At 60.5% G+C, this 56,119-nt stretch carries 58 protein-coding genes (1 of these 58 running past the window's edge); 25 read left to right on the top strand and 33 right to left on the bottom strand.

From position 1 onward, the window contains the following. Nucleotides 1-53: 53 nt before the first annotated feature. A complete protein-coding gene (locus V5E99_RS18405) occupies nt 54-392 on the top strand; it encodes a HopJ type III effector protein (RefSeq protein WP_499803710.1) in 339 nt (112 codons plus the stop codon). A 195-nt stretch (nt 393-587) separates the two neighbouring features. Next, on the top strand, nt 588-1,838 hold the full coding sequence (locus V5E99_RS18400) for a 2-aminoadipate transaminase (protein ID WP_499803709.1): 1,251 nt from the start codon (nt 588-590) through the stop codon (nt 1,836-1,838). A gap of 161 nt (nt 1,839-1,999) precedes the next feature. Here V5E99_RS18400 and trxB read toward each other — a convergent pair whose 3' ends face one another. Beyond that, nucleotides 2,000-2,962, bottom strand: a complete 963-nt coding sequence (gene trxB, locus V5E99_RS18395; protein WP_499803708.1) for a thioredoxin-disulfide reductase — start codon at nt 2,960-2,962, stop codon at nt 2,000-2,002. A 316-nt stretch (nt 2,963-3,278) separates the two neighbouring features. Between trxB and cysZ the strand changes: the two genes are divergently transcribed. Further along, nucleotides 3,279-4,031: a sulfate transporter CysZ gene (cysZ, locus tag V5E99_RS18390; protein WP_499803707.1), complete on the top strand. Its 753-nt coding sequence runs from the start codon at nt 3,279-3,281 to the stop codon at nt 4,029-4,031. 64 nt (nt 4,032-4,095) lie between these two features. Next, the gene (locus V5E99_RS18385) at nt 4,096-5,271 is read left to right on the top strand and encodes a glycosyltransferase family 4 protein (RefSeq protein WP_499803706.1); all 1,176 of its coding nucleotides are present in this window, start codon (nt 4,096-4,098) and stop codon (nt 5,269-5,271) included. Nucleotides 5,272-5,385: 114 nt separating this feature from the next. Here V5E99_RS18385 and V5E99_RS18380 read toward each other — a convergent pair whose 3' ends face one another. From V5E99_RS18380 to V5E99_RS18370, 3 genes are all read right to left on the bottom strand, one after another. Then, nucleotides 5,386-6,489 (bottom strand): NADH:flavin oxidoreductase, encoded by a 1,104-nt coding sequence (locus V5E99_RS18380; protein WP_499803705.1) that lies wholly within the window; start codon nt 6,487-6,489, stop codon nt 5,386-5,388. Nucleotides 6,490-6,697: 208 nt separating this feature from the next. Beyond that, nucleotides 6,698-7,180, bottom strand: coding sequence for a glutathione peroxidase (locus tag V5E99_RS18375; RefSeq protein WP_499803704.1), 483 nt, complete (start codon nt 7,178-7,180; stop codon nt 6,698-6,700). A gap of 122 nt (nt 7,181-7,302) precedes the next feature. Further along, nucleotides 7,303-7,788, bottom strand: a complete 486-nt coding sequence (locus V5E99_RS18370; RefSeq protein WP_201195774.1) for an FKBP-type peptidyl-prolyl cis-trans isomerase — start codon at nt 7,786-7,788, stop codon at nt 7,303-7,305. Between the two features lie 85 nt (nt 7,789-7,873). On the opposite strand from V5E99_RS18370, the gene V5E99_RS18365 reads away from it, so the two are divergent. Genes V5E99_RS18365 through yihG form a run of 3 tightly spaced genes read left to right on the top strand, consistent with a single transcriptional unit; the run spans nt 7,874 to nt 11,158 of the window. Next, a complete protein-coding gene (locus V5E99_RS18365; RefSeq protein WP_499803713.1) occupies nt 7,874-8,095 on the top strand; it encodes a DUF3565 domain-containing protein in 222 nt (73 codons plus the stop codon). A 60-nt stretch (nt 8,096-8,155) separates the two neighbouring features. Beyond that, nucleotides 8,156-10,255, top strand: coding sequence for a phosphate acetyltransferase (gene pta, locus V5E99_RS18360; RefSeq protein WP_499803703.1), 2,100 nt, complete (start codon nt 8,156-8,158; stop codon nt 10,253-10,255). Continuing rightward, complete coding sequence (gene yihG, locus V5E99_RS18355) at nt 10,256-11,158, top strand: 1-acylglycerol-3-phosphate O-acyltransferase, YihG family (protein WP_499803702.1); 903 nt, start codon at nt 10,256-10,258, stop codon at nt 11,156-11,158. Between the two features lie 149 nt (nt 11,159-11,307). On the opposite strand, the gene cysN is transcribed toward yihG, so the two are convergent. From cysN to V5E99_RS18340, 3 genes are all read right to left on the bottom strand, one after another. After that, entirely contained in the window at nt 11,308-13,206 is a 1,899-nt protein-coding gene (gene cysN / locus V5E99_RS18350; RefSeq protein WP_499803701.1) for a sulfate adenylyltransferase subunit CysN, read from the bottom strand. Between the two features lie 9 nt (nt 13,207-13,215). Next, complete coding sequence (gene cysD / locus V5E99_RS18345) at nt 13,216-14,133, bottom strand: sulfate adenylyltransferase subunit CysD (protein ID WP_010463281.1); 918 nt, start codon at nt 14,131-14,133, stop codon at nt 13,216-13,218. 262 nt (nt 14,134-14,395) lie between these two features. Further along, nucleotides 14,396-15,154, bottom strand: a complete 759-nt coding sequence (locus V5E99_RS18340; protein WP_499803700.1) for a Nif3-like dinuclear metal center hexameric protein — start codon at nt 15,152-15,154, stop codon at nt 14,396-14,398. A 102-nt stretch (nt 15,155-15,256) separates the two neighbouring features. Between V5E99_RS18340 and algW the strand changes: the two genes are divergently transcribed. Beyond that, nucleotides 15,257-16,411, top strand: coding sequence for a Do family serine endopeptidase AlgW (gene algW, locus V5E99_RS18335; RefSeq protein ID WP_499803699.1), 1,155 nt, complete (start codon nt 15,257-15,259; stop codon nt 16,409-16,411). 120 nt (nt 16,412-16,531) lie between these two features. On the opposite strand, the gene hisC is transcribed toward algW, so the two are convergent. The 10 genes from hisC to V5E99_RS18285 all read right to left on the bottom strand — a co-directional run bounded on the left by hisC (nt 16,532) and on the right by V5E99_RS18285 (nt 24,488). Then, nucleotides 16,532-17,584 carry a histidinol-phosphate transaminase gene (hisC, locus tag V5E99_RS18330; RefSeq protein WP_499803698.1) on the bottom strand — a complete coding sequence of 351 codons (1,053 nt, stop codon included), beginning with the start codon at nt 17,582-17,584 and terminating at the stop codon, nt 16,532-16,534. 2 nt (nt 17,585-17,586) lie between these two features. Then, nucleotides 17,587-18,912 carry a histidinol dehydrogenase gene (hisD, locus tag V5E99_RS18325; RefSeq protein WP_499803697.1) on the bottom strand — a complete coding sequence of 442 codons (1,326 nt, stop codon included), beginning with the start codon at nt 18,910-18,912 and terminating at the stop codon, nt 17,587-17,589. 126 nt (nt 18,913-19,038) lie between these two features. Further along, complete coding sequence (gene hisG, locus V5E99_RS18320; protein ID WP_121757288.1) at nt 19,039-19,674, bottom strand: ATP phosphoribosyltransferase; 636 nt, start codon at nt 19,672-19,674, stop codon at nt 19,039-19,041. A gap of 129 nt (nt 19,675-19,803) precedes the next feature. Then, nucleotides 19,804-21,069, bottom strand: a complete 1,266-nt coding sequence (gene murA / locus V5E99_RS18315) for a UDP-N-acetylglucosamine 1-carboxyvinyltransferase (RefSeq protein WP_059403262.1) — start codon at nt 21,067-21,069, stop codon at nt 19,804-19,806. 22 nt (nt 21,070-21,091) lie between these two features. Further along, nucleotides 21,092-21,343, bottom strand: coding sequence for a BolA family protein (locus tag V5E99_RS18310; protein WP_201195781.1), 252 nt, complete (start codon nt 21,341-21,343; stop codon nt 21,092-21,094). 116 nt (nt 21,344-21,459) lie between these two features. After that, nucleotides 21,460-21,765, bottom strand: a complete 306-nt coding sequence (locus tag V5E99_RS18305; RefSeq protein WP_499803696.1) for an STAS domain-containing protein — start codon at nt 21,763-21,765, stop codon at nt 21,460-21,462. Next, nucleotides 21,762-22,403, bottom strand: a complete 642-nt coding sequence (locus V5E99_RS18300; protein WP_499803695.1) for an MlaC/ttg2D family ABC transporter substrate-binding protein — start codon at nt 22,401-22,403, stop codon at nt 21,762-21,764. Before V5E99_RS18300 ends, V5E99_RS18305 begins: the two co-directional genes overlap by 4 nt. Nucleotides 22,404-22,414: 11 nt before the next feature. Beyond that, nucleotides 22,415-22,882, bottom strand: coding sequence for an outer membrane lipid asymmetry maintenance protein MlaD (gene mlaD, locus V5E99_RS18295; protein WP_018927199.1), 468 nt, complete (start codon nt 22,880-22,882; stop codon nt 22,415-22,417). Next, on the bottom strand, nt 22,882-23,679 hold the full coding sequence (gene mlaE, locus V5E99_RS18290; RefSeq protein WP_499803694.1) for a lipid asymmetry maintenance ABC transporter permease subunit MlaE: 798 nt from the start codon (nt 23,677-23,679) through the stop codon (nt 22,882-22,884). The genes mlaD and mlaE overlap by 1 nt, the downstream gene beginning before the upstream one ends. Continuing rightward, a complete protein-coding gene (locus tag V5E99_RS18285) occupies nt 23,679-24,488 on the bottom strand; it encodes an ATP-binding cassette domain-containing protein (RefSeq protein ID WP_499803693.1) in 810 nt (269 codons plus the stop codon). The genes mlaE and V5E99_RS18285 overlap by 1 nt, the downstream gene beginning before the upstream one ends. Nucleotides 24,489-24,764: 276 nt before the next feature. On the opposite strand from V5E99_RS18285, the gene V5E99_RS18280 reads away from it, so the two are divergent. From V5E99_RS18280 to V5E99_RS18235, 10 genes are all read left to right on the top strand, one after another. After that, nucleotides 24,765-25,739, top strand: a complete 975-nt coding sequence (locus V5E99_RS18280; RefSeq protein WP_499803692.1) for a KpsF/GutQ family sugar-phosphate isomerase — start codon at nt 24,765-24,767, stop codon at nt 25,737-25,739. Continuing rightward, nucleotides 25,739-26,263: a KdsC family phosphatase gene (locus V5E99_RS18275; RefSeq protein WP_499803691.1), complete on the top strand. Its 525-nt coding sequence runs from the start codon at nt 25,739-25,741 to the stop codon at nt 26,261-26,263. The genes V5E99_RS18280 and V5E99_RS18275 overlap by 1 nt, the downstream gene beginning before the upstream one ends. Nucleotides 26,264-26,270: 7 nt before the next feature. Beyond that, nucleotides 26,271-26,849: an LPS export ABC transporter periplasmic protein LptC gene (gene lptC, locus V5E99_RS18270; protein ID WP_499803690.1), complete on the top strand. Its 579-nt coding sequence runs from the start codon at nt 26,271-26,273 to the stop codon at nt 26,847-26,849. Between the two features lie 43 nt (nt 26,850-26,892). Then, a complete protein-coding gene (lptA, locus tag V5E99_RS18265) occupies nt 26,893-27,384 on the top strand; it encodes a lipopolysaccharide transport periplasmic protein LptA (RefSeq protein ID WP_499803689.1) in 492 nt (163 codons plus the stop codon). Next, nucleotides 27,384-28,109, top strand: coding sequence for an LPS export ABC transporter ATP-binding protein (lptB, locus tag V5E99_RS18260; RefSeq protein WP_499803688.1), 726 nt, complete (start codon nt 27,384-27,386; stop codon nt 28,107-28,109). The genes lptA and lptB overlap by 1 nt, the downstream gene beginning before the upstream one ends. Nucleotides 28,110-28,284: 175 nt before the next feature. Next, nucleotides 28,285-29,778, top strand: a complete 1,494-nt coding sequence (locus V5E99_RS18255) for an RNA polymerase factor sigma-54 (protein ID WP_499803687.1) — start codon at nt 28,285-28,287, stop codon at nt 29,776-29,778. Nucleotides 29,779-29,851: 73 nt separating this feature from the next. Continuing rightward, nucleotides 29,852-30,160 (top strand): ribosome hibernation-promoting factor, HPF/YfiA family, encoded by a 309-nt coding sequence (hpf, locus tag V5E99_RS18250; protein WP_093226719.1) that lies wholly within the window; start codon nt 29,852-29,854, stop codon nt 30,158-30,160. Between the two features lie 12 nt (nt 30,161-30,172). After that, on the top strand, nt 30,173-30,637 hold the full coding sequence (gene ptsN / locus V5E99_RS18245; RefSeq protein ID WP_149657582.1) for a PTS IIA-like nitrogen regulatory protein PtsN: 465 nt from the start codon (nt 30,173-30,175) through the stop codon (nt 30,635-30,637). A gap of 2 nt (nt 30,638-30,639) precedes the next feature. Beyond that, nucleotides 30,640-31,497: an RNase adapter RapZ gene (gene rapZ / locus V5E99_RS18240; RefSeq protein ID WP_499803686.1), complete on the top strand. Its 858-nt coding sequence runs from the start codon at nt 30,640-30,642 to the stop codon at nt 31,495-31,497. Between the two features lie 15 nt (nt 31,498-31,512). Further along, complete coding sequence (locus tag V5E99_RS18235) at nt 31,513-31,788, top strand: HPr family phosphocarrier protein (RefSeq protein ID WP_499803685.1); 276 nt, start codon at nt 31,513-31,515, stop codon at nt 31,786-31,788. A 72-nt stretch (nt 31,789-31,860) separates the two neighbouring features. Here V5E99_RS18235 and V5E99_RS18230 read toward each other — a convergent pair whose 3' ends face one another. From V5E99_RS18230 to pmbA, 6 genes are all read right to left on the bottom strand, one after another. Continuing rightward, on the bottom strand, nt 31,861-32,718 hold the full coding sequence (locus V5E99_RS18230) for a ZIP family metal transporter (RefSeq protein ID WP_499803684.1): 858 nt from the start codon (nt 32,716-32,718) through the stop codon (nt 31,861-31,863). 66 nt (nt 32,719-32,784) lie between these two features. After that, the gene (locus V5E99_RS18225; RefSeq protein WP_499803683.1) at nt 32,785-33,396 is read right to left on the bottom strand and encodes a superoxide dismutase; all 612 of its coding nucleotides are present in this window, start codon (nt 33,394-33,396) and stop codon (nt 32,785-32,787) included. A gap of 2 nt (nt 33,397-33,398) precedes the next feature. Continuing rightward, entirely contained in the window at nt 33,399-33,839 is a 441-nt protein-coding gene (locus tag V5E99_RS18220) for a DUF2753 family protein (protein WP_499803682.1), read from the bottom strand. Nucleotides 33,840-33,866: 27 nt separating this feature from the next. After that, nucleotides 33,867-35,243, bottom strand: a complete 1,377-nt coding sequence (locus V5E99_RS18215) for a class II fumarate hydratase (RefSeq protein ID WP_499803681.1) — start codon at nt 35,241-35,243, stop codon at nt 33,867-33,869. Further along, the gene (locus V5E99_RS18210) at nt 35,224-35,631 is read right to left on the bottom strand and encodes a hypothetical protein (RefSeq protein WP_499803680.1); all 408 of its coding nucleotides are present in this window, start codon (nt 35,629-35,631) and stop codon (nt 35,224-35,226) included. The genes V5E99_RS18215 and V5E99_RS18210 overlap by 20 nt, the downstream gene beginning before the upstream one ends. 215 nt (nt 35,632-35,846) lie before the next feature. Next, entirely contained in the window at nt 35,847-37,193 is a 1,347-nt protein-coding gene (gene pmbA, locus V5E99_RS18205) for a metalloprotease PmbA (protein ID WP_499803679.1), read from the bottom strand. Nucleotides 37,194-37,301: 108 nt separating this feature from the next. Between pmbA and yjgA the strand changes: the two genes are divergently transcribed. After that, nucleotides 37,302-37,826 (top strand): ribosome biogenesis factor YjgA, encoded by a 525-nt coding sequence (yjgA, locus tag V5E99_RS18200; protein ID WP_054049927.1) that lies wholly within the window; start codon nt 37,302-37,304, stop codon nt 37,824-37,826. Nucleotides 37,827-37,937: 111 nt separating this feature from the next. Here yjgA and tldD read toward each other — a convergent pair whose 3' ends face one another. From tldD to mreB, 8 genes are all read right to left on the bottom strand, one after another. Continuing rightward, the gene (gene tldD / locus V5E99_RS18195) at nt 37,938-39,380 is read right to left on the bottom strand and encodes a metalloprotease TldD (RefSeq protein WP_499803678.1); all 1,443 of its coding nucleotides are present in this window, start codon (nt 39,378-39,380) and stop codon (nt 37,938-37,940) included. A 5-nt stretch (nt 39,381-39,385) separates the two neighbouring features. Further along, complete coding sequence (locus V5E99_RS18190) at nt 39,386-40,246, bottom strand: carbon-nitrogen hydrolase family protein (protein ID WP_499803677.1); 861 nt, start codon at nt 40,244-40,246, stop codon at nt 39,386-39,388. A gap of 171 nt (nt 40,247-40,417) precedes the next feature. Next, on the bottom strand, nt 40,418-44,221 hold the full coding sequence (locus V5E99_RS18185) for a YhdP family protein (RefSeq protein ID WP_499803676.1): 3,804 nt from the start codon (nt 44,219-44,221) through the stop codon (nt 40,418-40,420). A gap of 75 nt (nt 44,222-44,296) precedes the next feature. Beyond that, nucleotides 44,297-45,754, bottom strand: a complete 1,458-nt coding sequence (gene rng / locus V5E99_RS18180) for a ribonuclease G (protein WP_123516354.1) — start codon at nt 45,752-45,754, stop codon at nt 44,297-44,299. 57 nt (nt 45,755-45,811) lie between these two features. Continuing rightward, on the bottom strand, nt 45,812-46,414 hold the full coding sequence (locus tag V5E99_RS18175) for a Maf family protein (protein WP_499803675.1): 603 nt from the start codon (nt 46,412-46,414) through the stop codon (nt 45,812-45,814). A gap of 43 nt (nt 46,415-46,457) precedes the next feature. Continuing rightward, entirely contained in the window at nt 46,458-46,949 is a 492-nt protein-coding gene (gene mreD / locus V5E99_RS18170) for a rod shape-determining protein MreD (RefSeq protein WP_499803674.1), read from the bottom strand. Continuing rightward, entirely contained in the window at nt 46,949-48,061 is a 1,113-nt protein-coding gene (gene mreC, locus V5E99_RS18165; protein ID WP_499803712.1) for a rod shape-determining protein MreC, read from the bottom strand. The genes mreD and mreC overlap by 1 nt, the downstream gene beginning before the upstream one ends. A gap of 143 nt (nt 48,062-48,204) precedes the next feature. Further along, nucleotides 48,205-49,242, bottom strand: a complete 1,038-nt coding sequence (gene mreB, locus V5E99_RS18160; protein WP_002555108.1) for a rod shape-determining protein MreB — start codon at nt 49,240-49,242, stop codon at nt 48,205-48,207. 211 nt (nt 49,243-49,453) lie between these two features. On the opposite strand from mreB, the gene gatC reads away from it, so the two are divergent. From gatC to V5E99_RS18130, 6 genes are all read left to right on the top strand, one after another. Next, nucleotides 49,454-49,741, top strand: a complete 288-nt coding sequence (gene gatC, locus V5E99_RS18155; protein ID WP_499803673.1) for an Asp-tRNA(Asn)/Glu-tRNA(Gln) amidotransferase subunit GatC — start codon at nt 49,454-49,456, stop codon at nt 49,739-49,741. A 16-nt stretch (nt 49,742-49,757) separates the two neighbouring features. Then, on the top strand, nt 49,758-51,209 hold the full coding sequence (gene gatA / locus V5E99_RS18150; RefSeq protein WP_499803672.1) for an Asp-tRNA(Asn)/Glu-tRNA(Gln) amidotransferase subunit GatA: 1,452 nt from the start codon (nt 49,758-49,760) through the stop codon (nt 51,207-51,209). Between the two features lie 10 nt (nt 51,210-51,219). Further along, nucleotides 51,220-52,665: an Asp-tRNA(Asn)/Glu-tRNA(Gln) amidotransferase subunit GatB gene (gene gatB, locus V5E99_RS18145; protein WP_499803671.1), complete on the top strand. Its 1,446-nt coding sequence runs from the start codon at nt 51,220-51,222 to the stop codon at nt 52,663-52,665. Between the two features lie 149 nt (nt 52,666-52,814). Next, complete coding sequence (locus V5E99_RS18140; protein ID WP_499803670.1) at nt 52,815-53,189, top strand: septal ring lytic transglycosylase RlpA family protein; 375 nt, start codon at nt 52,815-52,817, stop codon at nt 53,187-53,189. After that, the gene (locus V5E99_RS18135; RefSeq protein WP_499803669.1) at nt 53,116-54,297 is read left to right on the top strand and encodes a calcium/sodium antiporter; all 1,182 of its coding nucleotides are present in this window, start codon (nt 53,116-53,118) and stop codon (nt 54,295-54,297) included. Before V5E99_RS18140 ends, V5E99_RS18135 begins: the two co-directional genes overlap by 74 nt. After that, nucleotides 54,294-54,674, top strand: a complete 381-nt coding sequence (locus V5E99_RS18130; protein ID WP_133838522.1) for a carboxymuconolactone decarboxylase family protein — start codon at nt 54,294-54,296, stop codon at nt 54,672-54,674. Before V5E99_RS18135 ends, V5E99_RS18130 begins: the two co-directional genes overlap by 4 nt. Before the next feature lie 70 nt (nt 54,675-54,744). On the opposite strand, the gene V5E99_RS18125 is transcribed toward V5E99_RS18130, so the two are convergent. After that, nucleotides 54,745-55,686 (bottom strand): AEC family transporter, encoded by a 942-nt coding sequence (locus V5E99_RS18125; protein ID WP_499803668.1) that lies wholly within the window; start codon nt 55,684-55,686, stop codon nt 54,745-54,747. Between the two features lie 187 nt (nt 55,687-55,873). Continuing rightward, on the bottom strand, nt 55,874-56,119 hold the 3' portion of the coding sequence (garD, locus tag V5E99_RS18120; RefSeq protein WP_499803667.1) for a galactarate dehydratase. 1,308 nt of this gene lie beyond the right edge of the window; 246 of the gene's 1,554 nt are visible here — the last part of the coding sequence; its start codon lies beyond the right edge, outside the window; the stop codon is at nt 55,874-55,876.

Genomic DNA, 56,119 nt, shown 5'->3' with positions numbered 1-56,119 from the left:
CCTGAATATCTTTATGAATATCACATGCAACAGTTAAGACGGAGCCGGAAGACATGAGTGATTTGAACACCCTGCGCGAGAGCCTCAACAGCGGCGAACACCTGTTTGCCGACACCCTGGCGTTCATCGCCGCCGGTTACGACTATCAGCCACAAGCCTTCAACAATGGGGGCGTGGAAAACGCTGCCGGGCAGAACGAAGGCTCGTGCAAGACGTTGGGCCTGGCGCTGCTGGAAGGCTTGAGCGATGAAGAAGCGCTGTTGGCATTTGGTGAGCATTACCGTTCGGTGGTGGCGACGCCAGAGGGTAGCGATCACGGCAATATCCGCGCGTTGATTGCCCATGGGTTGGCCGGCGTTAAGTTCACTCAGCAACCTTTGACCCGCCGCTAAGCTTTTTTTGTAGGAGCAAAGCTTGCTCGCGATAGCGGTCTCAAGGACGCCATCGCCGGCAAGCCGTGCTCCTACAGGTATTGGTGGCACATCCCGACTTTTAAGATTGACCCGGCGACTTTATTTCGTTTGCCCGGCACCGCCGCTCACGGCTTAGATAAAAAGAAGCAACCCTTCTTCTGAGTCAGGCATTCCATGAGCAGCGAAAACATCAGTCGGTCGATCAACATCGTTCATCCCGTCACGCTCAGCCACGGCAAAAATGCCGAGGTCTGGGACACCGAGGGCAAACGCTACATCGACTTCGTCGGTGGCATCGGCGTGCTGAACCTCGGCCATTGTCACCCGCGCATCGTCGACGCCATCCGCGACCAAGCCACCCGACTGACCCACTACGCGTTCAACGCCGCCCCGCATGCGCCCTACATCGACCTGATGAATCGCCTGACGGCGTTTATTCCCGTGGATTACCCGGTCAGCGGCATGCTCACCAACAGCGGCGCGGAAGCGGCGGAAAACGCCCTGAAGATCGTCCGTGGCGCCACCGATCGCACGGCGGTCATCGCGTTCGACGGCGCGTTCCATGGCCGCACACTCGCCACCCTCAACCTCAACGGCAAAGTCGCGCCCTACAAGCAGAAAGTCGGCGTGCTGCCGGGCCCGGTGTTCCACCTGCCCTTCCCGAGCAAGGACAACGGCGTGACCTGCGCCGAGGCGTTGAAGGCGATGGATCGGCTGTTCAGCGTCGAGATCGATGTGGATGACGTGGCCTGTTTTATCGTCGAACCGGTGCAGGGCGAAGCAGGTTTCCTGGCGATGGATGTGGCGTTCGCCCAAGCGCTGCGGCGCTTCTGTGACGAAAAAAACATCCTGCTGATTGCCGATGAAATCCAGTCCGGTTTCGGCCGTACCGGCCAGCGTTTTGCATTCTCGCGGCTGGGCATCGAGCCGGACCTGATCCTCCTCGGCAAAAGCATTGCCGGCGGCGTGCCGCTGGGTGCGGTGGTCGGGCGCAAGGCATTGCTCGACACCTTGCCCAAGGGCGGGCTGGGCGGCACCTATTCCGGCAATCCCATCGCCTGCGCGGCGGCACTGGCGACGCTCGATGAAATGACTGACGCGAACCTGCACGCCTGGGGTACGCAACAGGAAGAAGCGATTGTCAGCCGCTACGAGGCTTGGCGCACCCGCAAGCTTTCGCCATATCTGGGCCGTTTGACCGGCGTGGGAGCGATGCGCGGCATTGAGCTGAGCAACCCCGACGGCACGCCGGCAGCGGCGCAATTAACACAATTGCTGGCCTTGGCCCGTGATGCGGGTTTGTTGCTGATGCCCAGCGGCAAGTCGCGACACATCATTCGGCTGCTGGCGCCGCTGACCACCGAGGCCAGTGTGCTGGAGGAAGGCCTGGATATCCTTGAGGCATGCCTGGCAAAACTGACCTGAACATAACCCCCCGTAGGAGCTGCCGCAGGCTGCGATCTTTTGACTTTGCTCTAAAAGGCCAAGGTCAAAAGATCGCAGCCTGCGGCAGCTCCTACGGGTTCAGCGAATTTGTCGCGGGCACAAAAAAACCGGCCGAAGCCGGTTTTTTCAGTTCAACGCAATCAGAACGAAGCGTTCTGCAGATCGTCGAGGTAACGCTCGGCGTCCAGTGCCGCCATGCAGCCAGCGCCAGCGGAGGTGATCGCTTGACGGTAAACGTGGTCAGCCACGTCACCGGCCGCAAAGATGCCTTCGAGGTTGGTTGCCGTGGCGTTGCCTTCACGGCCGCCGTGCACCACCAGGTAGCCGTCTTTCAACGTCAGCTGACCTTCGAACAACGAAGTGTTCGGGGTGTGGCCGATGGCGATGAACACGCCGTCGACTTTCAGCTCGTCGAAGCTGCCGTCGTTGTTCTTCAAGCGAGCACCGGTCACGCCCATGTTGTCGCCCAGGACTTCGTCCAGGTTCGAGTTCAGCTTGAGGATGATCTTGCCTTCGGCAACCCGTGCGTTGAGCTTGTCGATCAGGATCTTCTCGGCGCGGAAGGTTTCGCGACGGTGGATCAGGGTCACGGTGCTGGCGATGTTGGCCAGGTACAGCGCTTCTTCCACAGCGGTGTTACCGCCACCGACCACAGCCACTGGCTTGTTGCGGTAGAAGAAACCGTCGCAGGTGGCGCAAGCGGAAACGCCTTTGCCCATGAACGCTTCCTCCGACGGCAGGCCCAGGTAACGAGCGCTGGCGCCGGTGGCAATGATCAGGGCGTCGCAGGTGTAAGTCGCGCTGTCGCCGGTCAGGGTGTACGGCTTGGCAGCGAAGTCCACGGCATTGATGTGATCGAAGACGATCTCGGTTTCAAAGCGTTCGGCGTGCTCTTTCATCCGCTCCATCAGCGCCGGGCCGGTCAGGCCATGGACGTCACCGGGCCAGTTGTCGACTTCGGTGGTGGTGGTCAGTTGACCGCCGGCCTGCATGCCGGTGATCAGCAGCGGCTTGAGGTTGGCGCGGGCGGCATAGACCGCGGCGCTGTAACCGGCAGGGCCGGAACCGAGAATAATCACTCGCGAATGACGGACTTCAGACATGACCTGCTCCTGTTGACCGGCCCGAAACTCCTGGCGCGGAACGCCGGGTTGCCGGCGGGAATAAAAAAAGGACTGTTGAAAGCACTTGGGGAAGGCTTGAGCTCGACAGTCCTGTAAAAAGAATGGGTGCAGCGTATCGAGGGGGCGAAGATTAAGGAAATACGGTTTAACAATCCAGCTCATAGGCGGTCTCTATCCCGCTACCGTGATTTTATAGACGCCTTTGTTACAGTGAATGTCGATGCTGCGACCGCGCTTTCACCTGTGAAGCAAAGTCGGTAAGGTCGGCGCGTTTCCCCTCTGCTCGGAGCACGTTATGCCCGCACCTGTTCTGTCCGGCCCGCAATATTTGCGCGAAGGCCTCAAGCTGGTCCTGAGCCCGGGCCTGCGTTTGTTCGTGTTATTGCCCCTGGCAATCAACCTGGTGCTGTTCGTCGGATTGATTTACCTGGCCGGCCATCAATTCAGCCTGTGGGTCGATACGCTGATGCCGTCCCTGCCCGACTGGCTGAGTTTCCTCAGTTACATCCTCTGGCCGATTTTTGTGGTGCTGGTGGTGCTGATGGTGTTTTTCACCTTCACCATGCTCGCGAACGTCATCGCCGCGCCGTTCAACGGCTTCCTGGCAGAAAAAGTCGAAGTGGTGGTACGCGGCACCGACGACTTCCCGTCCTTCAGTTGGGGTGAACTGATTGAAATGATCCCCCGCACCCTCGCCCGGGAAATGCGCAAACTCGGCTATTTTCTGCCGCGAGCCATCGGGCTGTTCATCCTGTCGTTCATCCCGGTGGTCAACATCATCGCCGCGCCGCTGTGGCTGCTGTTCGGGGTGTGGATGATGGCGATCCAGTACATCGACTACCCGGCGGATAACCACAAGCTCGGCTGGAACGAGATGCTCGCCTGGCTGCGCCAGAAACGCTGGCAGAGCATGAGTTTCGGCGGGATCGTCTATCTCGTGCTGCTGATCCCGGTGGTCAACATTCTGATGATGCCGGCGGCCGTGGCCGGGGCCACGCTGTTCTGGGTGCGTGAACGCGGCGCGGAGAATCTGGTGGTCCAGCGCTGAGTCGTTCATAAATCCATCATCGAAACGCCACAATGGCGACATGGCCTCAGCCGACACTGAGGTCATGACGACAGCTCTGCATATCACCCTGATCACCGAAACCTTCCCTCCGGAAATCAACGGCGTGGCCAATACCCTCGGCCGCTTGTGCGACGGTTTGCGCGCGCGCGGGCATCAGGTCGAGCTGATACGACCGCGCCAGGGCTGTGATCGGCAGTTGGGTAGCGACGATTCCTTGCTACTGTGTCGCGGCTGGCCGCTGCCCGGTTATCCCGGATTGCAGTGGGGTCAGTCGTCGATGCATAAGTTGCTGCGCCGCTGGAAACGCCAGCGCCCCGACGTGCTCTACATCGCCACCGAAGGGCCGCTGGGGTTGTCGGCGTTGCGTGCGGCGCGGCGCCTGGGAATTTCGGTGGTCAGCGGTTTTCACACCAATTTCCAGCAGTACACCAACCAATATGGGCTCGGCCTGCTGACGCGAATGCTGACCCACTACCTGCGCTGGTTTCACAATCGCTCGACCCTGACCCTGGTGCCCAGCGTCAGCCAGCGAATGGAACTGGAGCGTCGGCATTTCGAGCGTTTGGCGCTGTTGTCCCGTGGCGTTGATAGCCTGTTGTTCCACCCCAGAAAACGTCTGAACGCGCTGCGTGAGCAATGGGGACTGGCCGAGGATGACGTCGCCGTTATCCATGTAGGACGTCTGGCCAACGAAAAGAACCTGGGGTTGCTCAAGCGCAGTTTCGACACGCTGAAAACGACTTATCCACAGCGAAACCTGAAGTTGATCGTGGTGGGCGATGGTCCGCTGCGCATGACTCTGGAGAAGCAATTGCCGGAAGCGATCTTCTGCGGCTCACAGCGCGGCGAAGCGTTGGCCAGCCACTACGCGTCCGGGGATGTGTTTCTGTTTCCGAGTCTGACCGAGACGTTCGGCAATGTGGTGCTGGAGGCGCTGGCCTCGGGGTTGGGCGTGGTGGCCTACGATCTGGCGGCGGCGGGTCAGCATATTCGCCATGGCTACAACGGCGTGCTGGCGATGCCAGGGGATGAGGCTGCGTTTTGCGAGGCGGCGCGCTGGCTGCTGGAGGAGAAAGAGACCTTGCGTTGCGTGCGGCTCAATGCGCGCCAACATGCGAGTCGCCAGGGCTGGGGGGCGATTATCGAGCAGTTTGAGGGGCAGTTGCGGGGGGCTTGCATGCAGGGGCAGGCTCTGCCGGATGCGGCGTTGCTGCCTTAAAAGCATCGCGGGCAAGCCTTGCTCCTACAGGTCAGGCGTCGGTCACACACTGTCGACACGACTCAAATCCGTAGGAGCAAGGCTTGCCCGCGATGGCGTCAGTACAGCCGCCGCTTAAACCAGCGTCATCAACGCCTCACGGCTGAACGGCAGGATGTCTTCTTCACGGCCATCGCGCACTTTCTGCGCCCAGTCCGGATCGACCAGCAGCGCACGACCGACCGCCACCAAGTCGAATTCCTCTTTGTTCAAACGCTCCAGCAGATTTTCCAGACTGGCCGGTTGCGCGACTTTGTCGGTGTTGACCATGAACTGCAGGAACTCGCCATCCAGGCCAACACTGCCCACGGTGATGGTCGGCTTGCCGGTGAGTTTGCGGGTCCAGCCGGCCAGGTTCAGGTCGGAACCTTCGAACTCTGGCTCCCAGAATCGGCGCGTCGAACAGTGGAAAATGTCCACGCCGGCGTCAGACAACGGCTTGAGGAATTCGCCCAACGCTTGCGGGGTTTGCACCAGGCGCGCGGTGTAATCCTGCTGCTTCCACTGGGAGAAACGGAAGATGATCGGGAAGCCTTCGCCTACCGCGGCCCGCACCGCTTGAATCAATTCGATGGCGAACCGCGAACGGTTGGCCAGGCTGCCGCCGTATTCGTCGGTGCGCTGGTTGGTGCCTTCCCAGAAGAACTGGTCGACCAGATAACCGTGGGCGCCGTGGATTTCCACACCATCCATACCGATGCTTTGCGCATCTTTGGCGGACTGGGCAAACGCGGCGATGACGTCCTGGGTGTCTTGGTGAGTCATGCCGTGAACCACGACCTGACCGTCCTTCAATTTTTCCGACGGGCCATAGCCTGGAACGCTGGCGTCAGGCTCGGTGCCGATACGGCGCACGCTGCCCACATGCCACAGTTGCGGAACGATCTTGCCGCCTTCGGCGTGCACCGCGTCGACGACTTTCTTCCAGCCCGCCAGCGCCGCTTCACCGTAGAAATGTGGCACGTTCGGGTAGCCGTTGGAGGCCTTGTGCCCGACGGTGGTGCCTTCGGTGATGATCAGGCCCACACCGGCAGCAGCGCGGCGACGGTAGTATTCGATCACTTTGGAATTGGGCACACCGCCCGGCGAAAACGAGCGGGTCATCGGCGCCATGACGACGCGGGTCGGCAGTTCGAGGTTGCCGAGGTGGAACGGTTTGAACAGGGCTTTGACGGGCATGGGACGCTCCACGGAGGAAAGACTTTATGACGGCGATAATATGGAGAGTGGCCAGCCATGAACAGCACTATTGATTGCGGTGATTAAGGTCTAAAAGGCAGGAAACGTTGTAGGAGCTAGGCTTGCCCGCGAAGGCGTCAATTCAGTCAACGATGATGTTGACTGAACCACCGTCTTCGCGGGCAAGCCTCGCTCCTACAAGGGAGGGTCAGCTCAGCGCTTTTTCGATGGCATGGATAATCGTCGGATCATCCGGCGCCGTACGTGGCGAGAAGCGCGCCAGCACACGCCCGTCTTTGCCCAGCAGGAATTTTTCGAAGTTCCAGGTGATGTCACCCGGAAACTCCGCGCCCTCGCCTGCCAGCAAACGGTACAACTGATGGCGATCGTGGCCGTTGACTTCCAGCTTGCTGGACAATGGGAAGGTCACGCCATAGTTGAGGCTGCAGAACTCCTGGATCTCTTGCTCGGTGCCCGGCTCCTGGCCGGCAAACTGGTTGCACGGCAAGCCCAGTACGCTGAAGCCCTGACCCTTGAATTGCTGATAGAGGTTTTCCAGCGCCGCGTACTGTGGGGTCAAACCACATTTGGAGGCCACGTTGACCACCAGCACGACGTGCCCTTTGAAGGGCGCCAGAGGTAGCTCCTGACCATCCAGGGCTGTCAATTTAAGGTCGTGGAAAGCACTCATGACGAACTCCAAATTCCCGTGTTCTTCTCGAAACAGCCACTTGGCGGTGCCGCCTGGGACAGCCGCGGACTAAAAAGGCGCCCCTCGGGCGCCTCTCCAGTTATCTGAGCTTAGCGCAGAAATCAGTGGTGATGGCCACCTTCGCCATGGACGTGACCATGAGCGATTTCTTCCTGGCTGGCGTCACGGATGTCGATGATCTTGACCTGGAAATTCAGGCGCTGACCAGCCAACGGGTGGTTGCCGTCGACGGTGACATCGTCGCCGTCCAGGTCACGGATAGTGACGATTTGCATCTGGCCGTCCGGCGCGGAAGCGTGGAACTGCATGCCCACTTCCAGTTCGTCGACGCCTTCGAACATGCTGCGGCTCAGGGTGCTGACCAGTTCGGCAGCGTATTCGCCGTAGGCATCTTCAGGTTCTACGGCGACAGTCAGTTCGTCACCGACTTTCTTGCCTTCCAGTGCCTTTTCCAGGCCCGGGATGATGTTACCTGCGCCTTGCAGGTAGACCAGCGGCGCGCCGCCGGCGGAGCTGTCGATGACCTCACCAGCGTCGTTGGTCAGGGTATAGTCGATGGAGACAGCCTTATTGGCGGCGATCAGCATGGGGCGAGACCTTTTGCAGAAGAATATAGAAAGAGCGAGTTTAGCGAAGCAATCGCCCGAAAGCGAACACAACCCGGACAGACGGATCGACGCCAAAGGCCCGACCGCCACCGGTTTCCATCAGGACGAGGATGGGCACTGGGTGGCCGAGCTTTCCTGCGGCCATACCCAACACCTGCGCCACCAGCCGCCCTGGCAATCCCGGGCCTGGGTCCTGGACCCTTTGCAACGTATTGAAAAAATAGGCCAACCCTTTGACTGCGGTTGGTGCGCACAAGGCTCGGTTAGCGCTAACCTTGGCGACTGAATTTCGGTAGACGGCCAGCCATAGGCCGCAGCCATTGCCATGCACCTCCAGAGAATCCGCATGCAAACTTTTTTTATCGCGCCCACCGATTTTGGTGTGGGTCTGACCTCCATCAGCCTCGGGCTGGTGCGTACCCTTGAGCGAGCCGGCCTCAAAGTCGGCTTTTTCAAACCGATTGCCCAGCCGCATCCGGGCGACACCGGCCCTGAGCGTTCCACCGAACTGGTGGCGCGCACCCACGGCCTCAAGCCGCCGCAACCCCTGGGCCTGGCCCATGTCGAGCGCATGCTCGGCGACGGTCAACTGGATGAATTGCTCGAAGAAATCATCACCCTGTATCAACAGGCAGCCGTCGGCAAAGACGTGCTGGTCGTCGAAGGCATGGTCCCGACCCGCAGCGCCAGCTACGCCGCCCGGGTCAACTTGCACTTGGCCAAGAGCCTCGATGCCGACGTGATCCTGGTCTCGGCCCCGGAAAGCGAAGCCCTGACCGAACTCTCCGGCCGGGTGGAATTGCAGGCGCAATTGTTCGGCGGCCCGAAAGACCCGAAAGTCCTCGGTGTGATCCTCAACAAGGTCAAGACCGAGGAAAGCATGGACGCCTTCGCCTCGCGCCTGAAAGAGCACTCACCGTTGCTGCGCAGTGGTGATTTCCGTTTGCTCGGCTGCATCCCGTTCCAGCCGGAACTGAACGCCCCGCGCACCCGCGACGTCGCCGACCTGATGGGCGCGCAGATCCTCAATGCCGGCGACTACGAAACCCGGCGCATGACCAAAATCATCATCTGCGCCCGCACCATGCGCAACACCGTGGAGTTGCTCAAGCCCGGCGTGCTGGTGGTGACGCCCGGCGATCGCGACGACATCATCCTCGCCGTCAGCCTCGCCGCCATGAACGGCGTGCCCCTGGCTGGCCTGCTGCTGACCAGCGATACCCTGCCCGACCCGCGAATCATGGACCTGTGCCGTGGCGCTTTGCAGGCGGGTTTGCCGGTGTTGTCGGTGAGCACCGGTTCCTACGAAACCGCCAACCTGCTGAATGGCCTGAACAAGGAAATCCCGATCGACGACCGCGAGCGTGCGGAAATCATCACCGATTTCGTTGCCAGCCACCTCGACGCCAACTGGCTGCACCAGCGTTGCGGTACGCCACGGGAGATGCGCCTGTCGCCGGCCGTGTTCCGCTATCAATTGATCCAGCGCGCCCAGGCCGCCAACAAGCGCATCGTGTTGCCCGAAGGCAGCGAGCCGTTGACCGTGCAAGCCGCCGCGATCTGCCAGGCCCGTGGCATCGCCCGTTGCGTGTTGCTGGCCAAACCGGCGGACGTTGAAGCCGTGGCCCGCGCCCAGGGCATCGAGTTGCCGCCGGGCCTGGAAATTCTCGACCCGGACCTGATTCGCGGTAACTACATCGAACCGATGGTTGCCTTGCGCAAGACCAAAAGCCTCAACGCGCCGATGGCCGAGCAGCAACTGGAAGACACCGTGGTGATCGGCACCATGATGCTGGCGCTGGACGAGGTCGATGGCTTGGTGTCCGGGGTGATTCACTCCACCGCCAACACCATCCGCCCGGCCCTGCAACTGATCAAGACCGCACCGGGCTGCACCCTGGTGTCGTCGGTGTTCTTCATGCTGTTCCCGGAAGAAGTGCTGGTCTACGGCGATTGCGTGATGAACCCGCACCCGAGCGCCAGCGAACTGGCCGAGATCGCCTTGCAAAGCGCCGACTCGGCGGCTGCGTTCGGCATCACGCCGAGAGTGGCGATGATCAGCTACTCCAGCGGTGAATCGGCCAGCGGCGAAGAAGTCGAGAAAGTCCGCGAAGCGACGTTGCTCGCCCACGAACAACAAAGCTCATTGCTGATCGACGGCCCGTTGCAGTACGACGCCGCCGCCAACGAAACCGTGGCCCGGCAACTGGCGCCGAACAGCCAGGTGGCCGGTCGCGCCACGGTGTTCGTGTTCCCGGACCTGAACACCGGCAACACCACCCACAAGGCGGTACAACGCAGCGCCGACTGCGTGAGCCTCGGGCCGATGCTGCAAGGCCTGCGCAAACCGGTGAACGACCTGCCGCGCGGCGCGCAAGTCGATGACATCGTCTACACCATCGCGTTGACCGCGATTCAAGCTGCCAACCGACCTATGGATCTTTAAATGCTGCAATTCCTACCTGCACCCGTGCGGGGCGTGATCGCCTCGCTGCTGTTGGCACTGAACACCCTTTTGCTGTGCTCGTTTCTGTTCTGCGTGGCGATCTTCAAGGTGTTGCCGTTCGCCCTCACCCAACGCTTTACGCTTTGGTTGATGAGCCACACCCACGAAGCCTGGATCAGCAACAACAAAGCCTGGATGAACCTGGTCTGCCGCACTCGCTGGCACCTCTCAGGCCTTGAAGGGCTGGACTATAAGCACTCGTACCTGATCACCAGCAACCACCAGAGCTGGGTCGACATCATGGTCCTGCAATACGTGCTCAACCGCCGTATCCAGCCGCTGAAGTTCTTTCTCAAGCAAGAACTGATCTGGGTCCCGGTGATCGGTTTGGCCTGGTGGACCCTGGGCTTTCCGTTCATGAAGCGCTACTCCAAGGCCTACCTGGAAAAGCACCCGGAGAAGAAAGGCAAAGACCTGGAAACCACCCGTAAGACTTGCGACAAATTCCGCAACAACCCGGTGGGGATTTTCAACTTCGTCGAAGGCACGCGCTTCACCGAGGGTAAACATGCCCAGCAGAAGTCGCCGTTCAAGTATTTGCTGAAGCCCAAGGCGGGCGGCATTGCGTTTGTGCTGGATGCGATGGGTGAGCAACTGGAGTCGATCGTCAACGTGACCATTCACTATCCGGGCGGGCGTCCGGGGTATTGGGATTTGCTCTGCGGGAATGTGAAGGATGTGGTGGTGAATTTTGAAGAGCTGAAGATTCCGCCGCAGTTTATTGGCAAGAATTACGACCAGGATGGGGAATACCGACTGGAGTTCCAGGGCTGGATCAACCGGTTGTGGGAAGACAAGGATGCGTTGCTGGAGCAGATGCACCGCGAGCATCCAGGCATTTAAGATCAAAAGATCGCAGCCTTCGGCAGCTCCTACGGGTGTACACCTGCCCTTGTAGAAGCTGCCGAAGGCTGCGATCTTGACGACCCGAAGGACACAAAAAAACCCGCCGATGATCACTCATCGGCGGGTTTTTTATAGTCGGCTAACGCTTATATAGCGCCACGCTGACGCAGCAGGTCGAGCACTTGCTTGACGCTTTCTTCCAGCGACAGCGACTGGGTGTCGACCACAAGGTCGGCGTCCAGCGGCACGTCGTACGGGAAGGAATCACCCGGGATGTTGTCGCCAGCGGCGGCGTACAGCCCTTGCGGATCACGCTCGGCGCACACCGCTGGCGAAGCCTGGACGTAAACGGTCAGCAAGCGTTCCTTGCCGATCAGGTCCTTGGCCTGCTCGCGCCCTTCGGCGCTTGGCGCAACGAATGCCGCCAAGGTCAGCAAGCCGGCTTCGTTGAACTGACGCGCAACGTGCGCCGCACGACGCCAGTTCTCGGTACGCCCGGCACGATCCTGCGGCAAGCCTTTGTTCAGGTCGTGACGCAGGTTCTGGCCATCCAGTACAAACACCGCACGACCCAGGTCGAACAGCTTGCGTTCAACCGCGTAAGCCAACGTACTTTTGCCCGCGCCGGACAAGCCGCTGAACAACACGGTGGCCGGTTGCTGGCCGAAGCGCTGAGCGCGTTCTTCGGTGGCGACGTGCGCCAGTTTGCCGTGGTGCGTGCTGCTGCCATGGGCCTGCGGTTGAGCGATGATCATGCCCGCCGCGACAGTCCCGTTGGTCAACCGATCGATGACGATGAACGAGCCGGTGGTGCGGTTGCTCGCGTAACCGTCCAGCGCGATGGCGGCGTCGAGGCTGACCTTGACCCGGCCGATTTCGTTCAGGTTCAGCGAACTGGCCGGACCTTCTTCCAGGGTGTTCACGTCAACGCGGTTGACGATGCTGGTGATCGAACCCGGCACGTAGGACGTGGCGCGCTTGATGTCGTATTTCTTGCCCGGCAGCATCGGCTCTTCGGCCATCCACACCAGCATGGCGTCGAAGGCGTCAGTCACTTGCGGCAGGTTATCGGCGTGCACCAGCAGGTCGCCACGGGAGATGTCGATCTCGTCTTCCATGGTCAGCGTCACCGCTTGGCCAGGACCGGCGTGTTCCAGTTCACCTTCGAAGGTGACGATGGATTTCACGCGGCTGCTCTTGCCCGACGGCAGCACCACGACTTCGTCGCCCTTGTGCACGATGCCGCTGGCCAGGGTGCCGGCGAAACCACGGAAGTTCAGGTTCGGACGGTTGACGTACTGCACCGGGAAACGCAGGTCGGTGTAGTTGCGGTCGTTGGCGATCTCGACGGTCTCGAGAATCTCCATCAGCGACTGGCCGGTGTACCACGGCGAGCGCTCGGACTTGTTCACCACGTTGTCGCCCTTCAGGGCCGACATCGGCACGAAGGCCATGGTGGTCGGCTTGAACGCGATGCCTTCGGCGAACTTCAGGTAATCGGCCTTGATCGACTCGAACACGCTTTCGTCGAAGCCATTGATGTCCATCTTGTTGACGGCAACCACGATGTGTTTGATGCCCAGCAACGAGGCGATAAAGCTGTGGCGACGGGTCTGGGTCTGCACGCCGTAACGGGCGTCGATCAGGATGATCGCCAGGTCACAGGTGGACGCACCGGTGGCCATGTTGCGGGTGTACTGCTCATGGCCAGGGGTGTCGGCGATGATGAATTTGCGCTTGGCGGTGGAGAAATAGCGGTACGCGACATCAATGGTGATGCCCTGCTCACGCTCGGCCTGCAGACCGTCGACCAGCAACGCCAGGTCGATGTCGTCACCGGTGGTGCCGGACTTCTTCGAATCGCGGGTAATGGCTTCCAGGTGATCTTCGTAGATCATCTTGGAGTCGTGCAGCAGGCGCCCGATCAGGGTGCTCTTGCCGTCGTCGACGTTGCCACAGGTCAGGAAGCGCAGCATTTCCTTGCGTTCGTGCTGGCCCAGGTAGGCGAGGATGTCCTCGCTGATCAAATCAGATACGTGCGACATGACAACCCCTTAGAAATAACCCTGACGTTTCTTTTCTTCCATCGAGCCTGCGCCATCGTGATCGATGACCCGGCCCTGGCGTTCGGAAGTTCGCGTCAGGAGCATTTCCTGAATGATGTCGGTCAGGCTGGTGGCCTCGGACTCGACCGCACCGGTCAACGGGTAGTCGCCCAGCGTGCGGAAACGGACCTTTTTCTTGACGATGCGCGCTTTGTCTTCGTCGCTCAGGTGATTGAGCAGGCGTTCGTCGTCGATCATGATCCAGGTGCCGTTCATCTCGATAACGTCGCGCTCGGCGGCGAAATACAGCGGCACAATCGGGATGCCTTCAAGGTAGATGTACTGCCAGATGTCCAGTTCGGTCCAGTTCGACAACGGGAACACACGAATGGATTCGCCCTTGTTGACGTTGCCGTTGTAGACGTTCCACAGCTCTGGACGCTGGTTCTTCGGGTCCCAGCGGTGCTTGGTGTCGCGGAAGGAATACACGCGCTCTTTGGCACGGGACTTCTCTTCGTCGCGGCGGGCACCACCGAAAGCGGCGTCGAAACCGTACTTGTCGAGGGCCTGTTTCAAGCCTTCGGTTTTCATGATGTCGGTGTGTTTGGCACTGCCGTGGGTCAGCGGGTTGATACCCTGCGCGACGCCATCGGGGTTGACGTGCACCAGCAGGTCAAGGCCCAGTTCTTCGACCATGCGGTCGCGGAACGCGTACATTTCCTTGAACTTCCACCGGGTGTCGACGTGCATCACCGGGAACGGCAGTTTGCCCGGGAAGAATGCCTTGCGCGCAAGGTGCAGCATCACGGCGGAGTCTTTACCGACGGAGTACAGCATCACCGGGTTATCGAACTCGGCGGCGACCTCGCGGATGATGTGGATGCTTTCGGCCTCCAGCTGTTTCAGATGCGTCAGTTTGTCGACCATGGCTACTCACGAAAACGATCTTATGGACGGCCAGCGGGCCGTGTTCGAGCGGGGAATCCTAGCACAGCGCCCACTTCTAATCAGGACGCCAACTAGATCGAAAGGGTATATGAATATACCCCCTCGTTTGGGCCCAACCACGCCCGACCAATTGACACCCCACCCCCGTAGGAGCTGCCGAAGGCTGCGATCTTTTGACTTTGATTTTAAGATCAAAAGATCGCAGCCTTCGGCAGCTCCTACACAGGGCAGCGCGTTTTAATCAAATCGGGTTTGGGCAATCGATGAAGATGTGCTCCAGGGCAAAGCGGCGCGCCAGGTAATCCCCCAGCGCCTGCACGCCGTAGCGTTCGGTGGCGTGGTGGCCGGCGGCGATGAAGCTGATGTCGTTTTCCCGGGCGCTGTGGAAAGTCTGTTCGGACGCTTCGCCACTGAGGTACAGATCGACACCCGCCAGCACCGCTTGATCGATGTAGCCCTGGCCTCCTCCGGTGCACCAGCCAACGCGACGAATCATCTCGCTGCCTTCGATCAGCAACGGCTCGCGGCCCATGACTTCCTGCACGCGCCGGGCAAAGTCGCGCGGGCTCATCGGTTCGCTCAGCGAGCCCACCAGGCCGACGATTTTCAGGTTATCGGGGTCCAGCGGGCCTTCGACGGTGATGTCCAACTGACGCGCCAGTTGCACGTTGTTGCCGACCTCCGGGTGCAGGTCCAGGGGCAAGTGATACGAGAGCAAACTGATGTCGTGCTTGAGCAGGGTTTTGAGCCGGCGCTGCTTCATGCCGGTGATGCACGGGTTCTCGCCTTTCCAGAAATAGCCGTGATGCACCAGCACCAGATCAGCGTTGGCCTCGACCGCCGCGTCCAGCAATGCCTGGCTGGCCGTGACGCCGCTGACGATGCGCATCACTTGCGGACGGCCCTCAACCTGCAACCCGTTGGGGCAGTAGTCGGCAATTTTCGAACTGTTCAGGTAACGGTCGGCTTCTTCGACCAGGGTGCTCAGGGCGACAGCCATAAAAGACTCCTAAATATCCCGTTCAGAGGCACGCGCGACCTCTATAATGCGCGACATTATGGGCGGTCTCATACCACCTGCAACCTCTGTAGGACTTGTTTAATGCTTAAGGCGCTGCGTTTTTCCGGCTGGCCGTTGTTGGCCGGCGTGCTTATCGCTCTGTTGATCATCCAGCGTTACCCGCAGTGGGTCGGGCTCCCAAGCCTCGACGTCAACCTGCAACAAGCCCCGCAAACCACCAGTGTTCAGCAAGGGCCGGTGTCCTATGCCGACGCCGTGGTCATTGCCGCGCCGGCGGTGGTCAACCTGTACACCACCAAAGTCATTAACAAGCCCAATCACCCGCTGTTTGAAGACCCGCAGTTCCGCCGCTTCTTCGGCGACAACTCGCCCAAGCAGAAGCGCATGGAGTCGAGCCTCGGCTCCGGCGTGATCATGAGCCCGGAAGGCTACATCCTGACCAACAACCACGTGACCACTGGCGCCGACCAGATTGTCGTGGCGCTCAAGGACGGCCGCGAAACCCTGGCCCGAGTGATCGGCAGCGACCCGGAAACCGACCTCGCGGTATTGAAGATCGACCTGAAGAACCTGCCGTCGATCACCATCGGCCGCTCCGACAACATCCGCATCGGCGATGTGGCGCTGGCCATCGGCAACCCGTTCGGCGTCGGCCAGACCGTGACCATGGGCATCATCAGCGCCACCGGCCGCAACCAACTGGGCCTGAACAACTACGAAGATTTCATCCAGACCGACGCCGCGATCAACCCCGGCAACTCCGGCGGTGCGCTGGTGGACGCCAACGGCAACCTGACCGGCATCAACACGGCGATCTTCTCCAAGTCCGGCGGCTCCCAGGGCATCGGTTTTGCGATCCCGGTGAAACTGGCGATGGAGGTGATGAAGTCGATCATCGAACACGGTCAGGTCATTCGTGGCTGGCTGGGGATTGAAGTGCAGCCGCTGACCCAGGAACTGGCCGAGTCGTTTGGCCTGTCCGGGCGTCCGGGGATTGTGGTGGCGGGGATTTTCCGTGACGGTCCGGCGCAGAAGGCCGGCCTGCAACTGGGTGATGTGATCCTGAGCATCGACGGTGAACCGGCGGGTGATGGCCGCCGCTCGATGAACCAGGTGGCGCGGATCAAACCGACCGACAAGGTTTCGATTCAAGTAATGCGTAACGGCAAGGAGCTCAAGCTAACGGCGGAGATTGGCCTGCGTCCGCCGCCGGCGCCGGTCAAAGAAGAAGAATAATCAGACACCGCAAAACCCCGTAGGAGCGAGGCTTGCCCGCGAAGAACGATGACTCGGTGCAACAGATACACCGAGTCATCGTTCTTCGCGGGCAAGCCTTGCTCCTACAGGCGGTGTTGGTTAGAGGTCGCCGAGGCCGTCGATCAACGCCTGATTTTGCTCTGGCGTGCCGATGGAAATCCGCAGGAACTGGGCAATCCGCTCCTGCTTGAAGTGCCGAACGATCACCCCCTGCTCACGCAACTTCGCCGCCAGACCGGCCGCATCGTGCTGCGGGTGCCGGGCAAAAATGAAGTTGGCCGCCGACGGCAGCACTTCAAAGCCCTTCGTTTGCAATTGCGCGACAACCTTCTCGCGATTCTCGATGACCAAGCGGCAGGTCTTGTCGAAGTACTCGCGATCTTCAAACGCCGCCGCCGCGCCGACATTCGCCAGACGATCCAGCGGATAGGAGTTGAAGCTGTTCTTGATCCGCTCCAGCGCCTCGATCAGGTCCGGGTGCCCCACCGCCAGACCCACCCGCAGGCCCGCCAAAGAACGGGACTTGGACAGGGTCTGGGTCACCAGCAGGTTCGGATAACGGTCCACCAGACTGATCGCGGTTTCGCCGCCGAAGTCGATATAGGCTTCATCGACCACCACCACCGAATCCGCGCTGGCCTTGAGGATTTGCTCCACGGCATCCAGCGCCAGCAGGCAACCGGTCGGCGCGTTCGGGTTCGGGAAAATGATCCCGCCGTTAGGCTTGGCGTAGTCCGCCGGGTTGATCTGGAACTGTGCGTCCAGCGGCACCGCGTCGAACGCAATGCCATACAACCCGCAATACACCGGGTAGAAGCTGTAGCTGATGTCCGGGAACAACACCGGATGATCGTGTTGCAGCAAGCCGTGAAAAATGTGCGCCAGGACTTCATCGGAACCGTTGCCGAGGAACACCTGATTGCTCTGCACGCCGTAATACTTGGCCACGGCATTCTTCAGCAGATCGCTGTTCGGGTCCGGGTACAGGCGCAGGTTGTCGTTCAGTTCGGTCTGCATCGCGGCCAGGGCTTTGGGCGATGGGCCGTACGGGTTTTCGTTGGTGTTGAGCTTCACCAGTTTCGCCAGTTTCGGCTGCTCGCCCGGCACGTAAGGCACCAGACTCTTGACGAAGGGGCTCCAGAATTTACTCATGTTCAGTCAACCTTCTTATCGTCAACGATGCGGTATTCGGCGCTGCGGGCGTGGGCGGTCAGCGACTCGCCACGGGCCAGCACGGAAGCGGTCTTGCCCAGTTCGGACGCACCCTGCTCGGAGCAGAAGATGATCGACGAGCGTTTCTGGAAGTCGTAAACACCCAACGGCGACGAGAACCGCGCGGTGCCGGAGGTCGGCAACACGTGGTTCGGACCTGCGCAGTAATCGCCCAGCGCTTCGGAGGTGTGACGGCCCATGAAGATCGCCCCGGCGTGGCGGATCTGCGGCAACCAGGCCTGCGGATCGGCGACCGACAACTCCAGGTGTTCCGGCGCGATGCGGTTGGCTACTTCGATGGCTTGTTCCATGTCGCGCACCAGAATCAGCGCGCCACGGCCATTGATCGAGGTTTCGATGATCTCGGCGCGTTCCATGGTCGGCAGCAGTTTGGCGATGCTCGCGGCAACCTTGTCGAGGAACTCGGCGTCCGGGCTGACCAGGATCGCTTGCGCATCTTCGTCGTGCTCGGCCTGGGAGAACAGGTCCATGGCGATCCAGTCCGGATCAGTCTGACCGTCGCAGACCACGAGGATTTCCGACGGACCGGCGATCATGTCGATGCCAACCTGGCCGAACACGTGGCGTTTGGCGGTGGCGACATAGATGTTGCCCGGGCCAACCACTTTGTCGACCTTCGGTACGCTTTCGGTGCCGTACGCCAGCGCGGCAACCGCTTGTGCGCCGCCGATGGTGAACACCCGGTCCACGCCGGCGATGCAAGCGGCGGCCAGCACCAGTTCATTGAGTTCACCGCGCGGGGTCGGCACGACCATGACCACTTCGGTCACGCCAGCCACTTTGGCCGGAATGGCGTTCATCAGCACGGACGACGGATACGAGGCCTTGCCGCCCGGTACGTACAGGCCGGCGCGGTCCAGCGGCGTGACTTTCTGGCCCAGCACCGTGCCGTCGGCTTCGGTGTAGGTCCAGGAATCCTGCTTCTGTTTTTCGTGGTAGCTGCGCACCCGGGCAGCGGCTTTTTCCAGGGCTTCGCGCTGAGGCGCGGTGATGCGGGTCAGGGCCAGTTCCAGGCGTTCGCGGGGCAGGATCAGGTCCGCCATGGACGCGACTTGCAAGCCGTCGAACTTCTGGGTGAATTCCACCAGCGCGGCATCGCCCCGCTCGCGCACGGCTTTGATGATGTCCAGCACGCGCTGATTGACCGAGTCGTCAGACACACTTTCCCAGCTCAGCAGATGATCCAGATGATGCGCGAAATCCGGGTCAGCAGCGTTGAGTCGGCGAATTGCAGTCGGTGCGGTCATAGCGAGAGCCTCATAGGAATGGCAAAAACTCAGGCGCCCTAACTTAGCAGTCGTTTCCGCTTGGGCACCTGAGAATTCTGGCTATGAGGCGGATAGACGGGCGCGACTTAACGTCGCGCAGGTGAATCAGCCGCGGTGTCGAGACTCCACTGCCTTGCGCAGGGTGTCGATCAACGCCTGGATACGGGCGTGCTGCATTTTCATCGAAGCCTTGTTGACGATCAGCCGGGAGCTGATGTCAGCGATGAAATCCTGTGGCTCCAGGCCATTGGCCCGCAGCGTATTGCCGGTGTCGACCACGTCGATAATCTTGTCGGCCAGGCCGATCAGCGGTGCCAGTTCCATCGAGCCGTAGAGCTTGATGATGTCGACCTGACGGCCCTGCTCGGCGTAGTAACGCTTGGCAACGTTGACGAATTTGGTGGCAACGCGCAGACGGCCCTTGGGCTCGACGGCACCGACCTTGCCGGCGGTCATCAGCTTGCACAGGGCAATTCGCAGGTCCAGCGGCTCATAGAGCCCCTGGCCGCCGTATTCCATCAGCACATCTTTACCGGCGACGCCCAGGTCCGCGGCACCATGCTCGACGTACGTCGGCACATCGGTGGCGCGCACGATCAGCAGACGTACGTCAGGCTGGGTCGTGGGGATGATCAGCTTGCGGCTTTTGTCCGGATTCTCGGTCGGCACGATACCCGCTTCAGCCAGAAGCGGCAGGGTGTCGTCAAGGATGCGGCCCTTGGACAGTGCGATGGTCAACATGGGAAACGTCAGTCCTTATCAAGGTACTCATGCCCGGTCGCAAACGGCGCCGGACACACATCGAGGGCGCAACCGCCCTCGACCTGAAACGAATTCAACGGGCGCGTCCCTGCGCCCATGCAGCAGAAACTAGCCCGGTACGCGGCGGATCTTGGCGCCGAGCATCTGCAGTTTCTCTTCGATGCACTCGTAACCACGGTCGATGTGGTAGATGCGGTCGATCAGGGTGTCGCCTTCAGCGATCAGCGCCGAAATGACCAGGCTGGCCGAAGCACGCAGGTCGGTGGCCATCACTGGCGCGCCTTTGAGCTTCTCGGTGCCGGTCACGATGGCCGTGTTGCCTTCGACCTGGATCTTGGCGCCCATGCGGTGCAACTCGTACACGTGCATGAAACGGTTTTCGAAGATCGTCTCGATCACGGCACCGGTGCCTTCGGCAATGGCGTTGAGGGAGATGAACTGCGCCTGCATGTCGGTCGGGAATGCCGGGTACGGAGCGGTCCGCACGTTGACGGCTTTTGGCCGCTTGCCGTGCATGTTCAGCTCGATCCAGTCTTCGCCGCAGGTGATTTCGGCACCGGCTTCACGGAGTTTTTCGAGAACGGCTTCGAGGATGGTCGGATCAGTATCCTTGACCTTCACACGACCGCCGGTCACGGCAGCCGCCACCAGGTAGGTGCCGGTTTCGATACGGTCCGGCATCACTTTGTAGGTGGCCGGGTGCAGACGCTCAACGCCATCGATGGTGATGGTGTCGGTGCCGGCGCCAGTGATCTTGGCACCCATGGCGATCAGGAAGTTCGCCAGGTCGATGACTTCAGGCTCGCGCGCGGCGTTAGCCAGAACGCTGCGACCCTTGGCCAGGGCAGCGGCCATCATGATGTTTTCGGTACCGGTGACGCTGACGGTGTCAAAGAAGAAGTGCGCACCGCGCAAACCGCCTTCTGGCGCCTTGGCCTTGATGTAGCCGCCTTCGACGTCGATGACCGCGCCCATGGCTTCGAGGCCACGGATGTGCAGGTCGACCGGACGCGAACCGATGGCGCAACCGCCAGGCAGTGCGACTTCGGCTTCACCGAAACGGGCAACCATCGGGCCGAGCACCAGGATCGAGGCACGCATGGTTTTCACCAGTTCGTACGGTGCGATCAGGGTCTTGATGGTACGTGGGTCGATTTCGACGCTGAGTTTCTCGTCGATCACCGGCTCGATGCCCATGCGACCAAACAGCTCGATCATGGTGGTGATGTCGTGCAGGTGCGGCAGGTTGGCCACGGTGACCGGGCCATCGCACAGCAGGGTGGCAGCCAGGATCGGCAGGGCAGAGTTCTTTGCCCCGGAGATGCGGATTTCGCCATCAAGACGAACGCCACCGGTAATAATCAATTTATCCATAAGAATCTCGACGCCCTTGGGCTCAGGTGCGCTCGGCCCAGGCCGCGCTGCTGAAAAATTTCATAGTGACCGCATGGATGCTGCCATCGGTGATCCATGGGTTTAAATGGGCATAGATCTGCTGCTGACGCTTCACCGGGCTCAACGCCGCCAGTTCATCGCTAATCACGTTCAGCTGAAAGTTGCAGCCTTCGCCTTCAACTTCTACCTGCACTGATAAAAAAGTCTCGGACAGCTTTCCTTCAAGAAAGCTCTTAACTTCGGTGGCCTGCATGCTCAACCTCAATCGGCGCCCAGTGCGCGCGGGTCGGACATCATACAAAAAAGCCCCGCGCCTGCGAACCCCGCATTTGCAGGACTCTGACGGGGGGGCTTCTTTATAGATGCCGGTTAGGGGTGCGCCAACAGCTCGGTCAATTCGCTGACCTGAGCGATTTCACGCATGTCTTCGGGCATTGCGCGAATGCTCAGGGCCTTGCCGGCCGCCTGGGCATCGCGCATGAAGCACAGCAGCAGCGACAAACCGACACTGCTGGACTTCACCACCGCCGAACAATCCACCACCACGGCGGCGGCCTTGCTGGACTTGATCAGCGCCTGACCCTGCTTGCGCAAGTCCGGGCCGGTGCGGTAATCCAGCACGCCGCTGAGCAACAGCTCGCCGGTTTCGTTCATGCGAACGGCCGACTCGCTCATTGGGCTTTCTTCTCGGTAGCTTCCTTGGCTTTAGCCACTTCCCCGGCCCAATTGTTGATGGTCTTGTCCAGGTCGTTGCCATTGCGCTGCATCGCGTCAGCGAACTGATCGCGGAACAGTTTGCCGATGTTGATGCCGTTGATGATCACGTTGCGCAGTTTCCACTCGCCATTGATCTTCTCGAGGGTGTACTGCACCGGATAAACCGCGCCATTGCTGCCCTTGACCGTCATGCCAACGCTGGTGCGATCGCCCGACTCGTCCTTGGCAGGGTCAACGACGATGCCCTGGTTGTTGTACTCAAGCAACGCGTTGCCATAGAACTGGAACAGGCCTTTCTTGAAATTTTCCTGAAAGGTCTGCATTTGAGCCGGCGTAGCTTTGCGCGAGTATTTGACCGTCATGATGCTTTTGGAGATGCCCTCGGCATCCACAACAGGACCGACGATGGTGTTCAGCGCCGTGTAGAAGTCCTGCGGGTCCTGCTTGTACTTCTCTTTATTGGCCGTCAGATCAGCCAGCATCCGGGTGGTGGTGTCCTGAACCAGATCGTGCGCCGAAGGCGCCGCCACGGCGTTGGCCATCAACGGCAGGGCCGCGAGTAATACCAACAGGCCACGTCGCAAGGTAGAGATCATTCAAAAGCTCCTCATTTGGCGTCTTTGCTAACGGTATTGAGCAGGAATTTACCGATCAGGTCCTCGAGCACCAGCGACGACTGGGTGTCGTGGATGGTTCCACCATCCTTGAGCAAGGCTTGTTCCCCGCCCACGCTGATACCGATGTACTTCTCGCCCAACAGGCCAGCGGTGAGGATAGATGCAGTGGAGTCAGTCGGCAGATTATCTACGCGCTTTTCCAACTGCATGGTCACCCGACCGGTGAAACTGTCGCGGTCCAGATCGATCGCCGTGACCTTGCCGATGGTCACACCGGCCATGGTCACCTTAGCTCTGACAGTCAAACCGGCGATATTGTCGAAGTAAGCATAAAGTTTATACGTATCGGTGGTTGCGCTCGGGGACAGGCCACTGACCCGCAACGCAAGCAACAGCAAAGCCAGGATGCCAGCCAGCAAGAAAAGGCCGACACCGATTTCCAGGGTGCGGTTTTGCATCAGAAATCTCCAAACATCAAGGCGGTCAAAATAAAGTCCAGGCCGAGCACTGCCAAAGAGGCATACACCACGGTCTTGGTTGTGGCACGGCTGATCCCCTCGGACGTGGGCTCACAGTCATAGCCTTGGAATACGGCGATCCAGGTGACGACAAAGGCGAAAACGATGCTTTTGATGATGCCATTGAGCACATCGCCATTGAACGTCACGCTGTTCTGCATGTTCGCCCAGTAGGAGCCGTCGTAGACACCCAGCCAGTCGACTGCCACCCACGAACCGCCCCAGATCCCGACGACGCTGAAAATCATCGCCAGCACCGGCAGGGAAATGAAGCCGGCCCACAGGCGCGGGGCAATGATGTACTTGAGCGGGTCGACGCCAATCATTTCCAGACTGGACAACTGCTCGGTGGACTTCATGTTGCCGATTTCGGCCGTCAGGGCAGAACCGGCACGACCGGCGAACAGCAATGCAGTCACCACCGGCCCCAGTTCACGCAGCAACGTCAGGGCAACCATCTGCCCGACCGCCTGCTCAGAACCGTAGCTGGACAGGATATTGAAGCCTTGCAGCGCCAACACCATGCCGATGAACACCCCGGAAACCACAATGATCACCAGGGACATCACGCCAATCGAATGCAGTTGCTTGATCAGCAAACCGAAACCGCCGCCAATACCGCCGCGGCCCAGTAACGCGTGAAACAGGAAAATCGTCGCCCGCCCGAACACCCCGACGGCATCGATCGCCGCGTGGCCGAACCGGCGCACCTTTTCTATTAGTGAAATCTTGCGCATCAGCGCTTCCCCAGAAGATCTGCGCGGTAATCCGTCGCTGGAAAGTGATAGGCGACCGGACCATCGGGGTCGCCTGTCATGAATTGACGGATACGCGGCTCGTCCGAGTTCATCAGCTCGTCAGGTGTGCCCTGCCCCAACACTTGCCCATCGCCCACCACATAAATGTAGTCGGCAATGCTCGCGGTCTCTGCCAGGTCGTGGGAAACCACGATACTGGTGATACCCAGCGCATCATTGAGCAAGCGGATCAGGCGCACCAGCACGCCCATGGCGATCGGGTCCTGCCCCACAAAGGGCTCGTCATACATGAGGATCTGTGGATCGAGGGCAATCGCCCGGGCCAGCGCGACACGACGCTTCATGCCGCCGGACAACTCGTCAGGCATCAGGTCGATGGCGCCACGCAGCCCCACGGCCTGCAATTTGAGCAGGACGATGTCACGGATCATTTCTTCCGGCAGCTCGGTATGAACGCGCAGCGGAAAGGCGACGTTCTCGAACACGTCAAGATCGGTAAACAACGCGCCGCTCTGGAACAGCACGCCCATGTGCTTGCGCGCATCGAACAGGTCGCTGCGAGACAGTTTGGGCAGATTCTGACCGTTGACCCAGACTTCACCGCTGCTAGGCCGCAACTGTGCGCCCATCAGCCGTAACAGGGTGGTCTTGCCACACCCGGAAGGTCCCATGATGCCGGTGACCTTGCCGCGCGGGATACGGATATCGACGTTATTGAAAATGCTGCGCGTACCGCGCTTGAAGGTCAGTCCCTTCAGCTCGACCGCGTAGGCGTTATCGGCACTCATCTAAACTCCTTGCGATGCAGCCTCTCACTCGGACGCCTGGCTTTCTGACGAAAGCACATACCTCCCCGGGCAGGCCGAACTGGCGGCGAACTATATCACTGCAACGGCTCAGCGCCCAAGGCCCAAGCCGGGCCATGTTCAGCAACAGGACAGGGTAAAAGCTTCTATTTGGAGTGATTCAGTAACAGGGAATGACAAAGCACGACGAACTAGCGTGAGGGTTTCGATCATTACCGCTATAATCGCCGCCTTTTCATCGGGCTATACGATTCTGACATGAGCCAATCCAGCGACCTGATTCAATCGGCACAACGCACCATCCGCCTCGAAATGGAAGCCGTACAAGGCTTGCTGCCCCATATCGACGCGGATTTCGTACGCGCTTGCGAGATGATTCTGGCCAGCAAAGGCCGCGTGGTGGTGCTCGGCATGGGCAAATCGGGGCACATCGGCAACAAGATTGCCGCCACCCTGGCCAGTACTGGCACCACGGCCTTCTTCGTACACCCGGCCGAAGCCAGCCACGGCGACATGGGCATGATCACCCGCGACGACATCATCCTGGCGCTGTCGAACTCTGGCTCCACCAATGAAATCGTCACCCTGCTGCCGCTGATCAAGCGCCAGGGCATCCAACTGATCAGCATGACCGGCAACCCGGACTCACCGCTGGCCAGGGCTGCCGAGATCAACCTGAACGTCCACGTCGAGCACGAGGCCTGCCCGCTGAACCTGGCGCCGACCTCTTCGACCACCGCCGCGCTGGTCATGGGCGACGCCCTGGCCGTGGCGTTGCTGGAAGCTCGGGGCTTTACCGCTGAAGATTTCGCGTTCTCCCATCCTGGCGGCGCACTGGGCCGACGCCTGCTGCTGAAAGTGGAAACCGTCATGCACGCCGGCGCAGAGCTGCCGCAAGTGCAACGTGGCACCCTGCTCAAGGATGCTCTGATGGAAATGACCCGCAAGGGTCTGGGCATGACCGCCATCCTGGAAACCGACGGCAAACTGGCCGGGATCTTCACCGACGGCGATTTGCGCCGCACCCTGGACCGCACCATCGACATCCACCACACGACCATCGACGAAGTCATGACCGTGCACGGCAAAACCGCCCGTGCCGACATGCTGGCGGCCGAGGCGCTGAAAATCATGGAAGACCACCGAATCAACGCACTGGTAGTCGTGGACAAGGAAGACCGCCCGATCGGCGCCTTCAACCTCTCCGATCTGCTGCGTGCAGGAGTAATGTGATGACCACCGACCTGCTGCAACGCGGCAAACAGATCAAACTGGCGGTTTTCGACGTGGACGGCGTGCTCACTGACGGGCGCCTGTATTTCCTCGAAGACGGCAGCGAATTCAAGACGTTCAGCACCCTCGACGGCCAAGGCATCAAGATGTTGATGGCGGCCGGCGTACAGACCGCTATCATCAGCGGTCGCAAAACCCCGGTCGTCGAACGTCGAGCGAAAAACCTCGGCATCCCGCACCTTTATCAGGGGCGCGAAGACAAACTGGTCGTACTCGACGAGCTACTTGCCCAACTCAACCTAAGCTATGAGCAAGTCGCCTACCTCGGTGACGACCTGCCAGACCTGCCGGTGATTCGCCGCGTCGGGCTGGGCATGGCCGTGGCCAATGCCGCCAGTTTCGTGCGCGAACACGCCCACGGCGTCACCCAGGCCCGTGGTGGCGAGGGTGCCGCCCGGGAATTTTGCGAGCTGATCCTGAGCGCCCAGGGCCGCCTCGATGCGGCCAACGCCGCGTATTTGTGAGCCTATTATGTTTATCCTGAGCAAAAAGTTTCGCAGATTCCTGCTGTTCGGTTGCATCGCTGCGATATTTGCCGCGGTCGGCTACTGGAACATCAGCCCGGAACGCTTCCTCGACAAGCCAGTGGCCAAGGTCGATGAAAGCGCGATCGACTATTACGCCTTGAACGCCCACAGCGTTCAGTACCTGCCTGACGGCGGCCTTCAGTACGACTTGACGTCCGACAAGGTCGAGCACCTTAAGGCAAGCGATGTGACACTGCTGACCAACCCCGACCTGAATATGTACCGCGGCACCGAGTTCCCATGGCACGTCACCAGCTTGCGCGGTGAAGTGAACCCGGATGGCACTCAAGTGGAACTGATCGACTCGGTGCGTATTGCACGCACCGACGAAAAGAACCGCGAAATGATTGTTACCAGCACCCGCATGACAGTGTTCCCGCAGCAGCAATATGCGCAGACCGAGCAACCCGTTAGAATCGACGGCGCTGGCGGTGTATCGACTGGCAACGGAATGAAAGCGTATTTGAAAGAAAGCAGGATACACCTGCTATCGAACGTAAGAGGACAGTATGAGGCTCGTTAAAACTCTCCCTATTTTGCTCAGTCTGGGCGCAGCACTGGGAAGCGTGAGCGCCTGGGCTCTGCCGAACGATCAAGAGCAGCCTATCCGCATTCAGGCCGACGACGCCCAACTGGACGACAAGCAAGGCATCGCCACCTATAAAGGTGATGTGATCATTACTCAAGGCTCGATGAAGGTCACCGGCAACACCGTGACCATCACCCGCACCCCGACCGGTGACATCGACGTGGTGACCTCGGTGGGCAACCTTGCCTACTTCGAGCAACTGCAGACCGCCGGCGACACCAAGCCTGTTCAAGGCTGGGGCGTGACCATCCAGTATCACGCGGCGCAAAACCGCGTCGTACTGATCGACAAGGCGAAAGTTGTCGACAAGGACAACAACGTCACCCAAGGCGAGAAAATCGTCTACGACACGGTCAAGAAGCTGGCAAGCGCCGGTCGCGCCACGGGCAACAAGGTCACCGAATCGCGTCCGCGTATCGACATGGTGATCCAGCCCAAGCCGAAAACCGACGCGAAAAAGGCCCAGTAATGGCGACTCTGAAAGCTCAGCATCTGGCCAAGGCCTACAAAAGCCGCCAGGTCGTGCGTGACGTCAGCCTGTCGATCGACAGCGGTCAGATCGTCGGCCTGCTTGGCCCGAACGGCGCCGGCAAGACCACCTGCTTCTACATGATCGTGGGCCTGGTACAGGCGGATCAGGGGCGCGTATTGATCGACGACCTGGACGTCAGCCACCAGCCAATGCACGGTCGTGCAAAGGCCGGTATCGGCTATCTTCCGCAAGAAGCGTCGATCTTCCGCAAACTGTCGGTGGCCGACAACATCATGGCCATCCTCGAGACCCGCAAGGAACTCGACAAGGCCGGTCGCCGCAAGGAGCTGGAAAGCCTGCTGCAGGAGTTCCACATCAGCCACATCCGTGACAACCTCGGCATGAGCCTGTCCGGTGGCGAACGCCGCCGTGTGGAAATCGCCCGCGCCCTGGCCACCAACCCGAAATTCATCCTGCTCGACGAACCTTTCGCCGGCGTGGACCCGATTTCGGTCGGCGATATCAAGCAGATCATCCATCACCTCAAGGCCAAGGGCATTGGCGTGCTGATCACGGACCACAACGTCCGTGAGACCCTGGATATCTGCGAAACAGCCTACATCGTCAACGATGGCCAACTGATCGCCGAAGGTGACTCCGCCACCATCCTGGCCAACGAACTGGTCAAGGAAGTGTACCTGGGTCATGAGTTCCGCCTGTAAGCACTGAAGTGTCTGGCAGTTGTCCGAGCGCCGGTTTCGATAAAGCTTTTTTATTGTTACAGCGCTCTAGGCAAACGTTGCGGTTTCGGGCATATAATTTGCTTAAGTTTGGCGCTCCGGCGCCCTGTAGTGGATGGCGCATGTGCGCCGGCGAATAAGGTGTTAAGCCCCTGCCATGAAACCATCGCTAGTCTTGAGAATGGGCCAGCAGCTGACGATGACACCTCAGCTGCAACAGGCCATCCGCCTGCTCCAATTGTCGACCCTGGACCTGCAACAGGAAATCCAGGAGGCCCTGGAGTCCAATCCGATGCTCGAACGCCAGGAAGAAGGCGACGACTTCGATAACGCCGACCCCTTGGCCGACAAAGCCGAACAGCAACCCAACGCCGATGTTTCGGAACCCTCCTACCAGGAAACCGCCCCGACGGTGGATAACCTCGAGGAAGGCGACTGGAACGAGCGCATTCCCAACGAACTGCCCGTCGACACCGCATGGGAAGACGTCTACCAGACCAGCGCCAGCAGCCTGCCAAGCAACGATGACGACGAGTGGGACTTCACCACCCGCACGTCGGCCGGCGAAAGCCTGCAAAGCCATCTGCTGTGGCAATTGAACCTGGCGCCGATGTCCGACACCGATCGCCTGATCGCCGTAACCTTGATCGATTGCATCAACAATCAGGGCTACCTGGACGAAACCCTTGAGGAAATCCTCGAAGCCTTCGATCCGGAACTGGACATCGAACTGGACGAAATCGAAGCTGTCCTGCACCGCATCCAGCAATTCGAACCGGCCGGTATCGGCGCCCGCAACCTGGGCGAATGCCTGTTGCTGCAATTGCGCCAATTGCCCGCCAAGACACCTTGGCTGGCCGAGGCCAAACGCCTGGTCACCGATTACATCGACCTGCTCGGCAGCCGCGACTACAGTCAGTTGATGCGCCGCATGAAGCTCAAGGAAGATGAACTGCGCCAGGTGATTGAACTGGTCCAGAGCCTCAACCCCCGCCCAGGTTCGCAGATCGAGTCCAGTGAAGCCGAATACGTCGTCCCCGATGTGATCGTGCGCAAGGACAACGAGCGCTGGCTGGTCGAGCTGAATCAGGAATCAGTACCGAAGCTGCGGGTCAACGCCCAGTACGCCGGTTTCGTGCGCCGCGCCGACACCAGCGCCGACAACACCTTCATGCGTAACCAGTTGCAGGAAGCCCGCTGGTTCATCAAGAGCCTGCAAAGCCGCAACGAAACCCTGATGAAAGTGGCCACCCAGATCGTCGAACACCAGCGCGGCTTTCTGGAGTACGGCGACGAAGCGATGAAACCGCTGGTCCTGCATGACATCGCCGAAGCGGTGGGCATGCATGAGTCGACGATTTCACGGGTAACCACGCAAAAATTCATGCATACCCCACGGGGCATATATGAACTGAAATACTTTTTCTCCAGCCATGTCAGCACCTCTGAAGGCGGCGAATGCTCGTCCACGGCGATCCGCGCGATCATCAAAAAACTGGTTGCGGCGGAAAATCAGAAAAAGCCGTTGAGTGACAGCAAGATCGCTGGTTTACTGGAGGCACAAGGCATTCAGGTGGCTCGCCGCACCGTCGCCAAGTACCGCGAGTCCTTAGGGATCGCGCCTTCGAGCGAACGCAAGCGGTTGATGTAAGCCACGCCACAGCGTTCCAGTGGCAGGTACCTTTACCTGCCGCTTTATGCACTGGCAACGAAGGAGAAGCTGTATGCAAGTCAACATCAGTGGACACCAACTGGAAGTGACCGAACCCCTGCGCACCTACATCGGCGAAAAACTCGACCGATTAGAGAGGCATTTCGACAAGATCACCAACGTGCAAGTCACGATGACCGTCGAGAAGCTGCTGCAGAAAATCGAAGCCACGCTGCATATTCCCGGCGGAGAAGTGGTCGCCAATGCCGAGCATAACGACATGTATGCCGCCATTGACCTACTGACCGACAAGCTGGATCGCCAACTTAAAAAGCATAAGGAAAAGACCCAGAGCCTCCTCCAGGGCGCAACCGGTCGTTAACACTCCCAACCCATGATCCGACTTGAAAACATCCTGACCCCCGGCCGTTCTTTAGTGAACGTGCCGGGCGGCAGTAAAAAGAAAGCCCTCGAACAAATTGCCAACCTGATCGCCCGGGAAGTCCCGGATCTGGAGATGCAAGATGTCTTCGAGGCTCTGATTGCCCGTGAAAAACTTGGCTCCACCGGTTTTGGCAACGGCATCGCCATTCCCCACTGTCGCCTCAAAGGTTGCACCTCGCCCATCAGCGCCCTGATGCACCTTGATGCCCCTATCGATTTCGACGCCATCGACGGCGCCCCGGTTGACCTGCTGTTTGTCCTGCTCGTCCCGGAAGCGGCCACCGATGCGCACCTTGAGCTGCTGCGCCAGATCGCCAGCATGCTGGATCGCAAGGAAGTACGCGAAAAACTGCGCAGTGCCCCGAGCAACGAAGCCTTGTATCAGGTCGTCCTGAGCGAGCAAAACGGTCACTAATCATGCGCCTGATCATCGTCAGTGGCCGTTCCGGCTCAGGTAAAAGTACCGCGCTCGATGTGCTCGAGGACAACGGCTACTACTGCATCGACAACCTGCCCGCCGGCCTGCTGCCGGAGCTGGCCGAACGCGCGCTGATTCATACCGAACTGGCACAGCCGCTGGTCGCCGTGTCCATCGACGCGCGCAACCTGCCCAGCCACTTGTCACGATTTCCTGAATTGCTGGAAGAAGTCCGCAGCCGGCATATCCAGTGCGATGTGCTGTACCTGGACGCCGACGAAGAAACCCTGCTCAAGCGTTTTTCCGAAACCCGTCGTCGTCACCCGTTGAGCAACGCCAATCGCTCACTGGCCGAGGCGATCGAAGACGAGACCCAATTGCTGGGGCCGATCGCGGATTTGGCCGACCTGAAGATCAACACCACCAACCTGAACCTGTATCAGTTGCGCGATACCATCAAGCTGCGGCTGCTGAATCAGCCCGAGCCCGGTACGGCGTTCCTGATCGAGTCGTTCGGGTTCAAGCGCGGCATGCCCGTGGATGCCGATGTAGTGTTCGACGTGCGCTGCCTGCCCAATCCTTACTGGAAGCCGGAGCTACGCGCACAGTCAGGGCTTGATCTGCCCGTGGCCGAGTACCTGGCGGCGCAGCCGGACGTCGAAGATATGTTCCAGGACATTTACACGTACCTGTTCAAGTGGTTGCCGCGCTTTGCCGCCAGCAACCGCGCCTACGTCACCGTTGCCATTGGCTGCACCGGCGGGCATCACCGCTCCGTCTACCTGACCGAACGTCTGGGCCAGGCCCTGCAACAATCCCTGAAGAACGTCCAGGTCCGCCACCGCGACCTCAGCTAAAGGATTCACACCGCGATGCCTGCTCTGGAAATTGAAATCATCAACAAACTGGGCCTGCATGCCCGTGCTTCCGCGAAATTCGTTGGCGTGGCCGGCGAGTTCAAGGATTGCACGATCCGGGTCGGACGTACGCCCGAGTCGATGGTTGACGGAAAAAGCATCATGGCGATGATGATGCTGGCTGCCGGCAAAGGGACCATCATCCACCTGAGCACCGAGGGTCAGCAGGCAGACGAAGCCTTGCAGGCATTGGTGAACCTGATCAACGACTACTTCGGCGAGGGCGGTTAAAAAAATCAAAAGATCACAGCCTTCGGCAGCTCCTGCGCCGACCCTGTAGGAGCGGCCAAAGGCTGCGATCTTTTATGCCAGTGCCGTGTCCATCACCATCATCAAACAAAACCCGATCAGCAACCCCAGGCTGGCCAGTTTGTCGTGACCATTGCGTCGCGACTCGGGTATGACCTCATGGGTCACCACCAGCAGCATTGCCCCGGCCGCCAGCGCCAGCCCCAACGGCAACAGCAGTTCCGCCAGGCTCACCAGCCACGCACACAACAGTGCGAAAACCGGTTCAACCAAACCTGACGCCGCACCGATCAGGAACGCCTTGACCCGCGACATCCCTGCCCCGGCCAACACCAACGCAATCACCAGCCCCTCGGGCACATCCTGCAAAGCGATGCCCATGGCCAGACTGTCCGCGTCGGGCATGCCGCCACCGGCCGAAACCCCGACCGCCATGCCTTCGGGAATGTTGTGGGCAATGATGGCGAACACGAACAACCAGATGCGCGGCGGGATCACCGGGCGTTGCAAGGTGCCGACGAGCATTTCCGGACTGGCGCCGGAGACCTTGCGATCCACCAGAAACAACCCGAATGCGCCGAGCAGGATGCCGAAGCTGATCAAGCCGCTGGCCGCCCAGGGTGTCAGCCCCAGGCTTTCGGCGGCGGCAATACCAGGGACGATCAACGAAAACGCCGTCGCCGCGAGCATCACCCCGGCGCCAAACCCGAGCAAGGTGTCACTGACCGCCAGCGGCATACGCCGAATCACCAGCACCGGTACCGCGCCCAACGCCGTACCCAAGGCGCAAATCGCCCCTCCTTGCAGGGCACGCAGCAACTTGGGCTCAAGGTCGAGCCACGCCAATCCCTGGGCCACCAACAACGTCATACCCGCCAGCAATAACAGCGATCCCAGTGCGTAACGAAACATTCGCCCGCTACCGATCGCCAGTGTTTCAGTGCCCATAGTCGGCCTTGGATTCTTGTTATAGATGACTTAAACCAGCGCAGCCTGATAGCGCGCAGCGACTTCGGGCCAATTGATCACGTTGTAGAACGCGTTGATGTATTCCGGGCGACGGTTCTGATAACGCAGGTAATAGGCGTGCTCCCAAACGTCGAGGCCGAGAATCGGGGTGTTGCCGTTCATCAGCGGACTGTCCTGGTTGCCGCTGCTTTCAACCACCAGAGTCTTTTGCGGCGTAACGCTCAGCCAGGCCCAGCCACTGCCGAAACGGGTTAGCGCGGCTTTGGTGAAGGCGTCCTTGAAACTGTCCAGACCGCCCAGTTGTTCGTCGATTGCCTTGGCCAGCGCACCGTCAGGCTCGCCGCCGGCGTTGGGCGCCATGACTTCCCAGAACAGCGAATGGTTAGCGTGACCGCCGCCCTGATTGATCACGGCGGCGCGCAGTTTTTCCGGCAGTTGCTGGACGCTGGCCACCAGTTTTTCTACCGACCAGTCGGCAAACTCGGTGCCTTCGACCGCAGCATTGAGGTTGTTGATGTAGGTCTGGTGGTGCTTGGTGTAGTGGATTTCCATGGTTTGCGCATCGATGTGCGGTTCCAGGGCGTCGTAGGCGTACGGCAAGGCAGGCAAGGTAAAAGCCATGTTCAATGGACTCCATGTTGATAGGGGGCGGGCTGATGCCGGGGCGACGCAGCATCCATATGCAGCAAACGATGGGTACGTGGGTATTCGCCGTGTTCACTGATGAAATTCAGCAGCTCGACGTAGGTTTTGCTGCTCTGGCGCAACGCGGCTTTGCGCAGGGCCGGGGCCAGGCGCTCGTCCTGCATGGTCTGCAATAAACGCTGGTGGATGGCGCACAGGTATTCGGCGCTCTCCTCCGGCTGGTTCAGGCGCAAGTGCAAATCCGCCAGGTTGTGGTGGGAAATAACGCAAGCAGCCACCGCTTCGTCGGCATCCGCCCAGCGCTCGAACAACACCTGGGCCAGCGCCAGCGCCTGCAAGTAAGCCTCGCGGGCATCGACGAATTCGCCCTGCATGAAACAGCGATTAGCCCTTTCGATCGTGCGTTTCCAGTGCTCCATGATGAGCCTCCAAAGCGGTAGCGGTGATTACACGCCGCCTGCAGTGAGCTTTTCTGGATTGAGTAACTCTTCCAGTTGGCTGCGTGACAGATCGGTGTGTTCCAGGGCGACATCAATCACCGGACGGCCCTGCTGATACGCCTTCTTGGCGATTTCCGCGGCTTTTTGGTAACCAATGATCGGGTTGAGTGCTGTAACCAGAATCGGGTTGCGCGACAGCGCTTCCTTGAGCCTGGCTTCGTTGACCTTGAAGCTGGCGATGGCCTTGTCACCCAGCAGACGGCTGGAGTTGGCCAGCAACTCGATGCTGCTCAGCAGGTTCTGGGCGATGATCGGCAGCATCACGTTCAATTCGAAGTTGCCCGACTGACCGGCGATGGTGATCACCGTGTCGTTGCCGATCACCTGAGCGGCGACCATCGCGGTGGCTTCCGGGATCACCGGGTTGACCTTGCCGGGCATGATCGATGAGCCCGGTTGCAGGGCTTCGAGCTCGATTTCGCCGAGGCCGGCCAACGGGCCGGAGTTCATCCAGCGCAGGTCGTTGGCGATTTTCATCAGCGACACGGCGGTGGCCTTGAGCTGGCCGGAGACCGCGACCGCCGTGTCCTGGGAACCGATTAGCGCGAACAGATCCTTGCCCGGTTTGAACTGAACGTGGGTCAGTTCGCTGAGTTGCTGGCTGAAACGCGCCGCAAACTGCGGATGCGCATTGATGCCAGTGCCCACCGCCGTGCCGCCCTGCGCCAGGGATTGCAGGCTCGGCAACAGATCCTGCAAATGGCCAATGTTGGCCTTGAGCTGTTGCGCCCAGCCGTTAAGCACCTGGCTCATGCGTACCGGCATTGCGTCCATCAAGTGCGTGCGGCCGGTTTTGACGTGGTGGTGAACCTGCTCGGCCTTGCGCTCGATCACCTGCACCAGATGCACCAGCGCCGGCAGCAATTGCTCGTGCAACGCCAGTGCGGCGCTGACGTGGATGGTGGTCGGGATGATGTCGTTGCTGCTTTGGCCGCAATTGACGTGATCGTTGGGGTTCACCGGCTCGCCGAGCAAGCGGCTGGCCAGGGTAGCGATTACTTCGTTGGCGTTCATATTCGAACTGGTGCCGGAACCGGTCTGGAAGATATCCACCGGGAAGTGCTGCATGAAATCGCCTTCGAGCAAGCCTTGCGCCGCATCGACGATGGCTTTGCCCTGGGATTCGCTGATCTGCTTGAGTTCGACGTTGGCCCGGGCCGCAGCGGCTTTGGCCAGGATCAACGCGCGGATGAACTGCACCGGCATAGGTTTGCCGCTGATCGGGAAGTTATCCACGGCGCGCTGGGTTTGCGCGCCATAGAGAGCGTTTTCCGGGACTTGCAGCTCGCCCATGCTGTCGCGCTCAATACGTGTCTTGGTCATCACTGAATCCTTGCACCAGTTCTATAAGAGGAATCGAAGGCTGCAACTCGCAGGTCGCCAGTTGCCAGGTGTAGCTCTGCCAGCGTTTGAGGCGGCATTTGCACAGAGAGAGACGTTCCAGTTCCCGCAAGGGGCGCCAGGCCTGGTCCAGGCAGTAAGTGCGCCAATGCCAGGGCAGCGCGACATCGGCAGCGGTGTCGAGCAGTAAGCGGAAGGAGGTTTCGGCGATGGTCCAGGGAGAGGTTGCCGTGCAACAGGCCAGATACCGGCCTTCGGCCAGGTAATGTTCGATCAGGCGCGGTTCGTCGGGGTCCATCGCGCAGCGGATCTGGCGACTCATCCAGCGCCAGTTTTCGAGGTACGGCTGCTCGTGCAAGGCAGAACTCATAATCCGGGCTCATTCGGTAATGAGATTTATTATTAGATGATAATGAGAACCAAAACAACCCCGAGGACAAAGATCAAAAGATCGCAGCCTTCGGCAGCTCCTACAGGGAACCTCTGTGATTTTTGTAGGAGCTGCCGAAGGCTGCGATCTTTTGATCTTAAAAAAAAAGGCGCGCCACCCAATGGGTGGCGCGCCTTTTTGTGTAACCGATCGGGTTAGCTACCCGCGACGGTCATCCGCTCGATCAACACCGAACCGGTGCGAATGTTGCTGCGCAGCTCCAGGTCATTCCCTACGGCCACGATCTGCTTGAACATGTCGCGCATGTTGCCGGCGATGGTCACTTCCTGGACCGCGAACTGGATTTCTCCGTTCTCGACCCAAAAACCCGCCGCGCCCCGGGAGTAATCGCCGGTGACCATGTTCAGGCCATGGCCCATCAGTTCGGTGACTAGCAAACCACGGCCCATGCGACGCAACAGCGCAGCCTGGTCTTCGTCGCCATGGGTGACGAACAAGTTGTGCACGCCGCCCGCGTTGGCGGTACTCGGCATGCCCAGTTTGCGACCGGAGTACGTGCCAAGGATGTAGGACACCAACACGCCATTTTCGACGAACGGTTTGGCATAGGTTGCCAGGCCATCACCGTCGAACGCCGAACTGCCCATCGCCTGCATCAAGTGTGGACGCTCATCGAGGGTCAGCCATTCCGGGAACAGTTTCTGCCCCAACGTGCCTTCGAGGAACGACGATTTGCGGTACAGGCTGCCACCGGACACCGCCGACAGGAAACTGCCGAACAAACCACCGGCCAGTTCCGCCGAAAACAGCACCGGCACTTCACAGGTCGGCACCGGACGCGCGCCCAGACGGCTCGCCGCCCGTTGCGCGGCGCGCTGGCCGATGCTGACCGGGTCGGCCAGCAAGTTGCCCTGACGGTTCACGTCGTACCAGTAATCGCGCTGCATCTGGCCTTCGGCCTCGGCGATCATCACGCAACTCAGGCTGTGCCGGGTCGAGGCATAGCCGCCGATAAAGCCGTGGCTGTTGCCGTAGACGCGGCAGCCCTGGTGGGTGCTGAGGGTGGTGCCGTCGGCGTTCTTGATCCGGCTGTCGGTAGCAAACGCCGCCGCTTCACAGGTCAGGGCCATTTCGATGGCTTGTTCGGGCGTGATGTCCCATTGGTGGAACAGGTCGAAATCGTGCAGGTCCTTGGCCATCAGCGCGGCATCGGCCAGGCCCGAGGCTTCGTCTTCGGAGGTGTGCTTGGCGATGGCCAGTGCAGCGGCGACGGTTTCGCGAATCGCGTCAGGACCGCTGGCCGAGGTGCTGGCCGAGCCTTTGCGCTGGCCAACGTACAAGGTGATGCCAAAGCCCTGGTCGCGGTTGAATTCGACGGTTTCAACTTCCCGCTGACGCACCGACGTGGACAGGCCCTGCTCCAGCGATACCGCGACTTCACAGGCACTGGCGCCCTGGCGCTTGGCTTCAGCGATGATCTGCTCGACTTGCTCTTGCAGTGCCGGCAACGCTTGTGGGCCGACGCTTTCAACTGCACTCATGCTGTTCTCCACTCAAATTCTGCTTTCGGCTAGGGCCTTCGAGCGACCGGGCCGGACAAGCGGCCCCCGACTGGTTATCATGGCGGCGTTTCTTTGCGGACGGCCACCATGGTTGATTCTTACGACGACTCCCTCGATACGGGAGAAAAAAGCAAATCCCAGGTTAAACGAGAGCTGCATGCTCTGGTTGACCTCGGCGAACGCCTTACAACGCTCAAGCCTGACTTGCTGGCAAAACTGCCGTTGACCGACGCTATGCGCCGGGCCCTGGCCGATGCGCCCAAGCACACCGCGAATATCGCGCGTAAACGGCACCTTATGTTCATCGGCAAACTGATGCGTGATCAGGACACTGACGCCATTCTCATGTTGCTCGATCAACTCGATGCCTCCACCCGGCAGTACAACGAACGTTTCCACGGCCTGGAACGCTGGCGCGATCGTTTGATCGCGGGCGATGACGCGGTCCTGGAGAAGTTCGTGCTCGACTACCCGGAGGCTGACCGTCAACAGTTGCGCTCCCTGATCCGTCAGGCCCAGCACGAACTGGCGACCAACAAGCCACCGGCATCGAGCCGTAAAATCTTCAAGTACATCCGTGAGCTGGACGAGACTCAACGCGGTCTGCGTTAAGTTATCGCGGCCCCTGTAGGAGCTGCCGCAGGCTGCGATCTTTTGACGTTGGTTTTGCAAAATCAAAATCAGGATCAAAAGATCGCAGCCTTCGGCAGCTCCTACATCTCCTTACGACCCTGTGCCACCCACAGTGATCGCATCGATTTTCAGCGTTGGCTGGCCGACACCCACCGGCACCGACTGCCCATCCTTCCCGCACGTCCCCACGCCGCTGTCCAGCGCCAGGTCGTTACCGACCATCGACACCTTGCTCATGGCTTCCGGCCCGTTGCCGATCAACGTCGCGCCTTTGACCGGGGCGGTAATCTTGCCGTCTTCGATCAGGTACGCCTCGCTGGTGGAGAACACGAATTTGCCGCTGGTGATGTCCACCTGGCCGCCGCCGAGGTTCGCGCAGTAGATGCCGCGTTTCACCGAAGCAATGATTTCTGCCGGATCGCTTTCGCCCGCCAGCATGTAGGTGTTGGTCATGCGCGGCATCGGCAGGTGCGCGTAGGACTCGCGACGACCGTTGCCGGTGCGGGCGACGCCCATCAGCCGTGCGTTGAGCTTGTCCTGCATATAACCCTTGAGTACGCCGTTTTCGATCAGCGTGGTGCACTCGGTCGGGGTGCCTTCGTCATCGACGCTCAGCGAACCACGACGCCCGGCCAGGGTGCCGTCATCGACGATGGTGCAGAGCTTGGACGCCACCATCTCGCCCATGCGCCCGCTGTAGGCCGAACTGCCCTTGCGGTTGAAGTCGCCTTCCAGGCCATGGCCGACCGCTTCGTGCAGCAGCACGCCGGACCAGCCCGAACCCAACACCACCGGCAACGTACCGGCCGGCGCCGGAATCGCTTCCAGGTTCACCAGTGCCTGACGCAACGCTTCACGGGCGTAACCCATGGCGCGGTCCTCGCCGAGGAAATAACGGTAATCGGTACGACCACCGCCGCCATGCCCACCGCGCTCGCGGCGACCATTCTGTTCAACGATCACGCTGACGTTGAAACGCACCAATGGCCGCACGTCCGCCGCCAGGCTGCCGTCGGTGGAGGCAACCAGAATGCGTTCCCACACCCCGGCCATGCTCACGGTGACTTGCTGGATACGCGGGTCGAGGGCACGGGTCGCGACGTCGATGCGCTTGAGCAGGTCGACTTTCTCGGCGCGGGTCATCACCTCCAGCGGGTTGTCCGGCCCGTACAACTGGGCGACGTCCTGGGTGGTGAACGCTTGCACCGTGCCGTTCTGCCCGGCGCGGGAGATCGAACGCGCCGCACGGGCCGCCGCGCCCAACGCTTCGAGGGTGATGGCATTGCTGTAGGCAAAACCGGTTTTCTCACCCGATTGCGCCCGCACACCGACGCCCTGGTCGAGGTTGAAGCTGCCTTCCTTGACGATCCCGTCTTCCAGCGCCCAGGACTCGGAAATCTGGCCCTGGAAATACAAATCGGCTGCATCGATGCCCGGGCCGGCCAGATCGCCGAGCACACTTTGCAGGCTCTCGATGGTCACGCCGCCGGGCGCTAACAGGTGATCACTGACTGAGGACAACAACTCGCTCATAGGTTTTACGCCTTAAATTCACGTTCTGAAGCAGGTCGCTGGGCGCCCTGCGAGAAAAAGCGCCGGTGACTGGACACCGGCATCCGCGCCCTGATGGACGCCTGTTCGCTGCTATCGCGTTCGGCCAGCAGCACGGCCTCGCCTTGATCCTGTTGCGCCAGCACGCGACCCCACGGGTCAACGATGGCGGCATGTCCGTAAGTTTCTCGCGGCCCCGGATGGGTGCCACCCTGGGCGGCCGCGAGGATGTAACACTGGGTTTCGATGGCCCGTGCACGGATCAGCACATCCCAGTGGGCCGCACCGGTCACGGCGGTAAAGGCCGACGGCGCGGTGATCAGCTCGGCACCGGCCAGCCGCAATTCGCTGTAGAGCTCCGGGAAACGCAGGTCATAACACACGGTCAGGCCGACTCGACCGACGGGCGTATCCGCCACCACGACGCCACTGCCATAAGCATAGTCATCGGATTCGCGGTAACGCCCGCGATTGTCCGCCACATCGACGTCGAACAGGTGCAGCTTGTCATACCGTGCAACGGTTTCGCCGTGGTCATTCACCAGCAGCGAACAGGCGTGCACCTTCGCCGTCGGCTGATCCACCGGCGGCAACGGCAACGTGCCGGCGACAATCCATAACTTGAGGGCGCGGGCGGTCTGTTTCAACCACGGCAGGATCGGGCCGTCGCCCAACGCCTCGGCACGACCGATGTCAGCGATGTCCCGACGGCCCATGGCCGCGAAGTTTTCCGGCAACACCGCCAGACGAGCTCCAGCATTTGCCGCTTGCTCAAGCAGGCGACGGGCCTGGGCCAGATTGGCCAGCACATCGCTCTGGCTGACCATTTGAATCACCGCTACAGACATGGCCTTTCCCTTATCTGGAATCAACACATACCCGTAGGAGCTGCCGCAGGCTGCGATCTTTTGATCTTGAAAAAAACAAGATCAAAAGATCGCAGCCTTCGGCAGCTCCTACAGGGGGCTTACGGCCATGCTACTCCATCGGTTTGGAGAGAGGCTTTTGAAAATAAAGCGTCAAAAAGGCTTGTCCAGGGTGATCTTCGGCTCTTTCCACGGACCTTTGACGGTGTATTTGACGCTGGCGAAACGCGCCACACGGTCGCCGATCAGTTTGTCGATCAGGAACAACGCCCCGCCAATCGCCGGCGCGCCGACAATCAGCGCGGCAATCGGCAGGTTGTTGGTCAGCGGCAACGTCACCAGCAACTTGGCGTCCACCTGATCACCGACCAGGTCCAGCGTGCCATTGAGTTCAAGGTTGCTCGACGGCCCCGTCATCAGGATCGGTTCACGAGTGACGTAAACCCCGTTGCTGGCCACCAACAGACCTTTGACCCGGTCGTAGCTCAGGCCTTTGCCGAACAGGTCGGAGAAGTCCAGGCGCAGACGCCGGCCGATGGAGTTGAAGTTGAGCAAGCCGAACACTCGCAACGCCTGGGCACTGCCCTCGACTTCGACGAACTGACCTTTATTGAGTGACGCATCGAGGCTGCCGGAGAAACGCTTGGTGGCCAGCCACGCTGGCGAACCCGGCCAGCGGCCATCGACATCCATATGGAATTCTTCACTGGTCACGCTCGGCGCAAAGCCCCAGCCCTTGAGCACATCAGCCAGGTTCTTGCCGCTGATCCGGCCCTTGTACCAACTGCTGGTGGCGCCCGGCGTGCCTTCCCAGCCGCCGTTGCCCTGCAACAGAATGCCCTTGAGGCCCATGTCCAGGGTATTGAGCGTGATGCCTTTGGCGGTCGGGCGGACTTTCAGCGACCAGGCACCCACCAGGTCATTGCCCTGGAACAGTTGATTGATGGTGATATCCAGCGCCGGGATTTTCGTCGGGTCCACGGAGACCAGCGGGTCCGGCGAGTTTTCGTCGGCCAGTACCGTCGGATCGGGCGCCGGCAGCTTCACGTACTGCAGGTTGATCGCAATCGGCGCGGCTTTCGCATCCGCAATACTGACGCTGCCCTTGGCCTGCTGACTGTCGAGCTGCAAGGCCCAGACCGAGGGTTTGCGGGTCAATTGCACCGAAGCCTGATCGAGGGTCGTGCCAAAACCGCTGAGTTTGCCGACCTTGAAGTCCGCGCCGCTGAGCAACTGCTTGGCGCTGCCCCCCGGGTCCTGGCCAGCGTACTTGTCCACCAGGTCCTTCCAAGGGCCGACATCCAGTTCCGACAGCACACCGCTGACCCGCAGGCCTTTGGAGGCCGGCAGCACGGCATCGCCGCTGCCGAGGAACAATTCACCGCGACCGTCGGCGAAATTGCCCGGCGGTGCGGCGAAGGTGAAGTTCGCCAGTTCACCGTAAGTGACCCAATAACGCCGCTCCTGGCCTTGCAGGGTCATGCGGAACACCGTGTCGCGGCCCACGTCGGCGGCCATGCCGAACGGTGCCGGCAAATCGACGGCGACGCCTTTGAGGTTGGAACTGACCATCAACTGGCTGTCGGCGCCATTGAGGTTCAGTTGCAGTTGATACGGCACCACGCCAGACACCGGCAACGGCTGGGTCACGTTGAGCCAGTCGGTGAGCTTCTTGACCTCAACCTGACCGCTCGCGCTGACCCGGGTATTGAGCTTGCCCGGGCTGCCATCGGCGAAAATCTGCGCGCTCACCGGTTTATCGAAGGCGCGGGCGCTGATGTTCTGACCGCTCAGGCCTTTGCTGCTGTCGAAACGGAAATCGCCTTTGAGCTGAGTCAGTTCCAGGGTCGGTTCGGCCAGTTTCAGCCGGGCCTTGGCGGTCTTGAAATCCACCAGAATCTTCGGCAACTCGCCTTTGGCCAAAGGAATATCCAGTTTCAGCTTGCCCTGCAGGTCACCCTCGCCTTCCCAACCGGCGAAGGTGTCAGCGGTGCCGATCGGGGCTTGCTGCAGAATCTTCAGGCCATCGCCCAACCCGCCGGCAAACCCGCCGTCGAGGAACAGGTGGACGTTCTGCCCGGCCGGCGCGTGGGGAATATTGACGTAGATGTCGCTGACTTGCGTGTCGAGCAACTGCCCCTTGCTGGCCAGGATGCGCACGCCGCTGTCTTCGATAAACACATCGCCGCTGACCTTACTGACGTGCGGCCAGCCTGGCTGGAACGCCAGTTCGGTGTCATGCACCTTAAAGAACAGGCTGATGCTGCGCGCGGTGTCTTCGGCGCCATGGTTCAGCGAACCCTGGTACTGGAAGAAGCCCTGGTCCACCGCGCCTTTGAGAATCGCCGTACGCAACCATTCGTCCAGCGCCGGACTGAGGACTTGTGGCAGGTACTTGGCGGTGTATTTACCGTCGCCATCCACCAGCCCGACCCGCAGGTCCATGTAGTCTTCCTGGGTGTGGTCGAAATGCAGGCGGATCAGGAAGTCGCCGGCAATCTTGCCCTCTTCGCCCAGCACTTTCAGGTACGGCGCGATCAGGGTGAAGCCTTCTTGATCAAGCTTCCAGGTCAGCCGGGCATTGGCCTGGAGGTACTGCCATGGCTTGGCGAATATCGGGTCCAGGTGCAGGGAAAAATCCTTGCTGTCCATGCGCAGCTCGCCGTGACCGAGGTCGCCGCTGATACTGCCGCTGACATTTCGTGCCGCCGGCGCGCCGTGATAGGCGTCGAAGCCGACCCGTTCCAGGTTGGCGGCAAAACTGAACTTGGTGTCGTCGGTGGCATTGGGCCGCAAGTCGACCAGCACGTTGCGTAAGGCGCCGGTGACCTTAAGCTTGTCGACCGCGGTGGCAACCCCTTCAGGCAAGGGTCCCAGCGCATTGATCAGCGGCGTGAGCGGGGTCAGGTCCAGGCGATCGGCTTGCAGGTGCCAGAGTTCTTCGGTCTTGTCCGTGGCTTCGGTTTGTTTGAGTTGCAGATGGGTTTCCCAGCGCGTGTCACCCAGGTTCATGGCCAGGGAATCAAGGGTCACCAGGGCGCCTTGCGCGCTGCGCTGGAAGTAACCGTTAAGCGCCAGGTTGTGGATCTCGATCGGTTTGCGCTCGGCGTACGCGCCTTTGAGTTGCGGCGCGTTGAGACGAATCGCGGCGCTTTGCACAGCACCCTCGCCCCAATTCAGCCAGAGCTCGCCGCCAGCCTTGATCTCTGAGAAATTCCATTGCCGGGTCAGGCGCCCGGGCAACCATTTCGACCAGTCGCTTTGCGGCAGGCTCAGGTACGCCTCGGCCTGGCCGTCCTTCCAGGCGTTGGCGCGAATGCGGGTACGCAGGCTCATGGCCACGGGCTGACCATCGGGCAGGGTCAGGCGCGCGTAGAGTCGTTGGCGGGTAGCGCCGGTTTTCAGGTTCAGGCCGACGTAAGTCAGCGTCATCGGCGCATGATCCAGCGGCTGCAAGGTGACCTGGCTGTCGAGTACCGACAGTTGCTCAACCATTTGCATGTTGTTGAGCAGTTGCTCCGGGTCCATCGGCTGGTCTTGCCGAACCGGCAGACCTTCCAGCGCCCATTGGCCGTCCGCGCCTTCCTTGAGGCTGATCTTCAGGCCATTGAGCTCCAGATGAGCAATGCGCACTTGCCGGGCCAGCAGGCTGGCCCAGAGGTCTGGCACGGCACGCACGTTGTCCAGACGCAGGGCATTGGTGCCCGCGCCGACCGTCACGTCGTGGGCCAGCAGAATCGGCGCAAAACCGCTCCAACTGCCTTCGAGCCTGCCGATTTGCAGGGGCATGCCCAGGGCGTCACTGGCCTTGGTCTCGATGTCGGCGCGGTATTCGGCCACCAGCGGCGCCAGTTCACGGCCGAGGCTGACGTACAAGGCCATCAGCACCAGAACCAACGCACACAGGCCCAAGCCCCAGCGGGTCAGTGCAGCCAAAAGGCGTGTCAGACGGTCCATGTCAGTTGGCTCCCATGGCAAAAATACTGCATGACGCTGAGGCCAGCCGTTCTAATGGAGGTGAAACACAACGCTTCAGAGCAGCACCACGTCGTATTGTTCCTGGGAATACATGGTTTCGACCTGGAAGCGAATGGTGCGACCGATAAACCCTTCCAGTTCAGCGACGTTGCCCGATTCTTCATCGAGCAAGCGGTCGACCACTTTCTGGTTCGCCAATACACGATAGCCTTCGGCCTGATAGGCGCGGGCTTCGCGCAGGATTTCGCGGAAAATTTCGTAGCAAACCGTTTCCGGGGTCTTCAACTTGCCGCGTCCCTGGCAACTGCTGCACGGTTCGCACAGCACTTGTTCGAGACTTTCGCGGGTGCGCTTGCGGGTCATCTGCACCAGGCCCAACTCGGTGATGCCGATGATGTTGGTCTTGGCGTGATCGCGCTCCAGTTGCTTCTCAAGGGTACGCAGCACCTGGCGCTGGTGCTCTTCGTCTTCCATGTCGATGAAGTCGATGATGATGATCCCGCCCAGGTTGCGCAGGCGCAGCTGACGAGCAATGGCGGTGGCGGCTTCGAGGTTGGTCTTGAAAATGGTTTCTTCAAGGTTGCGATGGCCGACGAACGCCCCGGTGTTGACGTCGATGGTGCTCATGGCTTCCGCCGGGTCCACCACCAGATAACCGCCGGACTTGAGCGGCACCTTGCGTTCCAGGGCTTTCTGGATTTCATCTTCGACGCCGTACAAGTCGAAAATCGGCCGCTCGCCGGGGTAATGCTCAAGGCGATCAGCGATTTCCGGCATCAATTCGGCGACGAACTGTGTGGTTTTCTGGAAGGTTTCCCGGGAGTCGATGCGAATCTTCTCGATCTTCGGGCTCACCAGGTCGCGTAAGGTTCGCAGCGCCAGGCCGAGGTCTTCGTAGATCACGCTCGGGGCGCCGATGGTTTTGATCTGGGCGTTGATCTGGTCCCACAGACGACGCAGGTAGCGGATGTCCATGAGGATTTCATCGGCCCCGGCACCTTCGGCGGCGGTGCGCAGAATGAAGCCGCCAGCCTCCTTGATGCCTTCTTTGGCCACGCAATCGGTGACCACTTGCTTGAGGCGTTCGCGCTCGGCTTCGTCTTCGATTTTCAGGGAAATGCCGACGTGGGCGGTGCGCGGCATGTACACCAGATAGCGCGACGGAATCGACAGCTGCGTGGTCAGGCGCGCGCCTTTGGAGCCGATCGGGTCCTTGGTGACTTGCACAACAAGGCTCTGGCCTTCGTGCACCAGGCTGCTGATGCTTTCCACCGCAGGACCTTCGCGCAGGGAAATTTCCGAAGCATGGATGAACGCGGCGCGGTCCAGGCCGATGTCGACGAACGCCGCCTGCATGCCCGGCAACACCCGCACGACCTTGCCTTTATAGATGTTGCCGACGATCCCGCGCTTTTGCGTGCGTTCGACATGAACCTCTTGCAGAACACCGTTTTCGACCACCGCCACGCGCGATTCCATCGGCGTGATGTTGATCAGAATCTCTTCACTCATGGCAGGGTCTCGTTCAGGCATGTTCACGATAATGGCCGCATCTTGTCAGTACGACGCTTAGCGCGCGTTAAGGGTTTGCCAACAGGGTATGCCGAAACGGCCGAGTAGTTCTGCGGTTTCGCACAGCGGCAGTCCGACCACCGCTGAATAGCTGCCATCGAGCCCGGCGACAAACACCGCGCCCAGTCCCTGAATACCGTAGCCGCCGGCCTTGTCCTTTGGTTCGCCGCTGGCCCAATAGGCTGCTGCTTCCTCGCGACCGATGTTGCGGAAACGTACAAGGCTGCGCACCACCCGGGATTCGCAACGCTCGCCGTCAAGCACGGCAATTGCCGTCAGGACTTCGTGTTCCTGCCCCGACAACATCATAAGCATGGCGCACGCATCGGCTTCGTCCACTGGCTTGCCGAGAATTTTCCCATCCAGCACCACGGCGGTATCCGCGCCCAATACGCAAAATGCTGTATCGCACACGACCACGCCGCGCCCGGCCTCGGCCTTGCCGCGCGCCAGACGCTCGACATAGGCCGAAGGGGTTTCGTTGTTCAGAGGGATTTCATCGATGTCCGCACTGACAGCGGAAAACGGCACGCCGATCTGCGTGAGCAATTCACGCCGACGTGGCGAGCCTGAAGCGAGGTAAAGCAATTTCTGTTTCATCAAGACATCTCCCTGTCGAGGTGCGGGCACATGCCTGACCGAATTAATTGATCTTGTAACGTCGACGCAGACCACGCAAACCGAAGCTGATCCAAGGCCAGAGCAGTGCGCTCACCAGCGCCGGCAGTACTAGCGCCAGGGTGGGTTGACGGTTGCCGGTCAGGGCGCTGAGCCACAGCTGAACCAGTTGGGCCAGGCCGAAGATCACCAGGAGCACCAGGCACTGCTGCCACATCGGGAACATCCGCAGGCGTTGTTGCAGTGACAGCACCAGGAAAGTGATGAGCGTCAGGATCAACGCGTTCTGGCCCAGCAATGTGCCGTAGAGCACGTCTTCAGCCAGCCCCAGGCAAAACGCGGTGACCATGCCGACTGTTTGCGGCAAGGCCAGCACCCAGAACGCCAGCAGCAAGGCCAGCCACAGGGGACGCAGGATTTCCATGAATTGCGGCAACGGAGAGACGCTGAGCAACAGACCGATGGCAAAGGTCAGCCAGACGATCCAGCCGTTTCGGGATGCAGTCGCACCGGCCATTATTCTCTTCCCCCAGTGGTGGCCGGTGCAGAGACAGGCGGTTTGGCAGCCGGTTTGGCGGCCGTCGGTTTGGCGGCAGGCTTGGCCGGATGGGTGCTGGCCGCAGGTTTGGCCGGTGTCGCGGCAGCGGGTGTCGTGGCCGCTGGCGCGGTGGCCGGCGTAGCAGCCGCCGGAGCCGGCACGACCGCTGGAACCGGTTTCGGCACGGTGGCCGGAATGATCGGGCCGCCGCCGTGCTGGTCCAGGGCTTCCTGGGCCTGGGCGGCGTCGTTGGCGCGTTCTTCGGCGGTGCGGCCATCGCTGAACACCAGCAGCAGATAACGGCTGCGGTTAAGGGCGGCGGTCGGCACGGCGCGGACAATCGCGAACGGCTGGCCAGAATCGTGGATCACTTCCTTGACCGTCGCCACCGGGTAACCCGCCGGGAACCGCTGACCGAGGCCGGAGCTAACCAGCAGGTCGCCTTCCTTGATGTCGGCGGTGTCGGCCACATGGCGCAATTCCAGGCGTTCCGGGTTACCGGTGCCGCTGGCAATCGCCCGCAGACCGTTGCGATTCACCTGCACCGGAATGCTGTGGGTCGTATCGGTCAGCAGCAGGACGCGGGAGGTGTACGGCATCAACTCGACCACCTGCCCCATCAAGCCACGGGCATCGAGCACCGGCTGACCGAGGACCACACCATCGCGCTCACCTTTATTGATGATGATGCGATGGGTGAAGGGGTTGGGGTCCATGCCGATCAACTCGGCCACTTCGACCTTCTCGTTGACCAGCACGGAGGAATTGAGCAACTCGCGCAGCCGAACGTTCTGCTCGGTGAGGGCGGCAAGCTTCTGCATGCGGCCCTGCAACAGCAGGTTTTCGGTCTTGAGTTTTTCGTTCTCGGCAACCAGCTCGGTACGGCTGCCAAATTGGCTGGCCACACCTTGCCATAGCCGCTGCGGCAGGTCGGTGATCCAGTAAGACTGCATCAGCACCAGCGACATCTGACTACGCACTGGCTTGAGCAGTGTGAAGCGGGCATCGACCACCATCAGCGCGACCGATAGCACGACCAGCACCAACAAGCGCACGCCCAGTGAGGGGCCTTTGGCGAAAAGCGGTTTAATAAGCCGCTCCTCCCAGGCAAATGTTCTCTTTATTCATACGGCATCAAACCGGCCTGGATGCAGACTGACAGAAGATAAACGCCAACAGGCAGCACTGCAAAGTGCTGCCTGCGCGCTCAACAGCATAGATGCATCGGGCGAGATCACTCGCTCGACAGCAGATCCATGGTGTGTTTATCCATCATTTCCAATGCACGGCCACCGCCGCGAGCCACACAGGTCAGCGGATCTTCGGCAACGATCACCGGCAGACCGGTTTCCTGGGCCAGCAACTTGTCGAGATCGCGCAGCAAGGCGCCACCACCGGTCAGCACCAGGCCACGCTCGGCGATATCGGAAGCCAGTTCCGGCGGCGATTGCTCCAGGGCGCTTTTCACAGCCTGAACGATGGTGGCCAGGGACTCTTGCAGAGCTTCCAGCACTTCATTGGAGTTCAGGGTGAATGCGCGTGGAACGCCTTCCGCCAGGTTACGGCCACGTACGTCGACTTCACGCACTTCGCCGCCTGGGTAGGCCGTACCGATTTCCTGCTTGATGCGCTCGGCGGTGGATTCGCCGATCAGGCTGCCGTAGTTGCGACGCACGTAGGTGATGATCGCTTCGTCGAAGCGGTCGCCGCCAACCCGTACGGATTCGGCGTAAACCACACCGTTCAGGGAGATCAGGGCGATTTCAGTGGTACCGCCACCGATATCGACCACCATCGAGCCGCGTGCTTCTTCAACCGGCAGGCCGGCACCGATCGCAGCAGCCATTGGCTCTTCGATCAGGAACACTTCACGAGCACCGGCACCAAGGGCCGATTCACGGATGGCACGACGCTCCACCTGGGTGGATTTGCACGGAACGCAGATCAGCACGCGAGGGCTTGGCTGCAGAAAGCTGTTTTCGTGAACCTTGTTGATAAAGTACTGCAGCATTTTTTCGCAAACGCTGAAGTCGGCGATCACGCCGTCTTTCATCGGACGAATGGCAGCGATGTTGCCCGGCGTACGGCCAAGCATGCGCTTCGCTTCGGTGCCGACAGCAACGACACTTTTCTGGTTACCGTGTGTCCGAATAGCCACAACGGAGGGCTCATTCAGGACGATTCCGCGCTCGCGCACGTAAATAAGGGTGTTGGCAGTGCCCAGGTCAATGGAAAGATCGCTGGAAAACATGCCACGCAGTTTCTTGAACATGGGAAAGGGACCCTAGGCAACGCGTGGGTAAAAAAGTGCGGCAAACTCTAACAACGACAGGGATTTTGGGCAAGGCGCCAATATGTTAAATTGGCCGCTTTTCTGTGCACCAACCCCCACAATCGCGGCCATATGACCGTAGAAATGCGGTAGTGTTCCGACAATCTAACACACGGACGCCGTCCGTTCTGTTTTCCACTGGAGAATCGCAATGGCGCTTGAACGCTCCGACGTGGAAAAAATCGCACATTTGGCCTGCCTTGGCCTTAATGATGCCGATATTCCACACATCACTTCGGCCCTGAACAGCATTCTCGGCCTGGTCGACGAAATGCAAGCGGTCAATACCGATGGTATCGAGCCGCTGGCCCACCCACTGGAAGCCAGCCAGCGCCTGCGTGCAGACGTTGTGACCGAGACCAATCATCGCGAGGCCTATCAGTCCATCGCACCAGCGGTCGAAAACGGCCTGTACCTGGTTCCGAAAGTCATCGACTAAAGGGAAAGAGCCTGCAATGCATCAAATGACTCTGGCCGAGATCGCCCGCGGTCTCGCCGATAAAAAGTTTTCTTCCGAAGAGCTGACCAAAGTCCTGCTGGCGCGTATTACCCAGCTCGATCCACAGCTCAACAGTTTCATCAGCCTCACCGAAGACCTGGCGCTCCAGCAGGCGAAAGCCGCTGACGCACGCCGGGCCAATGGTGAGAGCGGCGCCCTGCTTGGCGCGCCGATCGCCCACAAAGACCTGTTCTGCACCCAGGGTATCCGCACCAGTTGCGGCTCGAAGATGCTCGACAACTTTAAAGCACCGTACGACGCCACCGTGGTTGCCAAGCTCGCCGCTGCCGGCGCTGTGACGCTGGGCAAGACCAACATGGACGAATTCGCCATGGGTTCGGCCAACGAGTCGAGCTACTACGGCGCGGTGAAAAACCCGTGGAACCTGGAACACGTGCCAGGTGGTTCGTCCGGTGGTTCGGCGGCGGCAGTTGCCGCTCGTCTGTTGCCAGCCGCGACCGCCACCGACACCGGCGGCTCGATCCGCCAACCGGCGGCATTCACCAACCTCACCGGCCTGAAACCGACCTACGGTCGTGTGTCGCGCTGGGGCATGATCGCTTACGCCTCCAGCCTCGATCAGGGCGGCCCGTTGGCGCGCACGGCCGAAGACTGCGCGATTCTGCTGCAAGGCATGGCCGGCTTCGACACCAATGACTCCACCAGCATCGACGAACCGGTGCCGGATTACAGCGCCAGCCTCAATACCTCGCTTAAAGGCCTGCGCATCGGCGTGCCGAAGGAATACTTCAGCGCCGGTCTCGACCCGCGCATCGCCGAGCTGATCCACAACAGCATCAAAGAGCTGGAAAAGCTCGGTGCCGTGATCAAGGAAATCAGCCTGCCGAACATGCAGCACGCAATTCCTGCGTACTACGTGATCGCGCCGGCCGAAGCCTCTTCCAACCTGTCGCGTTTCGACGGCGTGCGCTTCGGCCATCGCTGCGAAAACCCGGTCAACCTGATCGATCTGTACAAGCGCTCCCGTGGCGAAGGTTTCGGCCCGGAAGTGCAGCGCCGGATCATGGTCGGTGCCTACGCGCTATCGGCCGGCTACTACGACGCCTACTACCTGAAGGCGCAGAAGATCCGTCGCCTGGTGAAGAACGACTTCATGGCCGCTTTCACCGAGGTCGACATCATCCTCGGCCCGACCACGCCGAACCCGGCCTGGAAGATTGGCGCCAACAAGAACGACCCGATCGCCGAGTACCTGGAAGACATCTACACCATCACCGCCAACCTTGCGGGCTTGCCTGGCTTGTCCATGCCGGCCGGTTTTGTCGACGGTCTGCCGGTCGGCGTGCAATTGCTCGCTCCGTATTTCCAGGAAGGTCGCCTGTTGAACGTTGCCCACCAGTATCAGTTGAACACTGACTGGCACACCCGCACCCCAACCGGCTTCTGAGGAGAAACACATGCAATGGGAAGTCGTGATCGGGCTGGAGATTCATACCCAGCTCACCACCCGGTCGAAAATCTTTTCCGGTAGTTCCACCACATTCGGCTCCGAGCCGAACACCCAGGCCAGCCTGATCGATCTGGGCATGCCCGGCGTATTGCCGGTGCTGAACCAGGAAGCGGTGCGCATGGCGGTGATGTTCGGCCTGGCCATCGATGCCGAGATCGGCCAGCACAACGTGTTCGCCCGCAAAAACTATTTCTACCCGGACCTGCCCAAGGGCTACCAGATCAGCCAGATGGAATTGCCGATCGTCGGCAAGGGCCACCTGGACATCGCCATGGACGACGGCACGATCAAACGTGTCGGCGTGACCCGTGCGCACCTGGAAGAAGACGCCGGTAAAAGCCTGCACGAAGAGTTCAACGGCGCCACCGGCATCGACCTGAACCGTGCCGGCACGCCGCTGCTGGAAATCGTCTCCGAGCCGGACATGCGCAGCGCCAAGGAAGCCGTGGCCTACGTCAAGACCGTCCACGCGCTGGTGCGTTACCTGGGCATCTGCGACGGCAACATGGCCGAAGGCTCGCTGCGTTGCGACTGCAACGTGTCGATCCGTCCGAAGGGCCAGGTTGAGTTCGGTACGCGCTGCGAGATCAAGAACGTCAACTCGTTCCGTTTCATCGAGAAGGCGATCAACAGCGAAGTGCGTCGTCAGATCGAGCTGATCGAAGACGGCGGCAAGGTGATCCAGCAGACGCGCCTGTACGATCCGAACAAGGACGAAACCCGTCCGATGCGCAGCAAAGAGGAAGCCAACGACTACCGTTACTTCCCCGATCCGGACCTGCTGCCGGTGGTCATCGAAGATTCGTTCCTCGACGACGTGCGCGCCACCCTGCCGGAACTGCCACCGCAGAAACGCGAGCGCTTCCAGGAACAATTCGGTCTGTCGGTGTATGACGCCAGCGTCCTGGCCACCAGCCGCGAGCAAGCCGATTACTTCGAGAAAGTCGCGAGCATCGGCGGCGACGCCAAACTGGCGGCCAACTGGGTCATGGTGGAACTGGGCAGCCTGCTGAACAAACAGGGCCTGGACATCGACCAGTCGCCGGTCTCGGCCGAGCAACTGGGCGGCATGCTGCTGCGCATCACCGACAACACCATCTCCGGCAAAATCGCCAAGGTTGTGTTTGAAGCGATGGCCAACGGCGAAGGCAGCGCGGACGAGATCATCGACAAGCGCGGTTTGAAGCAAGTGACCGACAGCGGCGCGATCTCGGCGGTGCTGGACGAGATGCTCGCGGCCAATGCCGAACAGGTTGAACAGTACCGCGCGGCAGACGAAGCCAAACGCGGCAAGATGTTCGGCTTCTTCGTCGGCCAGGCCATGAAAGCCTCCAAAGGCAAGGCCAACCCGCAACAGGTCAACGAACTGCTGAAAAGCAAGCTCGAAGGCTGATTGCGATGGAGCCAGATCTCAAGCCTGGCTCCATCCCCTGTGGGAGCGGGCTTGCTCGCGAAAGCGTCGTATCAGTCGATATGGCTGTCTACTGGCAGAGCGCTTTCGCGAGCAAGCCCGCTCCCACAATTGTTTTGTGGAAACCCTTTATGAAGCGTCTACTCGGCGCCTGCGCCCTGCTCTCCCTGTTGGCCGGTTGCGCCAGCAACGACATCATCGACCCACACGGTTACGACCAGACCGGCATGGCCTCCTATTACGGTGCCAAGCACCACGGCAAACGGACCGCCAGTGGCGAGCCGTTCAACCAGAATGCCCTGACCGCCGCCCATCGCCAGTTGCCCTTCGGCACGCGGGTGAAGGTAACCAATTTGAACAACGATAAATCCTGCGTGGTGCGCATCAACGATCGCGGCCCGCACACCCGTGGGCGTCTGATCGACCTGTCCCGTGAAGCCGCCTCGCGGCTGGGCATGGTCAGCAGCGGCACCGCGCGGGTTCGCCTGCAAGCCCTCGACGATTGATGGAGCGCCGACCATTTACGGCCTAGAAGACATCCCCCTGCTCAGCCTGATTGAGCTGATCAGCGGCCTGGTTCTACTGATCGCCGGCGCCGAGCTGATGGTCCGCGCCGCCGTGCGCCTGGCCGCGCGCCTGCATGTGCGACCGCTGATCATCGGCCTGACCATCGTCGCCCTCGGCAGCAGCGCCCCGCAAATGGCCGTCAGCCTGCAAGCCATGCTCGCCGAAAACGCCGACATCGCCGTCGGCAGCGTAATCGGCAGCAGCATCTTCAATATCCTCGTCACCCTCGGTTTGTCGGCGCTGATCATTCCGTTGCGGGTGTCGCGGCAACTGGTGCGGCTGGACATTCCGCTGATGATCGGCGCCAGCCTGTTGGTCTGTGTGCTGGCCTGGAACGAAGAACTGACACGCACCGACGGCGTCATCCTGCTCGCCGCGCTGGTGTTGTACCTGGGCCTGTTGCTGCGTCAGTCGCGGCACTCGGCGCGCCCGCCATCAAGCGATGAATCAACGCCGCAAGCGCCGTGGGTCAGCAGTTTGTTGATGATCGTCGCCGGGCTGGCGATGTTGATTTACGCCGGGCATTTGTTACTGGGCGCAGCGGTATCCGTTGCCAGCGACCTGGGGCTGTCGGAGCGGATCATCGGCCTGACCATCGTCGCCATCAGCACTTCCCTGCCGGAACTGGCCACCTCGCTGATCGCCGCCCTGCGCGGGCAACGGGACATCGCGGTGGGCAACGTGATCGGCAGTAACTTGTTCAACCTGTTGGGCGTGCTCGGCTTCACCGCGCTGGTGGCACCGTCGCCGCTGTCGGTTTCGCCTAACGCCCTGGATTTCGATTTGCCGGTGATGCTCGGCGTCGCCGCGTTGTGCCTGCCGGTGTTCTATTCCGGTTATCGGGTGACGCGGGCCGAAGGCCTGCTGTTTCTCGGCTTGTACCTGGCGTATGGGCTGCATGTGGTGTCGTTCACCACCGGCATGCCCCTGGCGGGCAAACTTGAACACCTGATGCTGTTTTTTGTCCTGCCGGCGCTGTTGGCGTTCTTGCTGTTTACGTCGCTGCGCGCCTGGCGTCGCCAACACCACAAGAGGGATGTGCCATGACCGACCACAAGAAGCCTGGCGTTGAAGTTCGCCGCCAAGTGATGGGCGATGCTTTCGTCGACCGCGCACTGGGCAATGCCACCGAGTTCAGCCAGCCGCTACAGGATTTCGTCAACGAACACGCCTGGGGCAGCGTCTGGAACCGTGAGGGCCTGCCGCTGAAAACCCGCAGCCTGATCACCCTCGCCGCGCTGACCGCACTGAAGTGCCCGCAAGAGCTGAAAGGTCACGTGCGCGGTGCGCTGAACAACGGTTGCACCGTGGAAGAGATTCGTGAGGCGCTGCTGCATTGCGCGGTGTATGCCGGTGTGCCGGCGGCGATTGACGCGTTTCGGGCGGCACAGGAAGTGATCGACAGCTACCAGAAGCCTGAATAACTTCGGCGCCTCGAAAAGATCGCAGCCTGCGTAGGAGCTGCCGAAGGCTGCGATCTTTTGATCTTTGCCCTTAAATCCACCCACCCCACTGCAACAAAAAGATCCCGATATTGGTGGTCACCGCCGCCATCAACGTGGTGATCACAATGATCGCGGCCGCCAGTTCATGGTTGCCATTGGCCTGCCGCGCCATGACAAAACTCGCCGCTGCCGTCGGGCTGCCGAAGTACAAAAACAGAATCCCCAACTCCGCCCCGCGAAAGCCCCAGAGCCACGCCCCGAGGGTCGCCAGCACCGGCAGGCCGATCATCTTCACCAGGCTTGAACTCAGCGCCATGTTGCCGCTTTTGCGCAATGCCGCCAGCGACAACGTGCCGCCAATGCAGATCAACGCCAGGGGCAAGGTGGTTTGCGCCAGGTACTGGCCGGACGTCTCCAGCCACCCCGGCAGACTGAGCTTGAAATAGGCAAACGGCGCCGCCGCGATCACGCTGATGATCAACGGATTACTGAAAACGCTTTTGCAGATACTCCACGGATCGGACTTGATCACCGGGCTGTACACCGCCAGCACAATGGTCGAGAGCGTGTTGTAAAACAGGATCACCAGCGCCGCGAGAATCGCACCGAGGGAAATTCCGTAGTCACCGTACATACTCGCCGCCAGCGCGAGGCCGATGACACCGTTGTTCCCGCGAAACGCGCCTTGGGTGTAAATGCCCCGGTCTTCGCGCGGGCACTTCCAGATCGCCCAGCCCCAGGCGATGGCGAAACTCGCCAGGGTCGCGACGGCAAAGTAGATCAGCAGCGCCGGTTGCAACGCCGCGTGCAGGTCGGCATGCAGGATGCCCAGAAACAGCAACGCCGGCATGGTGACGTTGAACACCAGGGCCGACGCGGTGTGGATGAAGTTGTCATTGATCCAGTCGATGCGCTTGAGCAGCACACCCAGAAACAGCATGGCAAACACCGGCGCAGTGATGTTCAGGGTTTCGAGGAAGATAGCCAGCATGCCGGGGGGTCACCTTGGGTGGGCGTCGTTAGGGGGCGAATGATAAGCCAGCAGGTCCCTCGGCGTCTGTTAGGCCGCCTTCGCGAGCAAGCCCGCTCCCACATAGAATCTCCAGTGGACACAAAATTTGCGTACGACTCGATCCAATGTGGGAGCGGGCTTGCCCGCGAAGAACGATAACGCGGTCTTACGTGATCGGCGCCGGGTTGAACAGGGTGATGTCGTTATGCAGCTTATGCTGCTCGGCCCAGGTCTGCTTCTTGCCGCTGGCGACGTCCAGGTAGTAGTGGAACAACTCCCAACCCAAGTCCTCAATCGAAGCCCGCCCGGTGGCGATCCGCCCAGCATCGATATCGATCAAATCCGGCCAGCGCTGCGCCAGTTCAGTCCGGGTCGAGACCTTCACCACCGGCGCCATCGCCAGACCATACGG

The organism is Janthinobacterium sp. LPB2021202312-11-4, assembly GCF_037049705.1.
In the GTDB taxonomy this organism is placed as follows: Bacteria; Pseudomonadota; Gammaproteobacteria; order Pseudomonadales; family Pseudomonadaceae; genus Aquipseudomonas.
This window is presented reverse-complemented; position numbering and strand designations above follow the sequence as displayed.

Bases quoted from the DNA above. Each gene is read 5' to 3' on its own strand.
- V5E99_RS18405 (WP_499803710.1), top strand. From the start codon at position 54: ATGAGTGATTTGAACACCCTGCGCGAGAGCCTCAACAGCGGCGAACAC.
- V5E99_RS18400 (WP_499803709.1), top strand. From the start codon at position 588: ATGAGCAGCGAAAACATCAGTCGGTCGATCAACATCGTTCATCCCGTC.
- trxB (WP_499803708.1), bottom strand. From the start codon at position 2,962: ATGTCTGAAGTCCGTCATTCGCGAGTGATTATTCTCGGTTCCGGCCCT.
- cysZ (WP_499803707.1), top strand. From the start codon at position 3,279: ATGCCCGCACCTGTTCTGTCCGGCCCGCAATATTTGCGCGAAGGCCTC.
- V5E99_RS18385 (WP_499803706.1), top strand. From the start codon at position 4,096: ATGACGACAGCTCTGCATATCACCCTGATCACCGAAACCTTCCCTCCG.
- V5E99_RS18380 (WP_499803705.1), bottom strand. From the start codon at position 6,489: ATGCCCGTCAAAGCCCTGTTCAAACCGTTCCACCTCGGCAACCTCGAA.
- V5E99_RS18375 (WP_499803704.1), bottom strand. From the start codon at position 7,180: ATGAGTGCTTTCCACGACCTTAAATTGACAGCCCTGGATGGTCAGGAG.
- V5E99_RS18370 (WP_201195774.1), bottom strand. From the start codon at position 7,788: ATGCTGATCGCCGCCAATAAGGCTGTCTCCATCGACTATACCCTGACC.
- pta (WP_499803703.1), top strand. From the start codon at position 8,156: ATGCAAACTTTTTTTATCGCGCCCACCGATTTTGGTGTGGGTCTGACC.
- yihG (WP_499803702.1), top strand. From the start codon at position 10,256: ATGCTGCAATTCCTACCTGCACCCGTGCGGGGCGTGATCGCCTCGCTG.
- cysN (WP_499803701.1), bottom strand. From the start codon at position 13,206: ATGTCGCACGTATCTGATTTGATCAGCGAGGACATCCTCGCCTACCTG.
- cysD (WP_010463281.1), bottom strand. From the start codon at position 14,133: ATGGTCGACAAACTGACGCATCTGAAACAGCTGGAGGCCGAAAGCATC.
- V5E99_RS18340 (WP_499803700.1), bottom strand. From the start codon at position 15,154: ATGGCTGTCGCCCTGAGCACCCTGGTCGAAGAAGCCGACCGTTACCTG.
- algW (WP_499803699.1), top strand. From the start codon at position 15,257: ATGCTTAAGGCGCTGCGTTTTTCCGGCTGGCCGTTGTTGGCCGGCGTG.
- hisC (WP_499803698.1), bottom strand. From the start codon at position 17,584: ATGAGTAAATTCTGGAGCCCCTTCGTCAAGAGTCTGGTGCCTTACGTG.
- hisD (WP_499803697.1), bottom strand. From the start codon at position 18,912: ATGACCGCACCGACTGCAATTCGCCGACTCAACGCTGCTGACCCGGAT.
- hisG (WP_121757288.1), bottom strand. From the start codon at position 19,674: ATGTTGACCATCGCACTGTCCAAGGGCCGCATCCTTGACGACACCCTG.
- murA (WP_059403262.1), bottom strand. From the start codon at position 21,069: ATGGATAAATTGATTATTACCGGTGGCGTTCGTCTTGATGGCGAAATC.
- V5E99_RS18310 (WP_201195781.1), bottom strand. From the start codon at position 21,343: ATGCAGGCCACCGAAGTTAAGAGCTTTCTTGAAGGAAAGCTGTCCGAG.
- V5E99_RS18305 (WP_499803696.1), bottom strand. From the start codon at position 21,765: ATGAGCGAGTCGGCCGTTCGCATGAACGAAACCGGCGAGCTGTTGCTC.
- V5E99_RS18300 (WP_499803695.1), bottom strand. From the start codon at position 22,403: ATGATCTCTACCTTGCGACGTGGCCTGTTGGTATTACTCGCGGCCCTG.
- mlaD (WP_018927199.1), bottom strand. From the start codon at position 22,882: ATGCAAAACCGCACCCTGGAAATCGGTGTCGGCCTTTTCTTGCTGGCT.
- mlaE (WP_499803694.1), bottom strand. From the start codon at position 23,679: ATGCGCAAGATTTCACTAATAGAAAAGGTGCGCCGGTTCGGCCACGCG.
- V5E99_RS18285 (WP_499803693.1), bottom strand. From the start codon at position 24,488: ATGAGTGCCGATAACGCCTACGCGGTCGAGCTGAAGGGACTGACCTTC.
- V5E99_RS18280 (WP_499803692.1), top strand. From the start codon at position 24,765: ATGAGCCAATCCAGCGACCTGATTCAATCGGCACAACGCACCATCCGC.
- V5E99_RS18275 (WP_499803691.1), top strand. From the start codon at position 25,739: ATGACCACCGACCTGCTGCAACGCGGCAAACAGATCAAACTGGCGGTT.
- lptC (WP_499803690.1), top strand. From the start codon at position 26,271: ATGTTTATCCTGAGCAAAAAGTTTCGCAGATTCCTGCTGTTCGGTTGC.
- lptB (WP_499803688.1), top strand. From the start codon at position 27,384: ATGGCGACTCTGAAAGCTCAGCATCTGGCCAAGGCCTACAAAAGCCGC.
- V5E99_RS18255 (WP_499803687.1), top strand. From the start codon at position 28,285: ATGAAACCATCGCTAGTCTTGAGAATGGGCCAGCAGCTGACGATGACA.
- hpf (WP_093226719.1), top strand. From the start codon at position 29,852: ATGCAAGTCAACATCAGTGGACACCAACTGGAAGTGACCGAACCCCTG.
- ptsN (WP_149657582.1), top strand. From the start codon at position 30,173: ATGATCCGACTTGAAAACATCCTGACCCCCGGCCGTTCTTTAGTGAAC.
- rapZ (WP_499803686.1), top strand. From the start codon at position 30,640: ATGCGCCTGATCATCGTCAGTGGCCGTTCCGGCTCAGGTAAAAGTACC.
- V5E99_RS18235 (WP_499803685.1), top strand. From the start codon at position 31,513: ATGCCTGCTCTGGAAATTGAAATCATCAACAAACTGGGCCTGCATGCC.
- V5E99_RS18230 (WP_499803684.1), bottom strand. From the start codon at position 32,718: ATGTTTCGTTACGCACTGGGATCGCTGTTATTGCTGGCGGGTATGACG.
- V5E99_RS18225 (WP_499803683.1), bottom strand. From the start codon at position 33,396: ATGGCTTTTACCTTGCCTGCCTTGCCGTACGCCTACGACGCCCTGGAA.
- V5E99_RS18220 (WP_499803682.1), bottom strand. From the start codon at position 33,839: ATGGAGCACTGGAAACGCACGATCGAAAGGGCTAATCGCTGTTTCATG.
- V5E99_RS18215 (WP_499803681.1), bottom strand. From the start codon at position 35,243: ATGACCAAGACACGTATTGAGCGCGACAGCATGGGCGAGCTGCAAGTC.
- V5E99_RS18210 (WP_499803680.1), bottom strand. From the start codon at position 35,631: ATGAGTTCTGCCTTGCACGAGCAGCCGTACCTCGAAAACTGGCGCTGG.
- pmbA (WP_499803679.1), bottom strand. From the start codon at position 37,193: ATGAGTGCAGTTGAAAGCGTCGGCCCACAAGCGTTGCCGGCACTGCAA.
- yjgA (WP_054049927.1), top strand. From the start codon at position 37,302: ATGGTTGATTCTTACGACGACTCCCTCGATACGGGAGAAAAAAGCAAA.
- tldD (WP_499803678.1), bottom strand. From the start codon at position 39,380: ATGAGCGAGTTGTTGTCCTCAGTCAGTGATCACCTGTTAGCGCCCGGC.
- V5E99_RS18190 (WP_499803677.1), bottom strand. From the start codon at position 40,246: ATGTCTGTAGCGGTGATTCAAATGGTCAGCCAGAGCGATGTGCTGGCC.
- V5E99_RS18185 (WP_499803676.1), bottom strand. From the start codon at position 44,221: ATGGACCGTCTGACACGCCTTTTGGCTGCACTGACCCGCTGGGGCTTG.
- rng (WP_123516354.1), bottom strand. From the start codon at position 45,754: ATGAGTGAAGAGATTCTGATCAACATCACGCCGATGGAATCGCGCGTG.
- V5E99_RS18175 (WP_499803675.1), bottom strand. From the start codon at position 46,414: ATGAAACAGAAATTGCTTTACCTCGCTTCAGGCTCGCCACGTCGGCGT.
- mreD (WP_499803674.1), bottom strand. From the start codon at position 46,949: ATGGCCGGTGCGACTGCATCCCGAAACGGCTGGATCGTCTGGCTGACC.
- mreB (WP_002555108.1), bottom strand. From the start codon at position 49,242: ATGTTCAAGAAACTGCGTGGCATGTTTTCCAGCGATCTTTCCATTGAC.
- gatC (WP_499803673.1), top strand. From the start codon at position 49,454: ATGGCGCTTGAACGCTCCGACGTGGAAAAAATCGCACATTTGGCCTGC.
- gatA (WP_499803672.1), top strand. From the start codon at position 49,758: ATGCATCAAATGACTCTGGCCGAGATCGCCCGCGGTCTCGCCGATAAA.
- gatB (WP_499803671.1), top strand. From the start codon at position 51,220: ATGCAATGGGAAGTCGTGATCGGGCTGGAGATTCATACCCAGCTCACC.
- V5E99_RS18140 (WP_499803670.1), top strand. From the start codon at position 52,815: ATGAAGCGTCTACTCGGCGCCTGCGCCCTGCTCTCCCTGTTGGCCGGT.
- V5E99_RS18130 (WP_133838522.1), top strand. From the start codon at position 54,294: ATGACCGACCACAAGAAGCCTGGCGTTGAAGTTCGCCGCCAAGTGATG.
- V5E99_RS18125 (WP_499803668.1), bottom strand. From the start codon at position 55,686: ATGCTGGCTATCTTCCTCGAAACCCTGAACATCACTGCGCCGGTGTTT.